Raw genomic sequence first — 46,934 nt, 5'->3', positions numbered from 1 at the left:
TTGTAGCGTAATTCAAAGAAAAAGACGAATATGTGAAAGGCACGAGGGGTAAATAGTTTACAAAATACGAATTGACAAAAGAAAATGCGTGAGTATAATCGAATCAGAAGCAGGGCGTTTTTGGGGGTGTGTAAAGATGCCGCCCGGGAGAGCGTTCGGTTCGCATCCGAGAGGTCGTGGGTTCGAATCCCTTCAGGTCCACCACCGCCGCAAGGCGAAAAACCCGTCTGTTCGTTGAACAGACGGGTTTTTCCTATGCCTTGTTATGCGTTTTTCGGATACACGGACTTTTTCGATCATGTTGACTTTATAAAAAGCAGATAGAGTATAACCGGGTGCGTTTGATCGGGCGACGGCGCTCACTTTTAACGGCTTGGAAATCGCTTCCGACAGGTATTTTTATTTTTCAACGGGTCTGTCGGTATCAAAAAATAACTGATTCTTAGTATCGGAATGGAAATACTTAATTTGAAATTTCGATTTTAGTATTGAAATATTCAAATTCTCGCTATATAATAAAGAATAATTAGATTTAAATGTATATCGGAGGAATCGGAATGGCTACAAGCTATAAGAAACTGTGGCATATTCTTTTGGATCGAAACTTGAAAAAGAAAGATCTCAAAGAGAAGGCGCAGTTGACTCAGTATCAAATCTACAAGCTGGGAAAAGGGGAAGCCGTGACAACGGACGTGATCGGAAAAATATGCAACGCGCTGGGCGTTAAGGCGGATGATATAATGGAATTCATCCCTGACGAAAAGCGTGTGTGATTATGAAATACGGAGGTTTGCGATTATGCTTACAATAGAGAAGTTGAAGGATTTCGGCGCCGAGGTTGAAAAAGCTCTCCCGCGCTGCGGAAACAACGAAGCGCTTTATCTGCGGCTCGTCGGAATGTGCGTTGACGAGCTCCGGACGGACATGCTCGGCGAAGCGCTGAAGGATGGGGATCTCGACCGCGCTTTTAATGTCGCCCACAAGCTGAAGGGCGCCGTCGGCAATCTGGCGCTGGTACCGATATTCGATCCGATATGCGAACTCACCGAACTGCTTCGCAATAAAACGCCGGGAGATTACGATAAACTGCATAATCAGATCGTTTTGAAAACAAACGAGCTTACAGAACTTGTGAAATGAGAGCCGAGATGGAGAAACGGTTTATAGCGTTTCTTTATATCGCGGTGATTATCAAAGGCGGTTAAAAGTTATGAAAAGAACGGGAATAATCGTAATCAACGTCCTGATTATGGTCGCGATCCTTGCCTTTGTCGCGGTTTATACCATATTTGACAGCAAGAGCAATCTGCAAAGGCAAACCGAACAATTTGAAAACTCCACCGTCGCTATGGAGCGTGTCACCGAAAACTATCTGGAAGGCGAACAGCGTATTTGCGACGTATGGGCGCGGTATATCAACAGCAGGGAAATGTCCATGGAAGAAGCCGCTGCTTTTATCCGTATTTCTCACGTGCTGCCGAATGCGTCCGCTCATCTGATCTATCTTGACAGCAAAACGGGCGTATCAACGCGATCTCGTCCGGGCAACGATGACGACTACGAAGTGTCTTATAAGAATATAGATTTTCTGGACGCTACGTCGTGGATATCGGACATCGGCGAATCCATAAATATTTCTCGCGCCTATACGAATCCGATGAACGGCGAACAGTCTCTCGCTTTCTGCAACAAGATAATGCTCCGCGATTCCGACGACGGTATCGGTAAAGAGGCCGTTCTGCTTCGTGTGCTGCCCATATCCGAGCTGGAGCAGAAGTGGATATTCCCGCAGGAAGAATTCGAGAATGCGGAAATAGCCATGATCGATTTCGACGGCGATTATACCATAAAAAGCAAAACGTTCAAGAACTCAAACTTTTTTGAGTTCTATAAGTCGTATAACCCCTCGGATCCGGCTCTTCTTGAAAGTCTTCACGCCGAAATAACGTCCGCCACGGGCTCCATTGCGATTCTTAACTCCCGGGGAGAAAAAATGCTGCTTGCCTATACTCCGATCGCGAAATCGGTCGAGTGGGCCTTGCTGAGTCTTATTCCGGAGTCGGATCTGAACGTAAATACGCAGAACTGGCTTCTGATCGGAGTTGTTTCAGCCGGTCTGCTGGTATTGTTCGTTATAGATCTGCTGTTCGTTCAATATTTCAATAAAAAACTGCGAAAGGCGGCAATGGAAGCGGATTCCGCCAATAAAGCGAAAACCGATTTTCTTTCCGCAATGTCTCACGATATCCGGACTCCGATGAATGCCATCATCGGTCTGACGACGATCGCGCAAAAGAATCTCGGAGATACCGAAGCGACGGGAGAAAGTCTTCGCAAGATCGGTCTTGCCGGCAACCACTTGCTGACGCTGATCAACGATATTCTGGATATCTCGAAGGTGGAAAGCGGGAAATTGAATCTGTCGCCTGTGACGTTTTCCGTAGTTGAAACGGTCGAGAATCTCGTCAACCTGTCTCAGCCGATGGTGAAAGAGAAAAACATAGATTTCAACTTCCGCGTCAACCGCATGGAAAAAGAGTATCTGTACGCCGATCAGCTCAGACTGAATCAGATCTATATCAATATCCTTTCCAACGCCGTCAAATACACCGAGCCCGGCGGCAGCGTCAGCGTGGATATGAAGGAAGAGGAAAGCTCCGTCTCCGGCTGCGTGAAGTTGACATATCGGGTTTCCGATACCGGAATCGGCATGACTCCGGAATTTATGGAAAGGATGTTCCAGCCGTTTTCGCGTCAGACGGACAGCCGCGTGAACAGTATCCAGGGGACGGGACTCGGTCTTGCGATTACCAAAAAGATGGTCGACCTGATGGGCGGAACGATCGAATGCCGGAGCGAAGAAGGCAAAGGGACGACGTTTACCGTCGTCATAGATATTCCCGTATCCGACAGACAAAGAGACGATATGATGCTCGATTCGATCGACGTTCTTGTCGTCGACGACGACGAAGTGCTTCTCAAAACGGCCGCGGACACGCTCGAATCCATGGGCGCCGCGGCGGAATGCGCGAAGAGCGGCGCGGAGGCGCTCAGTATGGTTTCGAAACGCCGTAATGAAGGGCGGAACTACGACGTTATCATACTCGACTGGAAGATGCCGGATATAAACGGCATCGAAACGGTACGCAAAATCCGCTCGGAAATAGACGAAAATATCCCAATCCTGCTGATATCCGCATACGACAGGTCAGAAGTCGAAGAAGAGGCGAAGAAGGCGGGAGCCAACGGCTTCGTCAGCAAGCCGCTTTTCCGCTCCACGCTTTATGACAAGATCAGCCAGCTGCTCGGAAAGGAAATCAAATCCGTCGAGCCGGAAGACGACTATTCGGACCTTGAAGGAGTACATATCCTTGTGGCAGAGGATAACGACATCAACTGGGAGATCATAAAGGCGATGCTCGGTATGTTCGGCATTACCGCGGATCGTGCGGAAAACGGCCGCGTTTGCGTCGACATGATGAGAGAGGCGGAGGAAGGGCTCTATACGCTGATCTTTATGGACGTGCAGATGCCGGAAATGAACGGACTTGACGCCACGAGGGCGATCCGCAAGCTGGAGGATCCGTGGGCCGCGTCGATCCCCATTATCGCGATGACGGCGGACGCGTTTTCAGAAAACGTCACCGAATGTCTGAACGCGGGAATGGACGGACATATCGCCAAGCCCGTGGACGTCAAACTTGTAATCAAAGAAATCCGAAAGATTAAAGAAGGGAAAAACAAAAATGAAAAGAATCTTTAACATAATTCTGGCGGCGTTAATGATTCTCGGCTCGGCCGCCTGCAGTTCCGCGAATCAGCAGGCGGAACAAAAGGGTTTTGAACCCAAACTGGACAAAGCCGCCGAGTGCAAGATCAATGTAGCCGGCTCTTACGGCAACTTCGAGGCGCTTGAAGCGGAATTCGACCGTTTCAACGAGTATTACCCAAACGTTGAAATGAGCTACACGAAACTCGACGACTACGAAAACTCGCTCGCAACCGTTCTGGAAGGAAACGACGCGCCGAACATTTTCTTTTCGTTCAGCTGGATGACCGGCAACCCCGCTTATGACGAGGTTTTCGCCCATATGGAAAATCTTGCCGACGATACTCTCGGACTGGATCTGGACTGCATCCGTCCCGGCCTGCTCAACCGTGACTCACAGGGGCGCGTGCTTACTGTTCCGATCTTTTCCACTTCCTACGGGATGCTGATCAACAACGATCTTTTTGAAAAAGAAGGGCTTAAAGTGCCCGTGACTTTGCGGGAACTTATCGACGTTTGCGCGTCGTTCCGTGAAAAAGGATACGAAAGCCCAATGATGGGGTACAGCGAAAAGCCATCCAGCTGTTTTATGAATACGGTCGTTTACCTGGGTTTTGCGGGAACGCTGGCCGAGCATCCGGAGATGGTAGCTCCTGCAAATGAATGCGATCCCGCGGCGGGTGAATATATGCGTCCGGCTCTCGAAGTGCTCTCTCAGCTGATCGATAAAGGATGCGTCAATCTGGAAAAATGCGACGAGATAAGCGATAACTATGCCGAGGTTATCATGCGCTTCTTTGAGGGGGATGTTCCGATGATGATCTGCACGGCCGATACGGTATCGGGGACGGGCAAACGCGAAAGTCAATTGGAAGCTTTTATCGCGCATCCGTTTTCCTATACCTTCGCTCCGATCCCGACGACTGACAAGGGCGGGTATTTCCTTGACACTCCTTCCGTTCAGTTTTCCGTCAACAGTTCCTGCGACAATCTGGATATGACGAATGAATTCATGCGTTTTATCATCTCAAAAACGGAATTGAATCAGATGGCGTCCGTAAAACGTCTGATCGCTCCGTTAAACGATCTGTCCTTCGACAAGGTGTACGCCCCCCTCGATGATGTCGCGTCGGACCTTATCGTTTCACCGACCGCGCTCGGAATCGAGGATACGCTCGCCGTTCAGGTACGTCTCGCTTCTTATCGGGTCGGAAGGGGGACCTTGACAATCGATGAAGCCGTGGCAAAATACGGGAGTCTGGAATGAGTGAAAGAGTAACCGTTACTATTCAACAGACGCATAAAAAGTCCCGATACCATAACGGCGCCCGCATATCAAAGGGCGTGCAGATAAGGGATAAGTCGGGTTTTGAACGGCTGTTTCCCACTCAAACTTCACAAAAAACAGCGGCCATACGTCAAGTATGACCGCTGTTTTGTTGTTTTGCCTGAACGATGAACGTCTCGTTCGAAGCAAAAGATCCGTTTTAAGACCGGTGTATCCCTTATCTGTACGCCCAAAAGTGTGGGGGAGTTTGTTATGGAGTTTTATTCCTGACGTGGCCGTCTGTTATTCCGCTTTGGCGAATCTGTTCTTCCTGTTCTTTATCACGATCAGGACGATGAGCGCGATCGAAGCACCGATGGACATGAGCGCGCCGGTGATCAGCGCTACCTTCAAAAACGGCGCGTTGGAATTCAGCTTTATTGACGTAGAGGTATCTATCGCGGCGGAATTGATGAGGAAGAAACTGCCGGAGGCGGAGGAGTAGACCGTGATCTCGCTCTTGCCTTCATCGAGCGAGTACTCGACGGAGTCGAGCGAACGCGTTTCGGTGTTATACACCATCAGCGCAAGCTTGCCGTCGCGCTTGAATTGATTGACGCAGGCGGCGTTTACGCCGTAAACGAACTTCATCTTGCCGTCGAAGGTGTTCAGATCTTTCGGCTGTCCCTTGACGTTGTAGGCGGTCATCGCGAGGGTGAAGGTCTGCAGTATGTGGGTGGACTGCACCGAGGAGCTGACCTTGTCCATCACGGTCCCGTTGACCGGACCGTAAGAAACGATGAGCTTTGAGTTGATGTGGTCGTCCTCGACGCAGGAGGCGGGTATCTCGATCGGCACCCAAACGTCGCATCCGTCGAAAGCGATGCGGAAGTTGTCGTTGCCCTTCATGCCCTTGGCCTCGGTGTTGCGGATGGTGACTTCGTAATACCCGTCGTTTTCCTCGGGCTCGAGTTTGAAATCCTTTCCGTCGTCGGGATCGCCGTCGCCGAGTTTGAGGTCGGCGAACTTCGGCGTCTTGCCCTGCACCGGATCGCCGCTGAAACGGGAACCGGAAGAGCTTGATTCCGGCTTGTCGCTGCTTTTGCTTCGCGTCGAGGAGTCCGACTCGTCGGATTCGGAGCTGTCGGAATCACCGTCGCCGTCAGGAGCTGAACTCTCGGATTCCTGCTCGTCGCTGCTCGAGGCCTCGATCTCCGTGCTCACGGAAGAATCGGGCGCGTCGGGGGAACTCTCCGAATCGCCCTCCGCCAGAGAAACGAGGCAGGGAATGCAGGCGAGCAGCAGGATCAATATGAAAATCAAAACGGTTTTTGCTTTCACGATATCATCCGCCTATGAATTGATAAATTGATTATACACCGTTACCGCTCTTTTTTCAAGACTATTTCCGCAACTTCCGGACGGCAGAGGAAACGGAGCGGTATCAGCGCGCGTCCGAGCCCCGCGGTCACGAACATCTTCGTCTTTCCGCGTTCATACAGACCGTAGCAGTATTCGGGGAAAAGCCGCCGTGTCGGAGAAAATACGCCGCCGAGCCCGGGAATGCGCACGATGCCGCCGTGTATATGCCCGCTTAAAACGAGGTCGTATCCGGCGTCGGCGTACTGCGGGAAAAACTGCGGGACGTGCGCCATAAGTATATTAACTTCGCCGTCGACCGGCTTCAGCGGCCCTTCGAACGCGCCGTCGGGAATGCGGAACGGGTGCACGCCTTTATGCCTCGCGCCTTCGAGCGAGAGGCCGAAAAGATTGACGTGCGCGCCGTTCCTTTCGATGCGTCGGGCGGAGTTGTCGAGCAGTACGCAGCCGGTCTTGCGCAGATCGGCGCGCTGCTTTTCGAGCAGGTCGTTATGGCGATAAACGAGCCGCAGCTCGTGGTTGCCGAGCGAAACGTAGACGGGCAGGGGTTTCAGTCCGAGCCATAGCTTGTGCGCGGCGCCTTTTTCCGGATGCTCGAACGAAACGCCGCCGGCGAAATCTCCGGTCATAAGCACGCAGTCGGGTTTGCAATTCTTTATACGCGAAATAAGCCGCCCGTTGCTTTTTCCAAAGGAGGCGTTGTGCAGGTCGGATATGTGGACGAGCTTGAAGCCGTCGAATTCGTCCGGCAGGTTCCGGATCGGGATCTCCATCCGCGTCGTTCGGAGCGTAAAGGTGGAGATCAGCGCCGCGGCGAGAAAAACGGCCGCGACCGCAATCAAAACGTAAATGACCATACGTCAATTATACGATAAAAACGCGCTTAATACAACCCCCGATTTTCTCATACCTGCGCCGCAAAGTGTTTCAGGAAGATAATAACTTTGACAACCGCGCGATTTTGTGTTATATTATGTCGAAAGAGAGAGGGAGGCGACGGTTTGGAAGCGAAGACGAAGCGTATGCTTAAAATAATCACCGGCGTAATGGCGGCGCTGTTTTTCGGCGTGGCAGTATTGACCTTCTTCACTTTCTCGGAAAACGATTACGTCGCCGACTACGGGAAGATACGGCAGATCGTTGCGGCGAACGCCCGCGTTAGCAGCAGCGCGAGGAGCAGCGGGTACTTTTCCTTCAACCTGAAGGAAGCCAACGCGGCGGCGGAATTTTCCGAAGACAGCGGATCGGGAAGCGAAAGCGGCTCCGGTTCGACCGCCGCTTCCGAAAGCGCGCCGTCGTCTGCGGGAAGCTCATCTTCCACGAAGTCGAGTTCGACCTCCTCTTCAAAGTCAAGTTCAAGCTCCGTATCAAGCTCGGCGGACGCATATTCGGGTTCGTCCGCACCGTCTTCATCCGAAGACCAAACCGGCGAAATCGCGATACTCGGCAGGTCGGTGCTGACGAAATCGCAGCTTCTCGCATACTCCGACGCGCATAATAGCGAAATGCGGCTGACCTGTTCGCTCGACGAGCTCATCGGATACTACCTCTCAATCGGCGCGAAATACGGCGTGCGCGGCGATATAGCGTATCTGCAGGCGATAATCGAGACCGGCTGGTTCAGATTCAACCGCCCGAACGGATACCACGTATACGAGGGCGGCGAATGGGTTTATAAAAACGGCCCGCGCCCGGAGGGGTATTACGTCGTTCCGTCGGATAACAACTTCTGCGGCCTCGGCGTAACCGGATACATAAGCGAAAACAACACGCTGTGCCGCTTCGATACCGCCGCGCTCGGCGTGGAAGCGCAGATACAGCACCTCTACGCCTACGCCTGCAAATCGCCGCTCCCGTCCGGAACGGCGAAGATCGATCCGCGCTTTAATCTCGTGACGCGCGGCTGCGCGCCGAACTGGAACGACCTCGGCGGAGGCAACTGGGCGGCGGATAAGGAATACGCCGCAAAAATACTCGCTTCTTACAAAAAAGCGTCGGGAGAATAACCGCCGTCAGCTGAATAGGTTTTTCAAAAACCGGAACCACTCGACGATTTTCAGCTTGATCTTGTAACCAGTTTCGTTCCCGCTCTGCATAAGTTTGTAATCGCGCGCGGGCAGCTCGTTTCCTTTCGCCGCCGAAACGCAAAGCGGCGGGAACATAACGCACCACCAGTTTTTGCCTTCTCCCTCGCCGAGCACGACCTTCAGCGCGTCGTAATCGCCGGACGGCAGCGTGTTGCCGTCATATTCGCGCGTGTCGAAGTAGGAGCGCGAGAGTGAAATCTCCGCGCCGTAGTCGAAGCCCTTTTCCGCAAGGAACGTGTTGACCTTTTCGGTCAATTCAGCCGCGTTTTCTCTGAAATATATCTCCGCATCGCCCTTATCAGCCGCGTCTCCGACGCGGCTTTTCGTTTCTTCGAGCAGCAGGTCGCGCACCTCCAGCTTGACCGCCTGGTCGGCTTCGGAGTCGGAGTTCGCGATAACGTGCAGGCGCAGCACGTCGCCGCGCAGCTGTTCGCAGTCCCGCGCGAAGACGGAGACGTCGGCGGCGAAGGCGGATATAAGCAGCAGTATAACGGTAAGTATCACGGCCCATCTGGTTTTTGTCATTTTCATCATTCCTTTTCTTAGGCGTTCAAAGGGAGTATTTGCCAAATGCGCGCGATTTATGCGGAAACGCTTGCAAGTTTTCCCAAAGTATGCTAATATTCAATTATTCAAAAATATGAAACGAAGGGTGATGCGTTATGCTGAAACAAGCGAAAACATTCGTTCAGGCGATCGCGGCGGGGCTTATGATAAGCATCGGCGGCACCGTGTATATGATTTGCCCGAATAAGCTTCTCGGCGCGTTCATGTTCGCGCTCGGACTGTTTATGGTCTGCGTCTGGAAATTCAACCTTTTCACCGGCAAGATCGGCTACGTCGTGGAGGATAAGTCCACGTGGAAAACACTGGCGCAGATATGGATAGGCAACCTCTGCGGCGCGCTTCTCGCGGGTTACGCCATCCGAGCGACGCGTATGTTCGAAAAGATGAGCGAAGCGGTGACCGCCTCCGTCGAAGCGAAGCTCGGCGACGCGTGGTACAGCACCTTCCTGCTGGCGATATTCTGCGGAATGCTGATGTTCCTCGCGGTCGACACCTTCAAAACGGTCGAGAGCGGATTTATGAAGACCGTCGCGGTCATTCTGCCTATCGCCGTCTTCATCGTCGCGGGCTTCAACCACTGCATCGCGGATATGTATTACATTTCCGCGGCGAACGCGTGGTCACTCGACGCCGCCGTATACGTGCTCATCGTGACCGCCGGCAACGCCGTCGGCTCGGTCATAATCGCGTTTTTCAAGAAGTTCCGGTAAAATAAATCACGTCCGTTCGGGCAGAATACCCGTAGAGGTGATTTGATTGATAAAGAAAACGCTCGTAATACTTCTCGTCGCGCTCTTTATTTTAGGAGGGCTTGCGGGAGCATGGTTTTATGCGCGCAGCAGGGTCGCAGACGAGTATTACGTCAAGGACAGACAGGAGTTCACCCTCGCGGGCGCGTCCGTTACGGTGCGGGCGAACGGCGGCGCGGCGCAGACCTCCGCGGGCGACGGCAGCTTCAAGGGTACCGCGCGGCTCTTCGGCTTCATTCCGCTTAAAACGGTAAAGCTGAGAACGGTCGCGGAGAACTCCGTCGTTATCGGCGGCGAGGCCTTCGGGCTGAAGATGTATACCAACGGGCTCATCGTCGTCGGCTTCAGCGACATAAACACGGAGCGGGGGACCGAAAACCCCGCCCGCGACGCCGGAATTGAAAAGGGCGACCTGCTCAAAAGCGTCAACGGCGTGCGCCTGACGAAAAACAGCGATGTCACGTCGCTGATAAACGCCTCCGGCGGCGCGGAAGCGACGCTCGTCCTTGAGCGCGGCGACGTGAAGAAGACCGTAACGCTGACTCCCGCGCTTTCCGCCGACGACGGCAAATACAAGCTCGGTATCTGGGTGCGCGACAGCGCGGCAGGAATAGGCACGATAAGCTTTTACGAGCCCGAAACCGGCCTTTTCGTCGGTCTCGGACACGGCATCTACGATTCCGATACCGAGGCGCTTATGCCCGCCGCGCAGGGCGAGATCGTCAAAACGACGATAAGCGGTGTCAAGAAGGGCGAGAAGGGCTCGCCCGGCGAGCTTTACGGCTTCTTCGACCAGGAGACCGTCATCGGCGAGCTTCACGGCAACAGCGAGCTCGGAGTTTACGGCAAGCTGACCGCGGCGGTCGAAGGGGATAGAATGCCTATCGCGCTGAAGCAAGAGATCGAGATCGGCGACGCGAAGCTGATTACCCCCGCGATAGACGGCGGCAAGGCGGAATACGACGTGCGCATAACGAGCATCGTCAACGACGACAAGGGCAGTGGTAGGAATATGATAATAAAGATAACCGACGAAAAGCTGCTTGAACTTACCGGCGGCATCGTGCAGGGGATGAGCGGCAGCCCGATAATCCAGAACGGCAAGATCATCGGTGCGGTAACTCACGTTTTAGTCAACGATCCCACCAGCGGCTACGCCGTTTTTGCGGAGAGGATGTACGACCTGATAGGTTGACAATAAGGATAATAATTAAAAACGCAAAGTAAACAAACAGCCCCTTTGACAGATCGTTCAAGGGGCTTTTTTGCGAGGTGTTTTTTGTCCGGGAATTATCGAAAGTCCCGTTTATCGGACTTAATGGGCGGTATAATCCTATAGAAGCAACAAAAGAAGATGTTGGATTCATCCTGATTGCGTCCGGCTCTTACGAAGAAATGGGGGAATTGAAAGATGCATATATTAACACGATGCCAGCAACACCTGATTCGTTGGATGAAGAGTATCGGGTTGAACGAGGAAACAACAGTTGGGATAATGACGATGCTGGATACCTCGGAGAAGAGGGCGGCAATGGAAGAGTATCTTCACGCGGAGTACTACAAGGGCAACAAACACCCGACGGAGCAGCAGATACTTCGGCAGCTGAAGGAGATACTGCGGCAGTACGGAGGGCTGAACGAGGGAGTGGAGTAAGCTTATGCGTGGATAAAACAAATAAACGGCATAATTGATGAAAGTGAGAGGACACAATATGACGCAGGCAGAAATAACCTTGACGCGCAAACTGGCGCGTACGAAAATGTCGGAAGCCCGAATAATGTGGATAGTAGGCAGTCTTCCGACGGACAAAGAAGTGAACGAGATGCTGCGCTTTATAGAGGCGAATTCCGAATCAAGCCCAGCAGAGCTCTACTCAGCTGCCTTGAGAATATTGCGCGAAACGAAGCCGAATCTGCTGGAGGAGACAAAGGAGTAAGTTTTTCCCGCGAAGACTCAACCGGGCGCGAGCTTTCCGAGGGACAGCGGGAACGGTATATCATCATTCGGGTAAAAAAACTCCCGGCCTTGCGGTCGGGAGTCGTTTGTTATTATGCGCCTTTTACACGCTGTAAAGCAGGTCGCCGTATGTCGGGAACGGCCAGTAGTCGCCGGCGACGAGCATTTCGAGCTCGTCCGCGGCTTTGCGGACGGCGTTCATCGCGGGGATGAGTTCGTCGCGGCAGGCGTTCGCCTTCGCGCCGGAATCGGCGATCCCGCGCACGCGTTCGGCGGCGGAGTCGAGCGCTTCTGTGCGGTCGTAAAGCTCTCCCGCGAGCGCGTTGATCTTTCCGACGAGCTTCGCGTCCGCGTCGGCGGAAACGTCGGCGTTCAGCGCGGCTTTGCGCGCCGCGAGCCCCTCGGAGAGCTTCGCCTCGAACTCGAGGGCGGCGGGGAGGATATCCTTTTTCGCCATATCGAGCATCGTGAACGCTTCGATGAGGTTGACGCTGCAATAGTTATCCGTCAGTATCTCACAGCGCGAGCGTATCTCCTTTTCGGTGAAAATGCCGTGCTTCGTGAAAAGCTCGACGTTCTTCCGTGAAGCGAGATAAGGGAGCGCGTCGGCGGTAGTCGGCAGGTCGAGCAGCCCGCGCTTTTTCGCTTCCTCTTTCCACTCCTCGGAGTAGTTGTTGCCGTTGAAAAGTATGCGCTTGTGCGCCGAATAGGTCTCGCGGAGTACGGCGTCGACTTCGGCGTCGAAATCGGAAGCGCCTTCGAGCCGGTCGGCGAAGCCGGCGAGCACGTCGGCGACTATCGTGTTGATGACGATGTTCGGGCCGGAGATGGAGAAGGAAGCGCCGGGCATACGGAACTCGAACTTGTTGCCGGTGAAGGCGACGGGGGAGGTGCGGTTGCGGTCGATCGTATCCTTGCGGAAATCGGGGATCACGTTGACGCCGGTCTTCATGCGCTCGGCTTTGCCGGGCTCGTAGGGTACGCCGCTTTCTATCGCGTCGAAGATCGCGGTCAGCTCGCCGCCGATATAGATGGAAACGATTGCGGGCGGCGCTTCGGTAGCGCCGAGACGCAGGTCGTTGCCCGCCGAGGCGGAGGTGACGCGCAGCAGATCCTGATGCATATCCACCGCCTTGATGACCGCGGCGACGAAGAGCAGGAACTGCTTGTTTTCATAAGGCGCGCTGCCGGGCTTGAAAAGGTTGACGCCCGTGTCGGTCGAGAGCGACCAGTTGTTGTGCTTGCCGCTGCCGTTGACGCCCGCGAAGGGCTTTTCGTGGAGCAGGCAGGTCATGCCGTGCTTCTCGGCGATCTTTTTCATGATCTCCATCGTCAGCTGATTGTGGTCGGTGGAGGTGTTCGCGGAGGCGTAGACGGGCGCGAGCTCGTGCTGCGCGGGAGCCGCCTCGTTGTGCTCGGTCTTGGCGTAAACGCCGAGCTTCCAGAGCTCGAGGTTCAGCTCGCGCATAAACTCCATAACTCTCGGGCGTATCGCGCCGAAGTAGTGGTCTTCAAGCTCCTGCCTCTTCGGAGGCATCGCGCCGAAAAGCGTTCTGCCGGTGAATTTCAGATCCTTGCGTTCGTCGGCGAGCGCCTTGTCGATGAGGAAGTATTCCTGCTCGGCGCCGACGTTGGGCGTGACGCGCTTCGCGTCCGAGCCGAAAAGCCGGAGCACGCGCAGCGCCTGCGTGTTGATAAGCTCCATCGTGCGAAGCAGGGGAGTTTTCTTATCCAGCATCTCGCCGCCGTAAGAGCAGAACGCGGTCGGGATGCAGAGCGAATCGTCCTTCAAAAACGCGTATGAAGTCGGGTCCCACGCGGTGTAGCCCCTCGCCTCGAAGGTGGCGCGGAGTCCGCCGGATGGGAAGCAGGAGGCGTCCGGCTCGCCGCGGCGCAGCTCCTTGCCGGAGAAGTCCATGATGACTCCGCCGTCGTTGCGCGGCGAGATGAAGCTGTCGTGCTTTTCGGCGGTGACGCCGGTCATCGGCTGGAACCAGTGCGTGAAATGCGTCGCGCCGTTCTCGATCGCCCAGTCCTTCATCGCGGAGGCGACAGCGGAGGCAACGGTCTTGTCGAGCTCGCGCCCTTCGGCGACGGCCTCGTGCAGCGCGTCGTAAACGTCCTTCGGCAGACGTTCGCGCATAGTCGTATCGTTGAATACCTTGCAGCCGAAAAGCTCGGGTATATCGGTGAAATTATCCATCGTTCTTTCCTTTCTCGTCAGAGCAGCTTTACGCCGTGCCTGCGGCAGGCGGCGACGGTGTCCTCGTCCCATACTGAGACCTGTACCTCGCCGATGTGCGCCTTTTCAAGCAGCAGCATGCAGAGCCGCGACTGTCCGATACCGCCGCCTATCGTCAGCGGCAGAGTGCCGTTCAGCACCATTTTGTGGAAGGGGAAGCGGCGGCGCTCGTCGGCGTTCGCCTTTTTCAGTTGCTCGTCCATCGAGGCGGCGTCTACGCGGATGCCCATCGAGGATATCTCGAGGGCGCAGTCGAGCAGCTCGTCGTAAAACATGATGTCGCCGTTCAGCTTCCAGTCGTCATAGTCGGGAGCGCGCCCGTCGTGCTTCTTTCCGGAAGCGAGCGCGTCGCCTATCTGCATGATGAACGCCGTGTGATGCTGTCGCAGGAAGGCGTTTTCGCGCTGCTTTGAGGTCATGTCGGGATACGCGTCCTCAAGCTCCTGCGTGGTGACGAACGCGACCTCGCGGTCGAGCGAAACGGTGATGCTCGGATATTTCGACTTGATGAAATCAAGGGTGTCGCAGATCGCGCCTACCTCGGCGGTGACCGTCTTTTTCAGGTATTCGGTATTCCTGTCTTCGCGCGTGATGACCTTTTCCCAGTCCCACTGGTCGGTGTAGACGGAGTGGAGGTTATCCAGCGTTTCGTCGCGGCGGATGGCGTTCATGTCGGTGCAGAGCCCTTCGCCCGCGGGGAAGCCGTATTCGTAAAGCGCCAGGCGCTTCCATTTGGCGAGCGAATGGACGACGGCGGCGTTTCCGCCGGTCTCGGGAATATCAAAAAGCACGGGGCGCTCGACGCCGTTGAGGTCGTCGTTCAGTCCTGTCGCGGGATCGACGAAAAGCGGCGCGGAAACGCGCTTCAGATTCAGCGCGGAGCAGAGATTATCCTGAAACACCCTCTTGATGAGACCGATCGCGGTCTGCGTTTCGTAGAGGGAGAGGGCGGAGGAATATCCCGCCGGTATGTGTATCTTGCTCATATCCGTTGCTCCTTTTCGTTTTCTGTTTGCGGACCGATTCAAAAACAATCCGCCATTATATTTGTATATTTTGGATTATATGTTCGCGCGCGTAATTTGTCAATAGTTTTTTCCTCCGCGGCCGCGGAATCGTGGTATTGCGCCTTTTTCTCAACTCCGGAGGCGTATTTTTATGCAATTTTCCGGTCGGATAAATAATATCTTGCAATTATGACGCGGAGGGGGTAAAATAGTAACAAAGGGAGGGTTTTCCATGAATAACGAAAGAATGCCCAATATCTCCATGCTCACGGATTTTTACGAAATGACGATGGGGAACGGATACCTCAAATACTTCGGCGAAAAGGTCGCGTACTTTGACGCGTTTTTCCGCCGCATTCCCGACGGAGGCGGCTTCGCCGTCTGCGCCGGACTCGAATCCGTCGTCGATTACATTTCAAACCTGCGCTTTACCGGCGAGGATATAGACTACCTGCGCCGTCAGAAAATGTTCTCCGAGGAGTTCCTTGAATACCTCCGCGACTTCAAATTCGTTTGCGACGTGTGGGCGATACCGGAAGGCACGCCTGTTTTTCCGGGCGAGCCGCTCGTAACGGTGCGCGGCCCGGTCGCGCAGGCGCAGCTGCTTGAAACCGCGCTGCTTCTGCTTGTTAACCACCAGTCGCTCATCGCGACGAAGGCGAACCGCATCGTCCGCGCCGCCGACGGCAGAGCCGTAAGCGAATTCGGCGCGCGCCGCGCCCACGGCACGAGCAGCGCGCTCTTCGCCGCGCGCTCCGCCTACATCGCCGGCTGCGCGAACACCTCGAACGTAATGGCCGCCCAGCAGTTCAACATCCCGTGCTCCGGCACGATGGCGCATTCATGGGTGCAGATGTTCGACACCGAATACGACGCCTTCGCCGCCTACGCGGAGACCTATCCGGACGCCTGCGTCCTGCTTATAGACACCTACAACGTGTTGAAGAGCGGCCTTCCGAATGCGATAAAAGTGTTCGACGAGGTCCTCGCGCCGATGGGCAAGCGCCCGATGGGCATACGCATCGACTCCGGCGACATCGCGTACCTGACGAAAAAGATCCGCCAGCGTCTCGACGCGGCGGGATACCCCGACTGCAAGATCGTCGTCAGCAACTCCCTCGACGAACGCATCATCCGCGACACTCTCGTGCAGGGAGCGCAGATAGACTTCTTCGGCGTCGGCGAACGCCTCGTGACGAGCGAGACGGAGCCGGTTTTCGGCGGCGTCTACAAGCTCTGCGCGGTCGAGAACGACGGCGAGATAATCCCGAAGATAAAGATCAGCGAAAACCCCGCGAAGATCACCACGCCTTACTTCAAAAAGGTCTACCGCCTCTACGAGCGCGATACCGGCAAGGCGATAGCCGACGTCGTTACCGCTTACGACGAAAAGATCGACGACACGCAGCCCTACGAGATCTTCGACCCGGATTACACATGGAAGCGCATGATCGTAACGAACTTCAAAGCGCGTCTTATCACCGAGCGCATTTTCGACGGCGGCAAGCTCGTATACAAGCTGCCCGATATCGACAGCATCAAGAAGTACTGCGCCGAGCAGATCGATACCCTCTGGGGCGAGGTCACCCGCTTCGAGAATCCGCATAACTACTACGTCGACCTGTCGCAGCGCATCTGGGATATCAAGAACGCGATTCTGAAGAAGGAGCAGTATAACATTTGATCGGCGTCAAGCTCGTCTGCGTGGGCAAGCTGAAGGAAAGCTGGCTTTCCGCCGCCTGCGCCGAATACCTCAAGCGGCTCTCGCGATACTGTCAGCCGGCGGTCGCGGAGCTTGCGGAGCATACGCTTCCGGAGAAGCCGAACGGCGCGCAGATCGCCGCCGCGCTTGAAAAAGAAGGCGAAGCGATACTCAAAGCGTGCGAGGGGCATTATACCGTCGCGATGTGCGTCGAGGGAGAGCAGATGAGCTCGGAGGAGCTTTCGCGCGCGCTCGACCGTATTTCTTCCGAAGGGAAGGGAAGGATCGCCTTCGTTGTCGGCAGTTCGCACGGCCTTTCGGAAAAGGTCAAGCGCGCCGCTGATATGCGCCTTTCGGTGTCGAAAATGACCTTTCCGCATCAGCTTTTCCGCGTAATGCTGCTTGAGCAGATCTACCGCGCCTTCTCGATTTCCGCGGGAGCGAAATACCACAAATAAACTGCATAAAACCGCTGTCCAGACGCCTTTCCGGGAAGCCGGAGAGGCGTTTTTGCATATTTTTATTAGAAAAGACTTGATAAATCTCACGGTTGTGGTATAATTTAATTACTCATAATATGGATTACTGTGCCGGATTATTATTCCGGCGATTCTGAAAGAAGGAAGACGGTAAAAATGGTATTGAGCATGACCGGCTTCGGCAGAGCCGAAGCGTCGGTAAACGGACGCGAGATCGTTTTTGAGATCCGCTCCGTCAACCACAGATACTTTGAATTCAACAGCAGGGTCCCGAAGCTTTACGGCTTCCTTGAAGATCCGCTGAAAAAGCTCGTGCGCGAGCGCATATCCCGCGGCAAGATAGAAGCGTATCTGACGGTGCGCCAGAGCGAAGGAACGCTCGCCCGCGTCCGCCTCAACGACGGACTGCTCGAGAGCTACCTTTCCGCGCTGAAGGAAATGATCGCGAAGCACGGCCTGCGCGACGACATTTCCGCCACGGCGGTCTCGCGCTTCCCGGACGTCTTCATCGTCGACGACGCCGAGGAGGACGCCGACGCGCTTTCCGCGGACGTGTTCGCGGTCGTGGCGCAGGCGCTGGACGTCTATAACGAAATGCGCCGCACCGAAGGCGCCAAGCTGGCGGAGGATATAATCGAACGCCTCGCGCTTATCTCCGGCTTTGTTGACAGAATAGAAGCGCGCGCACCGGAGCTCAACCGCGAATACTTCGAGCGCCTGTCCCGCCGCATAAAAGAACTGCTCGAGAGCGTCCAGCCGGACGAGGGCAGACTGCTGACCGAAGCGGCGGTCTTCTCCGACAAGACCAACGTCACGGAAGAGATCGTCCGCCTGCGCAGTCATATTTCGCAGTTCGGCGCCGCGATGAAAGCGTCCGGCGGCGAGCCGGTCGGCAAGCGGCTCGACTTCATCGTTCAGGAAATGAACAGAGAGATAAACACCATCGGCTCCAAGTGCAACGATATGGAGATAACGGGAATCGTTATCGACGTGAAGGCGGAGATCGAAAAGATCAGGGAGCAGATACAGAACATCGAGTGATTCGGAGGAAGACGTATGAAGCTCATCAGCGTCGGATACGGCAATATGCTTGCCGCCGACCGCGTGGTCGCGGTGCTCGGCGGCGTCTCGGCGCCGACGCGGCGGCTCGTCGCGGAAGCGCGTGAAAAGGGACTGCTTATCGACGCCACCTGCGGCAGACGCACAAAGTCCGTCATCGTTACCGATTCCGAGCACTGCGTGCTTTCGGCGGTCGCGCCGGAAACTATCGCGGCAAGAATAAAGACGGAGGAAGAAGAGAATGAGGAATAAAAGAAAAGGATTACTGATAGTCTTTTCCGGCCCCTCGGGCTGCGGAAAGACGACTATACTCGGCGAGTATATGAAGGGCCGCGACGACTGCGTGTTCTCGGTTTCCGCGACGACCCGCGCTCCGCGTCCCGGCGAGCAGGAGGGCGTGGACTACTTTTACGTCACGCGCAAAAAGTTCGAGCGTATGATCAAAAAGGGTCAGCTGCTCGAGCATACGATCTATAACGAGAACTATTACGGAACGCCGCTGAAGCCCGTGCTTTCCGCAATGAAGAAGGGCAAGGACGTCGTTTTCGATATCGAAGTCGACGGCGCTTCGCAGGTCAAAAAGCAGTATCCGGACTCTGTCACGATATTCCTCAAGCCGCCGAGCATCGAGGAGCTCCGCCGCCGCCTTGAAGGCAGAGGCACCGAGACGCCGGAAGCTATCGAGAAACGCCTCGCCCGCGCCGAGATCGAGATGGGTTACGCCGACAGATACGATCATATCATCGTCAATGACACCATCGAGCAGGCGGCGTCCGAACTGCGCGGGATCATCGAGTCCGCGCACGAAAAACAGCAGTAATCAGTCAAATACAACACTCAAAGAAAGAAGGAAAAAGACTATGATGCTTCATCCGGCAATCGGCGAACTGACGAAGGACGGCGACAACGCGTACTCCATCGTTATCGCGGCGGCTAAGCGCGCCCGCGAGATCGCCAGCGAGGCGAAGGACAAGGAAGAAGTCCTCGAAGAAAGCCCCATGATGATCGCCGTCAGAGATTTTGCGGACGGCAAGACCAAGATCAAGCACTGATTAGGAGAAAACCTTGGACAGCTTGAAGTTTGCGAGAGTGGCGGTCGACGGCGCGACGTACGGCATGGATAAGCTGTACGACTACCGCGTGCCGCCCAAAATAGCGGATAACGCCGCCGTCGGGTGCCGCGTGATCGTGCCTTTCGGCAGATCGAGCGGCAAGCGTCAGGGTATCATAATGGAGATATCCGACGTTTCCGACGTTACGAAGATAAAGCCGCTTACCGCGCTTCTCGACGCATCACCGATACTGTCCGACGCGCAGCTCGAGCTTGTGCGCTATTTGAAGGAAACGACCTTCTGCACGTTTTTCGACGCCGTCCGCGCCATACTGCCGGCGGGCTTGAACTACCGGCTTTACGACGCGTACTCGGTAAACGAGGCGTACGACGGTGACCACGTCATGACCGACGAGGAAAAGTCGATCTACGACATCATCGCCGCGGCGAAAAAGCCCGTTTCCGTCGCCGCTTTCGTATCGAAGGCGGGTGTTTTCCACGACGTCGCGGCGCTGAATTTGCTCTGCGAAGAGGGGATAATCCGCCGTGAAACGGCATCGAAACGCCTCGGCGCGGACGCCGTAAGAAGCAGCTGCCGCCTGCGCGTTTCGCCCGACGAGGCGGAGGAGCTTCTGCTGACGAAGCTGCTCACCGAGCAGGGCAAAAGCGTAGTCCGCTTCCTGCTTGAAAACGGCGAGGCGACGCTGAAAGACGTCTGCTACTACACCGGCGTGACGCAGGGCGTGCTGAAAACACTCGATAAGCGCGAGATCATCGGGATCTACCGCGAACGCGTCGACCGTACGCCCGAAAAAGGCGAGAAATCGGGCGAAAAGTTCGTGCTCACCGAAAAACAGCGCGAGGTTTACGACGGCCTCGTCGCGCTTTACGAAGCGGACGAGCCGAAATGCGCGCTGCTGCGCGGAGTTACCGGCAGCGGAAAGACGGGCATCTATATCGAGCTTGCGAAAAAGGCGGTCGCCGACGGCAGGGACGTGATAATGCTCGTCCCCGAGATAACTCTGACGCCGCAGGCCGTGCGGCGCTTCCGCACCGCGTTCGGCGATATAGTGGCGGTCATCCATTCGGCTCTCGGCGTAGGCGAACGTATGGACGAATACCGCCGCCTCGAATCCGGCGCCGCGAAGATCGCCGTCGGAACGCGCTCCGCCGTATTCGCGCCGCTGAAAAACGTCGGGCTTATCATCATCGACGAGGAGCAGGTCTCCTCGTACTATTCCGAGCAGTCGCCGAGATACCACGCGCAATCTGTCGCGAAGTTCCTGGCGGCGAAAAACAACGCGCTGCTTCTGCTCGCGTCCGCTACTCCGTCGGTCTCGTCTTACTACCACGCGAAGACCGGCAGATACTCGCTTTTCGAGCTGGATGAACGCTACGGCGACAACCGGCTCCCCGGCGTGTATATGGCGGATATGCGCGGCGAAGCGGCGGACGGCAATAAAACCTGCATAAGCCGGCTTCTGCTCGGCGAGCTGCAGGCGAACGCCGAAAAGGGCGAGCAGTCCATAATACTGCTCAACAGGCGGGGATACAACACCGCCGGCGTCTGCTCCGAATGCGGAGAGGCGCTCAAATGCGACAACTGCGACATTCCGCTTACCTACCACAGCGCGAACAAGCGTCTGATGTGCCACTACTGCGGAGCGTCGAAGGAATATACCGAGATCTGTCCGGCGTGCGGAACGCCTACGGTGCATTACCGCGGCGCGGGCACGCAGAAGGCCGTAGAAGAGCTTGAAGCGGCTCTGCCGGGCGTCCGCGTGCTTCGTATGGATCTGGACACGACCTCGTCGAAGGAATCGCACTCGCATATGCTTTCCGCTTTCGGAAAAGGCGAGTACGACGTGCTCCTCGGCACACAGATGGTCGCCAAGGGGCTTGACTTTGAAAACGTAACGCTTGTCGGCGTGCTTTCGGCGGACGCGTCGCTGTTCGACACCGACTTCCGCGCCGACGAACGCACCTTCTCGATGATGACGCAAGTCATCGGCAGATCGGGCAGGCACAAAGCGGGAAGAGCGGTCGTGCAGACCTACGCGCCGAACCACCCGATACTTAAACTCGGCGCCGAGCAGGACTACAAGGCGTTTTACGATGACGAAATACTCATCCGCAAGCAGATGCTCTATCCGCCGTTCTGCGACGTTTGCGTGCTGAATGTCAGCGCTGCGGGGGAGGAGTTCTGCGAACGCGTTTCGCAGCGGCTCTACGACCTCGTCTGCGAAATGGTGAAGACGAAATACCCGAAGCTCCCGATGCGCGTTATGATGCCGAATAAAGAGCTCATAACGAAGTATTCTTCGCGCTACAAGTTCCGGCTGATGCTCAAATGCCGCGACGGCAGACGCTTCCGCGAGTTTTTGAGCGACCTGCTGGTAACGGTGAACAGATACAGAGAGTTTTCCGGCGCATCCGTAACCGCGGAGATAAATCCGGAATAAAAGCAAGCGTTAAAGAGGTTTATCTGATGAAAAAACTGACGGCAATTATAATATCGCTGCTTATCGTCGCGGGGCTTCTTCCGTCCGGCGTGATTTCCGCGGAGTCGGGATACGCCGGCTATGAAGAAACGCTCCTTACGGAGCCGGGCTTCACGGCGGACTGCTATTACAAAATCTACGACACTAACGGTAAGGCGTTGACCTACGCGGAGAACGACCCGGACGGAACGCTCGTCCTCGAAGATCCGGTCGAAGTCGAAAAGCGTCAGGAATGGCAGATCGTCAGCGATCCGGCCCTTCGCAACCGTTACAGGATAATAAACAAATACTGCGCCTCCGCGCTTACGATAAAGGACGTCTACGCGTCCGGCGAGCTTTCGCCTGAAAACGTCGACCTTAATAACGCAAAGCAGGAATGGGCGATCCAGTATAAAAACGGATACTTCACCTTCGTGATCAGAAACGCCGGAGCGATAACCTATTCCGGCCGGCGCGTGCGCTCGACCGCCGTCACGTCGGGAGCGAAGCAGTTCTCGATAGCGCGCATAAGCGAGCCCGGCTGGGTCGAGGATTGGACCGATGAATTTGATTACTTCGACGAGTCGAAGTGGAACCGCGCAGACGGACATTTGCAGACGGACAAAGCCGTCGTGATAAATGTCGGCGACGACGAACACGTCTATATCGAAGACGGCAGTCTCGTGCTCCGCGCGGATATCGGAGACTACGGCGGATACGCCGCGGCAGCCGGTATGGTCGATACGGCCGGCAAATACTCGATCTCATACGGCAGAATCGAAATGCGCGCCCGTCTGCCTCACGGCTACGGCACCTTTCCGGCGCTCTGGATGCTCGCGAACGAAACGCTCTGGGCGGGCAACGGCGAAATCGATATTATGGAGATAAGCAACGAGGGCATGGCCGACGCTGACGCTTATCTTTTCGGCACGCGCCACTGGACGACTCCGGGCGGCAGCCACACCTCCGAGGGCAGAACGCTTTATACCGAAAACCGCGTCCCGTTCAGCGAAGAGTTCCACACCTTCGCGCTGGAATGGGAGAACGACCAGATGCGCTGGTTCCTCGACGGGATGCTCTACGCGTCGCACAATCCGAAGGCGAACGACGACAAATACGCCTTCGGCGACGATCCGCATTTTCTGATCCTCGATAACTGGATCCAGGGCGAGGACGACGGAACGCTCACACCCGGCAAGGATTATCCGGAAGAGTATTTTTACTACATCGACAGAATAACCGTCAGCAAGCGCGAAACGAGCTGCGATTACCTGCCGGACGAAACGACGCCGGAAACGACTTACACATCCACCGCCGCCGACGTCGTCGCGCGTTCGCACGACTGGGATAACGAGATGCCGCTTGCGGTCTCGCCGGACGGCGGCGAGATCGCCGTTGCCGACGGAAAAGGATATATCTATATCGAAGACGCCGCCACGGGTCTTCAGAAGCGTATGCTGACCGCGCTCCCGATGGTACTCCTTTCGGCGATCGAGTATTCGCCGGACGGATCGAAGCTCGCCGTCGCGGATTTCGTCGGCACGATACTGATCTACGATACGTCGGATTACGACGCGCCCCCGCTTCGCATCTGCAACGGCACCGTCTGCCATAGTAAGCTGCTGTTTACGAAGGACGGCACGGGGCTGATAACCGCGGATATGCCTGCGAGAGCGGCTCATAACGGCGCCGGCAACCAGTTTGACGGAAGCATCGTGAAACTCGGCTGTATGCGCGTGTTCGACATCGCCACCGGCGCGTTGAGATACGAGACCGAAATAGGCGGAGAGGGCAGGGGAATGACGCTTTCGCCGGACGGCGGTCTGCTCGCCGTAGCGCTGCTCGACGGCAGATGCGTCCTGCTCGAAACAGAAACCTTCACCGTGCTCGCTCACCTCGAATGCGGCGCGGCGCAGGCGCGCGGAGTCGCCTTCTCGTCGGATTCCTCTATGCTGGCCGTGACGGACGAGCGCGGAGGGATATACCTTTTCAGCGTCGCGGATCAAACCCTTATCCGCAAACTGAACACGCTGAAAAACACAAGCATGACCTCCGTGCGCTTCTCCGCGGACGACAGAAAACTGCTCGTCAACTCCTCCGATAACTGCGCCCGACTTTACGACGTTGAAAGCGGAGAACTGCTGAAAATACTCGGCGGCTTTTCGCAGGCGGCGCATATAGCGGAGTTCTCTCCGGACGGAAGCCGCATCGCCGTCGCGAGTCTCGACGGCAGGGTGAAGATCTACGACGCCGACGGCGGCTACCGCCGCACGCTCGTCACGTCGATGACGGAGCATAACGGACACGTCTTTTCGATGAAGTTCTCGCCGTCCGGCGAATACGTTTACGCCACGACATACACATTCCCGAAGGCGCTCCACCGATGGAGCGTTGACGGCGAATCCGGACCCGCTTCCGCCGCCTACGACTGCGACTTTTTCTATAAGATAACCGACGGCGAAGCGACCGTTACCGGCTACCGCGGCAACGACAGAAACATCGTCGTTCCGGAAACGCTCGGCGGCTGCCCCGTCACGGTGATAGGCGCCGCGGCGTTCGGCGGCATGGGCAACTACGCGAAAAACGTGAGCATAACGCTCCCGTCGACATTGAAGCGCATCGAAACGGAGGCGTTCCGCAACTGCTGGACGCTCCGCGAGCTTATCCTGCCCGAAGGACTTGAATATATCGCCAAAGAGTCGATTCACGGCTGCAAGCAGCTTACGGAGCTTGTCATTCCTGATTCCGTGACCTTTATCGGCGAAGACGCCTTCGACTGGTGCCACGGATTGCGTAAACTCGTTATCGGCAGCGGTATGAAGACCGTTCCGTCCGGCATCTGCGGAAACGTCCGCGCGCTGAAAGAGGTTATCCTGCGCGAAGGCGTCGAACGCGTCGAATCGGATGCGTTCGGGACCGCTCCGCTGGAAAAACTGCGCTTCCCGTCGACGATGTCGGACTGCGCGGACGACGCGTTCGCGAGCCGTAACGTCAAGGTCTACGGCACGCGCGGGAGCTACGCGGAGACCTTCTGCGCGGGGAACACCGCGTGCGTTTTCGTGGAACTGATCCGCGGCGATATCGACGGCGACGGACGGATAAGCGTTACCGACGCGCTCCAAGTGCTCCGTATTTCGCTCGGCATGACGAAGACGGATATCGACACCGTCGAAAGAATGGATATGGACGCCGACGCCGCTCTGACGGTTTCGGACGTATTGTTGATAATGCGCGCTGCGGCGCGGATACAGTAATTGAGAGGAAATAAAAATGGCTGTAAGACAAATAATAGAATTCGGGGACGAAACGCTTCGCAAGCGCGCCCGCGAGGTCGATAAGATCGACGCGCGGATAGAAACGCTGGTGGAGGATATGAAGGAAACGATGGCGCTCGCCAACGGAGTCGGCCTTGCCGCTCCGCAGGTGGGAGTGCTTCGCCGCGTCGTCATCGTCGATCTTGAGGATATCGGCGTCGTAGAGCTGATAAACCCCGTTATTACCAAAAAATCGGGGCATCAGGAGGATATCGAGGGATGCCTTTCATATCCGGGCGAGTACGGCATAACCAACAGACCCATGAACGTGACCGTCGAGGCGCTGAATCTCGCCGGCGAAAAGGTCAGATATTCGGTCAGCGGTCTTTCCGCGCGCGCGGTATGCCACGAGGTCGACCACCTCGACGGCAAGCTTTTCATAGATTGCGTCGTGCGAATGCTTGATCCGGACGAACTGAAGGGCGATAAAAAGGAGTAATTCGTTTGAGAATCGTTTTTATGGGAACGCCGGACTTTGCCGCCGTTACGCTGAAAGAACTCGTCGGGCGCGGGTTCGACGTCTGCGCCGCGATAACCCAGCCGGACAGAGTCAACGCCCGCGGCAACAAGATAATTACCGGCGCGGTCAAATCATATGCGGAAAGCGTCGGGATCCCGGTATACCAGCCGCTCTCGCTGCGCAACGGAGAAGGGGAGGAAATATTCAAAAAGTTCTCTCCCGACGTCGCCGTTGTCGCCGCTTACGGCAAGATCCTGCCGGCGTCGCTTCTGAAACTGCCGCGCCTCGGCTGCGTGAACGTCCACGCCTCGCTGCTCCCGAAGTACAGAGGCGCGTCGCCGATACAGACTGCGATTGTCAACGGCGAAAAAGTCACAGGGGTGACGATCATGCAGCTCGACGAAGGCATGGATACCGGCGATATGCTCGCCGTCCGCGAGGTTGAAATACCTCCCGAAATGACCGCCGGAGAGCTTTTCGACGCGCTCGCGCCGGTCGGTGCGGAGCTTCTCGCGGAAACGCTGATAAAACTCGACGCGGGTGAAATAATACCCGTTAAGCAGGACCAAAGCAAAGCCACCTACGCGCCTATGATCTCGAAAGAAGCGGCGGTCATAGACTTCGCGAAATCCGCCGCCGACGTAGTGAATCTTGTCCGCGGACTTGATCCTAATCCGGTCGCGCGGACCGATATAAAAGGAAACAGACTCAAGGTATACAAAGCCGCCGTCGGAGAAAAGACCTCGCGTCCCGCCGGCGAAGCTTACGAAAAAGACGGTATGATCGCCGTCGCTTGCGGAGACGGCAGGGAAGCGCTGCTGACCGAAGTGCAGGGCGAGGGCGGAAAGCGTATGGACTCCGCCGCATACCTTCGCGGTCACCCGATTTTCAACAAGGAGTAATCAGATGTATTGGTACGTTGACAAGTGGTATTTCATACTCGTAATACCCGCGCTGATATTCATGCTCATAACACAGATAGTCGTCAAGTCCTCTATCAGCAAATACGGGCAGGTGCGCACCGCGAGAGGAATAACCGGCAGGGAAATGGCGGAGCTGATCCTTTCCGCCAACGGCATACTCGACGTTCGCATCGAGCGTCTGCAGAGCAGCGACGGCGACCACTACGATCCGAGGTCGAAGGCGATACGCCTTTCGTCGGACGTTTTTGACAAAAACTCGGTGACCGCCGTAGGCATCGCCGCGCATGAAGCGGGGCACGCCGTTCAGCACAATATCGGGTATTTCCCGCTGCGGATACGCAACTTCGTTATCCCGATAACGCAGTTCGTTTCATGGCTTCCCGTACCGCTGCTTATAATCTCGGTTATCGTTTCCAACGAAAACGCGAGCATGATACTTTTCAAGACCGCTTTCATAATACTTTTCGCGGGTTTGTTCGTGCAGCTTATAACGCTGCCGGTGGAGTTCGACGCTTCGCGCAGGGCGATGTCCGCGATCCGTTCGCATAACGTCCTTGCGGACGCCGAAGCCGTCGGCGCGAGGAAGGTGCTCACCGCCGCCGCAATGACCTACGTCGCGGCATTCTTCGTGACGCTGATGAACATTATCCGTTTGCTGATGATATTCGGCAGGAGAAGCGACTGATGACCGGTGCACGCGTCTGCGCCTATAAGGTGCTTAAAGCTGTTTCCGTGGGAGGCGCGTTTTCGCCCCGTGCGCTCGACGCCGGGATAAAGGCGGCTGAGCTTTCGGAACAGGACGCGGCGCTTGCCGCGAATATCGTATACGGAACGCTCGAGCGCGAGTCGCTGCTCGACGCGTACATACGGCGCGAACTGACGCGAAAGGGCAAGCTGCGTCCGGAGCTCGCCGTGATACTGCGGCTTTCCGCGTATCAGATACTCTTCTGCGACAAGATACCGGCGTATTCGGCGATAAACGAAGGCGTAGAGCTCGCCAAATCTGTCGATTTCCACGCCGGCGGATTTGCCAACGCCGTGCTGCGGAATATCGACCGCCACCGCGACGAAAGCGTTCTGCCGGACGCGAAAGCCGATCCGGTCGGATACCTTTCGCTTCGCTATTCCGTAGAGAACTGGATAGCGGAGGAATGGATAAAGGAATACGGCTTCGCCGCCGCTGAAGCGATACTCGCCGCGTCGGAGGGCAGACCTCCGCTGACGATCAGAGCAAACACGCTGAAAACCGACGCCGAACGCCTTGCGTCGTTGCTTGAGGCGGAGGGCGTGACGACGGAAAAACACCCGTTTATCTCCGATATGCTTACCGTTTCCGGAACCGGAGGCGTCGACGGACTCGCCGCCTACCGCGGCGGACTGTTTCACGTTCAGGACGCGGCGTCCGCGTTCTGCTGCGGAGTGCTCGGCGCGCAGCCGGGCGAACGCGTTTATGACGTCTGTGCCGCGCCGGGCGGCAAGAGCTTCACTGCCGCCGAAATGATGCGAAACGAGGGAGAACTTCGCTCCTTTGATATAAGCGAAAAGAAGGTCGGACTTATTCGCGAAGGCACGGAACGGCTCGGGATAAAAATTCTTACCGCCGCCGTCCGCGACGCGTCGAAGGGCGACCTGCCGGAAGCGGACAGAGTGCTTTGCGACGTGCCGTGCTCAGGGCTCGGCGTTATACGCAAGAAGCCGGAAATACGCCGCAAACGCGCCATGGACGTCGCGGAGTTGCCGAAGATACAGACTGCGATACTCGAAAACTCAGCCCGCTGCGTCCGTAAAGGCGGCACGCTCGTTTACTCCACCTGTACGCTGCTGCGTGCGGAGAATGAAGCGGTCGTCGAGGCGTTCCTGGCGAAAAACGGCGGTTTTGAGCCGCTTCCGTTTGCAACTCCCGACGGGAGAGAGGATTGGCGCGTCACGCTTCGCCCCGACTTGAACGGCACGGACGGATTTTTCGTTGCGAGAATGGTAAAAATATGACGGATATCAAAGCTTTGACATTTGAAGAGCTGACGGCGCTGCTTGCCGCCGAGGGCTGCGAAAGCTACCGGACGGCGCAGATTTTTCGCTGGCTTTATAATGACAGAGTCGCTTCTTTCGCGGAAATGACTAACCTTTCGGCAAAGCTTCGCGGTCGCCTCGGAGAACTGTTCTTCATATCGAAGCCCGAGATACTGCGCTCGCAGGTCTCTTCGGACGGCGAGACCGCGAAACTGCTTTACGGTCTCGCGGACGGAAACGCCGTCGAAACGGTACTTATGAAGTACAAACACGGCAACACCGTATGCATTTCCACTCAGGCCGGATGCCGTATGGGCTGCCGTTTCTGCGCTTCGACAAAGCGCGGACTGAAACGGAATCTTTCCGTTTCGGAAATGCTCGACCAAATAATCTTTACAGAGAGACAATTTTGTGTTAAAATATCTAATATAGTTTTAATGGGTACCGGCGAGCCGCTGGATAACTTCGATAACGTAGTGAAATTCATATCTATGGCGACGGACGAACGCTGCCTTGGTTTGAGCATAAGGGGGATATCAATTTCGACCTGCGGGCTTGTCGAGCGGATAAAGCAGCTTCGCGAAATGCGGCTCGGACTGACGCTTTCTTTGTCGCTCCACGCGCCGAACGACGAGATCCGCCGCCGCATAATGCCGGTCGCCGCGAAGTACGAAATGCGCGAGCTGCTCGCCGAAACTAAAGAGTACGCGGATTATACGAAGCGCCGCGTCGCGATCGAATACACGCTCATAAAAGGGCTGAACGATTCAGACGAAAACGCGAGAGAGCTCGCTTCCAGACTCCGCGGAATGATGGTCCACGTCAATCTCATACCGCTGAATCCTTCCGATGAGTGCGAGTGGGAGAGACCGTCGCCGGCGCGGATAAACGCGTTTCTGAACGTCCTTGAGCGCGAGCGTATCAGCGCGACTGTCAGACGCGAACTCGGAACCGATATAGACGCCGCCTGCGGACAGCTGCGGCTGCGTTTTGAAAATGAAGAAAAGCGTGCGGACGCTTGAAAGGAGTGATTTGCCGTGCGGGTATACGGAGCAAGCGACATCGGGCTTGTCCGAAAGGAAAACCAGGATGCCTTCATAATGGGCGAAGGTGAAAACTTCGCATACGCCGTGGTTTGCGACGGAATGGGCGGGGCCAACGGCGGCGCCGTTGCGTCCGATATCGCCGCTGATATAGTCGCGAAGCGTATTTCCGTTGCGGAAAAGAACTCTGATCTGAAGTACGTGCTTTTTTCCGCGATAGACGCCGCCAACCTCGCGGTCTATGAAAAGTCGAAGGAAATCGACACCCTCGAGGGAATGGGAACGACGATCGTTGCCGCTGTGGTAAGAAACGGAACGCTTTACCTTGTGCACGCCGGCGATTCCCGCGCCTATCTTTTCAACGGCACGGAGCTCGAGCAGTTGACGCGCGACCATTCCGTCGTGCAGGAGCTGCTTGAAAGCGGCGAGCTCACACCGGATCAGGCGCAGAACTATCCGAACAAAAATCTTATCACTCGGGCGCTCGGCGTCGCGCCGCTGCTCGAAGCGGATTACACCGAATACTATTTGCCGAAGAACTATTCCATACTTCTCTGCACGGACGGGGTGACGAACCTCATAGACGGAGCCGAACTTGCCGGCTTTATGGAAAAGCCGCCGGACGAAGCCGTTAATGAAATCATCGCTCTTGCCGTTGAGCGCGGCGGAACGGATAACGCTACCGCGGTCATTATCAGCGGAAATTCAATGGAGGGGTCAATCAATGGATAAATATCTCGGAGTAAGATTAGATAACAGATACGAGATACGCGAAGTCATCGGCGTCGGCGGAATGGCCGTTGTTTATAAGGCCTACGATCGTTTTGCCGAGAGAAACGTTGCGGTAAAGATACTCAAGGATGAATTCGCGGAGGACGAGGAGTTCAGACGCCGCTTCAAGAACGAATCCAGAGCGATAGCGATGTTCTCGCATCCGAATATCGTCAGCATATACGACGTCGGTTCCGGTGACGGGCCGCAGTATATCGTTATGGAGTATATCAACGGCATAACGCTCCAGCAGTACATCGATGTGAAGAAGGTCCTCCCGCTGCATGACGCGATAGCTATTATGGAGCAGACTCTCAAGGGCATACAGCACGCTCATGAGAGGGGAGTCGTTCACAGGGATCTGAAGCCCCAGAACATTATGCTGCTTGAAGACGGCACCGTCAAGGTCACCGACTTCGGCATCGCGCGCATGGCGTCTGTCGATACGAAGACGATGAGTGAAATGGCGCTCGGCTCCGTGCACTATATCAGTCCGGAGCAGGCCTCCGGCAACGAGACGGATTTCAAAGCGGATATCTATTCGCTCGGCGCAATCTTTTACGTTCTTACGACCGGTAAGTTCCCGTTTGACGGCGATACGCCCTTTTCCATCGCGCTGCAGCACGTCCAGAAGCAGCCGGACAACCCCAGGATGATCAATGACACGATTCCAATAGGGGTCGATCAGATCATTATGAAGGCGATGCAGAAGTCGCCCGAAAACAGATTCGCTTCCGCCGCCGATATGATAAAGGATATCCAGGCGGTCAAAAACGATCCGGACGTTGTTTTCGATTACGACCTGGTTGATGATTCCGCAAAGACCCGCTACTTCGGCAAAATCAAGCCGGAAGATAACGGAAAGTCAAAAAAGACTCCGTCTTTTGTGCCGATACTGATCGCGATAACCGCGGTGCTGGTCATTGCCGCGATAATACTCGTCGTGCTTATTGCCAAAAACAAGGGCGGCACCGATTTTGTCGTGCCGGACTTCAAGGGCAAGTACTACAGCGATATCGTCAACGATCCGCAGTACACAAACAAATTTATCTTTATCGAGCAGAACAAAGTCTGGGACGACGAATACGAAGAGGGGCAGATAATTTCGCAGCAGCCGAAAGACGGCACGCAGGTTTCCGAAGGCCACCGCATCTATCTGACGGTCAGCAAGGGCGTGCAGAAGGTGGATGTTCCTGACGTTGCGCAGCTTTCGTATCAGGCGGCAAAAGCGGAGATACAGAAGCTCAACCTCACCTGTGTCGAGGAGAAAAAATCCGTCGACGACGTACCGGAGGGGCTTGTCATAGGAACGAGCCCGAAGATCGGAACTCCGGTAAAAGTCGGCGAGGAGATAACGGTATACGTAAGCACAGGTCCGGTAGTCAGTCCCGTTGAAATAGTCAACGTCGTCGGACTTACCGAGGCAGAGGCGGAGAAGAAGCTGAAGGACGCCGGACTTGACAAGGGCGTTGTTACGACGGCCGCCTCCGAAAAGCCCGCCGGCACCGTCATCGCCCAGAATCCCGATAAGGGCACGCTCAATCAGGGAGACAAGGTCGATCTTACGATCTCCGACGGCACGCTCGCGATAAAAGAAGTCAAATACACCTTCGAAGTCCCGGAAATTTATAAGGATTACACGAGCTTCAACGTGGATATATATACAGTCAAGGAAAAGTCCGGCGAGAAGGAGTCCGTGCTGCGCCTCGTTGACGTAAATTATAACTCCGACCGCGTCAAAAACGGTATTCAGGTCACGTTTACCGGTCACAGCGGAACGAAGGAATGGGTCTTCAGGATAAATGAAGACGTCATTAAACAGGGCAAAGTCAATTTCGATAACGGCACTGTCAGTTTTAATTAAGGGCTGTTCCGGCGCGCGATCATGACAGACGCGCGCCGGTTTCACTAATTAAAGGATATGTTTTTACGGGAGGTCAGTTATGAAAAAGTTGCTATCCGCATTGATCCTATTGTGTATGATAGCGGGTGTTTTTGCCGGCTCGTTCACAATAACCGCATCCGCCTCGACGACAAAGGCGGAGCTCGAGCAGAAACTCAATGAAGCGCGCGAGCTCTACTTCTCGGGTGGGACCGAACAGACAAGAAAATACCTCTACGGCAAGCTTGCCGCCGCCGACGCAGTCATCATCGACGATTCCGCGGCGCAGCCGGAGATAGACAACGCTTACGAGCGTCTTGCCGCCGCGGTCGATGGATTTCTTCCGATGACCGTATCCGGCAGAGTCAATCTAAACGGCGTCGATAAATGGACTCAGGAGCAGGTCGAAAGAATGAACCGTTTCGGCCTCTCTTCGCTAATCGTCACCGACGTCAAGCCGGAGGGCGCGTCGCAGTCGCTGAAGTTGACGGCGTACGACAGTTACGTCATGTTCATCAACCGACCCGGTGAGGACGGCGCTTATTCGCCGTTCGGAGTCGATATGTATTTCTCGGACGGTCTTGCGCTGTGGCTCTCTTCGGATAACTACGACGCGGTCGGGAGCATCGAGCTTTACGTCGGCAAATCGACCGCGGAATCGGAAGAAATGCTCTCGGTCTATGATATCCCCGTGACGAAAGAGGGTTACGTCTACGTTCCGTGGGAGATATTCTATCCGGAGGTCAACTATCCCGATTCGAAGATAGATCTTTCCGGCGCGATGAACCTCCTCGGCTTTGCCGTTAGCGGCGAAGCCGGCGCGAGCGTTTATATTTCCGACGTTCACGCCTTCGTCGAAACGATAGAGAAGGACGACCGCGTCTACGAGGAAGTGAAGGTCACCGCTTTCGATCAGATAGACAACGAACACATCTATAAGATTTCCGATCCGGCGACCGGCAAGGTCGTCACCTGGGGACCGGCGCTCACAGAGACAGTCTACAAGCAGCAGGCGTCGAGCAGCCGCCTCGACTGGACTTCTTCCAATCAGTCATTCAGTCTTTCCGAGGGCAATGGCGACGACGTGACGCAGCAGTGGCAGATTTACAAGCAGCTCCGCAGCGGCGACTATCACATAATAAATCAGGGTACCTCCGCGACAATGGCGCGCGGCACGACGTTATCGATAGGAACTATAGTAATCGAAAGCGGAAAGCTCGCTCTTGAACACCACGAGGATCTCGATAATCCACGCCAAAAATGGTCAGTTACCGAATCCAACGGCAGATTCGTATTCAAAAGCGGCAGCAAGTACCTCGGTATAAGCGGCGGCGTGCCTGATCTCGTTTCCTCCGCTTATGAATGGGACGTATACGAATGCGTTACGGACGAATGGGTCGAGGTCTGGGGCGATGAGTTCGACGGGAACTCCATCGACCGTACGAAGTGGAACGTCGCGAACGGCAAAGTCAGAGGCGACAGCGAGCCCGCAACCTTCCGCGACGACCCGAATAATATCTACGTCAAGAACGGCGAACTCGTTATCAGGACCGTAAAAGAGGATTACGGCAACTATCACGCCACCTCCGGTTATATGGATACCCAGGGCATCTACGGCGTGACTTACGGCAAAATCGAAATGCGCGCCAAACTTACGGACGGCAAGCGTTCCTGGCCTGCGTTCTGGTCTATGGGACAGTACGGCAACTGGCCTTACAACGGCGAGCTCGATATGATGGAGTTCGATATCAGCGATAACGCAAGCGATCCGTACGCGATATACGGCACTAACCACTGGTTCACGTATCAGGGCAACCTTTACGGCAGCGATACGAGCAACGACTATATGATCCACGCCGCAAAAGGCACCACGATATATAACGAGAACAAGGAACCCTACGCTGACGACTACCACACTTTCACGGTAGAATGGGATGAAAAGCAGGCGCGCACTTACGTCGACGGAATGATGTATATGTCGATGCTGCTGACGACAGACGAGATCCGCTGGGGCTTCGGCGATAATCCGCACTATCTGATTCTCAACGTTTCTACCAAGGGGCCAGGCAACAACCAGATTTACAGCGATATGGCGGACGAAACGTTCATGTACGTCGATTACGTTCGCGTGTATAAGCGCGCCGGCGAAGTTTCGGACGCTCCGGCCTACAACGACGAGGTTCTGAACGCCTCCAACGTCGTTACAGGAAGCGGTTGGATGTGCGCTCTCGACGCTTCTCCCGACGGCAAATACGTCGCGTCTTCCGACAGAGGCACGGTTTACCTTACCGATACTTCGGATAACTCGCTTCTGAAGAGTAATTCCTGCGGATACAATGAAATTTCCAAGATACTGTTTTCCGACGACGGAACCAAGATAGCGGTAGCTTCGCGCGGCGATAAGGTCGTTATACTTGACAGCCCCGCGCTGACGAGGAAAGCTACGGGCTCTTTCCCGCACGTATACGTCGAAGCGGTTGATTTCAACGCTGACGGCAGCAAGCTTTTCGCCGGCGGCAGAATCAGCGGGGAAGCGGATAGCTCGATCCCGAGCAAAGACGTTTCGCAATACGTTTATATAATGGATACGGCGACCGGAGCCGTGACCGAAGGCCCGTTTACCGGCAGTAACGTAAGGACTCTGAAGGTTTCGCCGGACGGCACGAAACTCGCCGCCGCCTGCGCGAACGGAAAGATAATCGTTTACAACATCACCGGAGGCGCGCTTACCGAATACGCCGTGTTTACGGATCATATCCACTGCGCCAGAGGTCTTGACTGGTCTCCGGACGGCGCGCTGCTTGCCACGACCGACGAGGGCGGCAAGATATTCGTATACGACGTCGCCGCAAAAACGATGAAGTATGAAGCGGCGAACGTCAGCAGAGCTTCGATCCGCACCTGCGAGTTCTCGCCGGACGGCACGAAACTGCTCGTCAGCGGCAGCACCGACGGCGGCAGACTCTTCGACGCCGCTTCAGGCAAGCTGCTCTCCGTGATGGGCGGCTTCGGTCAGGCGGTCCCGACCGCGCGCTGGTCGCCTGACGGCAAGATGATACTCCTCATGAGTTTGGAGGGATACGGCAGACTCTATACCGCAAACGGCGAATACCTCCGCACGCTCAACGGCAGACAGGAAGGCACGTATGCGATCCATAACGCCGTTTTCGGCGCCGGTGGGACAAAGGTATACGGTATAACTTATCATAACAAGGCGAACACGCTTTGCTGGAATCTCGGCACCGGAAGTCTCGATACTTCCGAGCTTGAAGCTGCGCTCCGCGACGCGGCGGTCGCCAATCCGGATGACTACTCCGCACGCGCATGGGGAGTGCTGGAGGGCATTCGCAACAAGTATAAGAAGCTCGCGCGCATCTACACCGCCGACCAGGGCGACGTCACCGCCGCGGCGAGAACGGTTCGCTGCGCGGTCGCGCTGAAGGATAACGAGCCCTTCGGCTTCAAGCCGTGGCAGACCTCTGATACTTCGCTTATGACTGTCACGACCTGCCGCGCCACGATGCGAGACGTGACTGACGGAGACGTTACGCATAACGCGCTCTGCGTTTATTCCACGCGTACCAAGTGGGAGTTCAACAACAAGACCGCAGAAGGCATCGTCAAAAATCCGTTTGTAGCGGATATGCGCGATTACAGCGGATTGAAGTTTAAGACCTATTCCACCAAAGACGTTACCGACAGCGATATTCTCATAGGATACCCCGGCGAAGAGGAAGATACGATATACAAGTTCAACGTCGGAGCTATCGGTGCCGATAAGAAGGAGATCACCGCGCCGTTCGATCAATTCGTGCGCGTCAGCGGCGACGGGCAGCTTGATCTTTCAAGACTCGAAATAATCGGGTTCACCGGCGCGGGCAAGTCCACCACCGGCGTTTATTATTACGATCTCACCGCGTATCAGGAAGAAGGCGAAATGCCCGTCATCACCGGAGTTGAGGACGGCGGCGAATATGATGCGCCGGTCAATGTAACATGGAATACAGGCAGGGGAGAGCTTAACGGCTTCGATGTCGGAAACGGCGTGACGATCAATGAGCCCGGCGACTACGTCCTGAAGGTCATCAACCTTGACAAGATTGTTACCGTCAGATTCCGCGTGAACGAGGGCGCGCCCGGCATGCCCGGCGACGTTGACAGAGACGGCGAGATAACGGTTTCCGACGTGCTTATCTGCCTCAGAGTTTCGGCCGGACTTATGACCGTCGATGCGAATTGCGACGTTGACGGAGACGGCGAAGTTACGGTAGTCGACGCGCTCGTCCTTCTCCGCATTGCGCTCGGTATCGTTCCGCAGGGAAGCGGTATCCGCGGCATAGCGTTGATATGCGACGCTCCCGTCGACGAATGGGACGCGTTCACCGGCGCGGCGTATAAAGCTATTGATGATTTCGGCGAAAAGAATCATATTTATCGTTCCGCGTATTATCCGCTCGGCGACGATTTCGATAACGGCCGCCTGATCGACGACGCCTCGGCGGAGGGGTGCGACGTTTTCGTTGTGATCGGCTTTATGATGACGGATCTCATTGCGGAAAAAGTGCCGCAGTATCCGGACGCGAAGTTCGTCTTGATCGACGTTTCGCGCGACGAGCTGCTCGAGGCGGCGGGTGAGAACGTCTTTGACTACGGTAACGTCCTCTGCCTGACCTATCGCGAAGAGGCCGCCGGATTCCTCGCCGGTTATGCGGCGGTGAAGCTCGGATACGATAATCTCGGTTTCCTCGGCGGAATGCCTATCCCCGCCGTCACGCGCTACGGTTACGGGTTCCTGCAGGGAGCCGACGCCGCCGCGAGCGAGCTCGGCATAACCGCAAAGGTGAAATTCGCGTACGCGAATTCCTTTGCCCCGTCGGAAGAGATTACGGAGAATATGTGCGCATGGTACGACGGCGGAGTACAGGCGGTATTCGCCTGCGGAGGCGGCATCTCCCTTTCCGTTGCCGAAGCCGCGCAGGAAAAGGGCGGCAAGCTGATCGGCGTCGACTCGGATCAGTCCGTGATGTTTGATGAAGGGCTTGTCCTGACATCCGCGATAAAGGGTATCTACCCGTCTGTTTTCGGCGCTCTCGAAACGATACGGGAAGGCAATTGGGCGGACTGCGCCGGCCGGCACTTCCTGCTCGGTTTCAATGATGCGCTGGATCCGGAGAACAACTTCGTTCAGCTGCCGTATGATACAACGCTGTGGAATCAGGCCTTCGGGCAGGAAGACTACGCGCAATTGATCTCGCGCCTGTGCGCAGGCGAACTGACCGTTTCCGACGAAATCGACACCGCGCCGTCCGTTACTGCCGCGAGCGTCGAATACGTCGAGTTTTGAAATGAAGAAGCCGCGGCCTACGCGCATGCTGAATAAGGGATACAAGATAAAAAGCGGACAGACGTGAGCGTCTGTCCGCTTTCGTTTTATCAAAGAATAAATAAAAGGGGCTGCCTTTCAGCAGCCCCGTGCGTTGTTAGGTACAATCACAATTAAGAACCTTTCTCAAATCCGCAACCTGCGGGATAGGCGGTAAATGTGAGTAACTCAGGTCTCCTTGGTGATTTCTCCTTTTCGCTTATTTTGGTCTTGTACGTCGGTAACGCGTCTTTTTCGTTTTGCCCGACAGGGCACCGCGGTATCCGCAAAGGAGTGACCGCCGTCAATTCGCGTCAGACGGTTTCAACGAGAGCGCCGTCCGCACAACGCGCCGCCGACGTGGCGGTATTTGAGGTGTACATTGGAATCGCCCCCTTTATCTTTCCGACGAAGTATCCCTTCCGGGAGTCCGTCTGTTTCTTACGCTTATATATTAGCATCACTTATCGTAAATGTCAATAGTTTTTTTAAAAATATTTCAACTTTTTTGTAAAAAATGTAATATACATTGCAAAGAGAGGTAAAAGAGCTGGACGCTCAATCTGTGTTTCCGAAATTTTAAAGGCATATATAGTTTCAGGATATCACATATCAAGAATATTATCACAATATGACAAGATTATCATGTGCTGTTCTGATATAATATATACGAAAACGTGGGATTATGCGCTGTTTTGGCGCTATTTGTAAATCTTTCGGAGGAAAACTGATGAAGAATGTAAAACGTATAATTTCAACTGTTTTGTGCCTCGCCCTGATTCTGCCGACGGCGATAACTCACGTTGCGGCCGGAACCGGCGAGCTTGAGGCGTTGTCTATTACTGCAGCGGAGCTGCTTTACAGTGACGGCACCTGTGTTTCGCGCAGGCAGCTGAAGGCGGCTTACGATGCTGCCGAAGCGCTGTTGTATTCTGATAGTCCTTCCAATGCCGATGTCGCTTCGGTAACTGCGCTTCTTACCGACGCGATCGGCGGGTTCACTGCCGTTGCATCGCCCGAAAGGCGAGAGATCGACGGATTCGCCGCATGGGACTCGACGACAGTTTCATCGTTTACCGATACATCCGGGTGTGCGGTCTTTTACGATGAGGCAGTTCAGAACGGGCCCGCCGTCAAAGTCGTAACAGCCGGCAAAGATATTGCATTCTTTTCGAACGCTGCCTCTGATACGGAGATAGATGGAGCCGATGTTTTTACCGGTGATATTTCGGATACTGCGGGGCTGCGCTTCCGCACCGACTTCGATAATATTTCGCTCGTAAAGACCGTCACCGTTTCCGTCGGCGTCAGAAACGAAAGAGGAAGAAAGACCTATACTGCCGCCGGCATTCCTGCCAGGAACGGCTATGTTGCAATCGACTGGGAATTTTTCACTGCCGATTATGACGCCGTCGGCAGCGGAATCGATCTCGCCGAATTGAACTATATAGCTTTCTCGTTCGAGGGGGTAAGACCGGGTTTCATCGCTCGCGTTTCCGACCTGCACTGCTTTACCGAGAGCATTCTTTCTACTGTGAAGCCGGAGTATCAAGAGGTCAAAACTACGACAATAACATCCGGAAGTTACTACAAAATCGTCGACAGCAGCACCGGCCTTGCGCTGACGCTTTCTCCGGCTGTGACAGATACCGAAACCATGACTTCGACCGGCTATGAAAATCGTATCGTCAACAAGCAGTCGGGCCTTAATGTCACTATGGAAGAAAGGCGCGAGGATCCTTGCCAGGAGTGGCAGCTTTATCGTCACGGCGACGGTACATTCAGGATAATAAACAAAAACAGCTCGCTCGCGCTGAGTGCAAGCAGCTATGTTCTGAGCTATAAGATAGATACATCTATACTGAATCTTTCCGACGAAATGCAGGAATGGAAAATAAACAGGTCGTCCAATGGATTCAAAATCGTGGTCGCATCTGCGAACTCTTATCTCAACTATGTCGCCGGAAACCTCAAAGCATCGACCGTGCAGCAGGTGTGGGATGTCTATGAATGCGTCCGCGGCGGATGGAATCAAGTCTGGAACGACGAGTTCGACGGTGACGCCGTCGATCGCAGCAAGTGGATGGTCTACGACGCGAAGAATCGACCCGATACAGAACCCGTCTACTTCCGCGACAACGAAAGATTTGTTTCCGTAAGCGACGGCGAACTTGTTATTCGCACAAAACGTGAGGCGTATAACGGTTATCCGGTTGTCGGCGGATATCTGACGACCGAGGGGCATTTTTACATGTCTTACGGGAAGGTCGAGATGCGTGCGAAGCTCCCGACCGGTTACTGGATCTGGCCGGCGCTTTGGATGATGGGAGTTAACGGGAATTGGCCTCAAAACGGCGAAATCGATATCATGGAGCTCGTCGGCGGCGGAAAAGAGGACTCCAAGCTTTACGGGACTCTCCATTGGCTTTCCGACTATGTCGACAGCAGCAGAGAATTCGTCAAAGGCGTAGAATTCTATAACAAGAATGATGTCAGCTTAGGTGACGATTATCATACCTACGGACTTGAATGGGAACACGACCAACTGCGTATTTACTTTGACGGAATGCAGTATATTTCGATGAATATGACGACTGACGCTTCGCGCTGGGGATACGGTGACAATCCGCATTATATCATTCTGAACACCTCCGTTCGCGGACCCGGAGGCAATGTAGCTTATGAAGAAACCGCCGCCGAATCCGAATTCAATATCGATTACATTCGCGTTTCAAAGCGTGCCGAAGATATGACGGCTGCTGCCGAAGTGGCCTCCCGTGAATCGACGGAGGGTGCTAAAATCGGCAGCACCATAGGAGATAAAGGCGCCTCAAGAGTCGCCGCTTCACCGAACGGTAATTACATCACGGTTATCGACCGTGAGGGCAGAGTGATACAGCATAACGCGAAGACCGGTGAAATGGCAAATTATGAGAATTCGCAGGCGGGTCCGCTTTACGCGCTGAAGTATTCGCCCAGCGGCAAGTATCTCGCTGTCGGCTCGCGCGTGAGCGGCATAGTGATATATAAGTCCGATAACCTTGCGGCAAGGACATTCGTGAGCGCTCCGGGCGTTTATTTTGAAGCGCTGGAGTTTTCCGCGGACGAGTCGACGATTTTCGCTGGCGGTAGAAATGACAACATGACCGATGCCCCCGGTGACAACAAATACATATACGCTTTCAGCTCATCGGCGGGATCGCTGCGCAGAAAGACGTATCTCGGTTCCGACGCCAGAGCGATATCCGCGTCCGATAACGGAGTGTTTGTTGCTGTAGGCACGTCGTCAGGCAAGGTTTTCATCCTCGATGCCGATACTTTCGAGATATTGAGAGACGTTGATATGTCTTCGACTGTGCGAGGGGTAGAATTCATTCCAAACAGTACAAGATTCGTCGCCTCCAATGAAAAGGGCGATATCCTGCTCTATGACGCGGAAACCGGCGAAGCCGTCATGACGATCGAGAATCCTGACTGTGCATCGATTGCGTCTATTGCTGTTTCTTCGGACGGGAGCCGCCTTGTTGCGACTTCGAGTGATAATAACGCCAGACTCTTTGATCTCGGAAGCGGAAGACTCGTCGCATTGCTTGACGGGTTCGCTCAGATGACGACTTCCGCGAAGTTCTCTTCCGACGGGAACCGCATTGCCGTTTGCTCGCTTGACGGGACTGCCCGTATCTATGACAGAAACGGCGGATTGCTATACATTTTCCATGCGACGGCGAGCAGCAAGAGAGGAAACTGCCTCTCGGATATCGCGTTCTCGGCGGATGGTACCTCGGTGCTCGCTGCTCCGATGCAGCAGAATGAAGCTGTTTATTTCTGGACTCTGCCGAAGACGGTTGATAAGTCGCCGCTTTATAACGCGATAAGCGCCGCCTTGGATATAGATTATTCGCATTATACCGAGGACAGTGTGGCGAAGCTGCGTGAAGCGATGGAGGGAGCGAACCCGCTGCTTCGTTCGCAGAAGGTGACCGCCGCGGAAATCGCGGAACGTGTAATCATTATAAACAACGCCGCGAACCATCTCGTCAAGCTTCCGGGCGGCGAAGTTGTCCTCAACGGCTTCGACGGCTGGACGCCGGAGGATGTCGCTCAGATGACCTCGACAAAAGCGACTCTCAGTCTGACGTCTTCATCAATTTCAATCACCCCGAATGTCAAACAGTCGCTCTGTATAAGTGCGAGCTCGACTACTGCGTGGACAATGTATAATACAACGAGCGACGGAGAGGTTGTCGGCCGCAATCCGTTCGGCGCCGACCTTTCAAACAGCGACGGTATCTCGATCTGGGCGAAGGGGTTGACGAAGGAGCAGTCCAACGGTAAAATCTACATCGGACACACCGGCGTCGAGGGCGGCTTTATGTTCAGCGCTCCGCTGCCGACCATAACGACGACCGGACAGTATATCCATATACCTTTCTCTGATTTTACTCACGTTTCCGGAGAAGAAACGCTTGACCTGGCGAAGTTAAACACCATCGGTTTCTCAGGAAAAGGTGCAAAGGGAATGTTTGTGTTCACCGAGCTGGCAGCGTATACGGAACCGGGTGAAGCGCCTGTAATAAGCGGAATAACCGACGGTGCGACGTACGATATAACGAACGGCGAAGCACCGTCCGCCTCGTGGGACAGCGGCATGGCGTTCCTCGACGGCGAATACTATGTGGCGGGAACTCCCGTGACCGAAGCGGGCGAGCATACGCTTGTCGTGAATAACCACGGCACCGAAGCGACCGTTACATTCACCGTGACGGATAACACTCAGGTTCCGGTCATCACCGGCGTATCCGAACGCCAGGTCTTTGACCTTGCGAACGATGAAACAGCCGCTCCCGCGTGGGATGTCGGCACCGCCGCGCTGAACGGAGAAGAGTATGACGGCACGCCGGTAAACAAAGTGGGCGAGTACGTTCTTACCGTCACGAATGGCTACAAACCAGCGTCCGTTTTCTTCATCGTCGTCGATACTTCGGAAGTCAGCCCGCTGATGAAGGGTGACTTCAACGGCAATGGTAAGATCGAGGTCGACGACGCCCTTGCGGCGCTGCGCATAGCCGCGAAGCTGGCTGCGGAAACGCCCGAAGCTATCGCGATAGGCGACATCGACGGCAACGGCAAGGTCGAGGTCGACGACGCGCTGGCTATACTCCGCGTCGCCGCGAAGCTGGCGGACGTATCAAGTCTCGGAAATTAGAATGTGACTCTTATGACGTAGCAACAGCCCTCCCGAACGGGAGGGCTGTTGCAATGTGTTTCGCGTATTATTACTTCGCGTCTTCGGTCCTGATGTCGACTCTGCGGATCTTGCCGCTTATCGTCTTCGGCAGCTCGTCAACGAACTCGACTATGCGCGGATACTTATAAGGCGCTGTGTGTGTCTTGACGTAGTTCTGAACTTCCTTCTTCAGCTCGTCGCTGCCGACGGTGCCCTTCGTCAGCACTATCGTCGCCTTGACGACCTGGCCGCGGATCTCGTCCGGAACGGCGGTGACGGCGCATTCGAGCACGTAGGGGAGCTCCATGATGACGCTCTCGATCTCGAAAGGTCCGATGCGGTAGCCGGAGGACTTGATCAGATCGTCGATGCGTCCGACGTACCAGTAATAGCCGTCCTCGTCGCGCCACGCGGTGTCGCCGGTGTGGTAGACGCCGTCGTGCCACGCTTCCGCGGTCTTCTCGGCGTCGCGGTAGTATTCGCGGAAGAGTCCGACGGGAACGCGCCTGTCGGTGCGGATGACTATCTCGCCGATCTCGCCGACCTTCGTGGATTTGCCGTCGGGGAGAACGATGTCGACGTCGTACTGCGGTGTGGGCTTGCCCATGGAGCCGGGCTTCGGCACCATGCCGATTAGGTTGGCTACGGTCAGCGTCGTCTCGGTCTGCCCGAAGCCCTCCATTATCTTCAGCCCCGTCGCGTCGTAGAAGCGGTCGAAGACCTCGGGGTTGAGGGCTTCGCCGGCAACGGTCGCGTACTGCAGTGAGGAGAGGTCGTATTTCTTCAGATCCTCCTTGATGAAGAAACGGTACATCGTCGGAGGCGCGCAGAAGGTGGTGATGTTATACCTCTTGAAAAGCGGCAGTATATCGTCCGCCTTGAACTTCTCGAAGTCGTAGGTGAAAACGCCGGCTTCGCAGAGCCACTGCCCGTAGAACTTGCCCCAGAGCGCCTTTCCCCAGCCGGTGTCCGCGATCGTGAAGTGCAGACCGTCGGGATTGACGTTGTGCCAGTAGTGCGCGGTCACAAAGTGGGCGAGGGGATAGGTGAACTTGTGGGCGGCGATCTTCGGATAGCCCGTCGTGCCTGAGGAGAAGAACATCAGCATGATATCCTCCGCCTTCGAGTCGTTGTTCTCGCGCGGGAAGACCGTCGGGAACGCCTTCATCTCGCCGTCGAGGAAGTGCCAGCCGGGATATTCGCCGTCGGCGACGACCTTGATCTTCAGCTCGGGGCAGGTCTCCGCCGCGAGGTCCGCCTGATGCGGCCCGTCGCAGTCCGCGGAGCAGATTATCGCGGAAACGCCCGCGGTTTTGAATCGGTATTCGTAATCCTTCTTGACGAGCAGGTGTGTGGCGGGTATGGCGATCGCGCCGATCTTGTGCAGCGCGAGCATGCAGAACCAGAAGTGATAGTTGCGCTTGAGCACCAGCATAACGCGGTCGCCCTTTTTGACGCCGAGCGAGCTGAGGTAGTTCGCCGCCTGCGACGAAAGCTCGGACATTTCCTTAAAGGTGAAGCTGCGCTCGTGCTTTTCTCCGTCGAGGTGGAGCATCGCACGCTTGTCAGGATGGCGCTTTGCGAGCTCGTCAACGACGTCGAACGCGAAGTTGAAGTTATCCTTGTGCTTGAAGTTTATTTCCTTCAGCGCGCCGTTCTCGTCCTCCGTGACGTCGATGAAATCGCGCCAGATCTGATCGTCCTGCGCTTCCACGCTGCGGCGGCTGACTTCGCCCGTGAGGCCTTCGTGCGCGTTGTATTCCTGAGCGTGTCCGGCGGGATCCATGACGATTGCGACGAATTCGCAGTCGCCGTCGCCCGCGGCGATCATTCCGTGGGGAGTGATGCTGTCGTAGAATACGCTGTCGCCTTCATAGAGGTAATCGACGTGGTCGCCGATCTGTACCTTCAAGCTGCCCTTGAGTATGTAGTCGAACTCCTCGCCGGCGTGCGAAGCCAGCGGGATGGGCTTGTTCTGCGCTTCCGCGTCGTAGGGCGCGCGCACCCAGAACGGCTCGGAAAGGCGGCTCTTGAAGTTCGCGGCGAGGTGATTATACTTGAACCCCTTGCGGCGCGCGATGGGGAAGCCCTCGCCTTTGCGGACGATGGCGAACGCGGAAAGCTTCGCGTTTTCGCCGGTCAGCAGGTCGGCGATGTCGACTCCGAACGTTTTGGCGCACTTGTGGAGGAAAGTGAACGAAAAATCGCTTTCTCCGTTTTCGCAGCGGACGTAATCCTCAACGGATACGCCCGTAATTATGGCCATTTCCTCCGGCGTCTTACCGATAATTCGACGCAGCTCCTTGATACGTTGAGCGGTTAGGGCAAGCTGATTGTCCATTTTGTTTCCTCCTTTTTAGATTTTTAATATTCACGCGCTTGCGCGTAAACTATTTTCCGATTATACTCCGCAGTTTTTCCGCTGTCAAGCATTAAAGTGATAAAAAAGAAAAAATCCCCGCAGAAGCGGGGATTTTGAACGTTGTGTCAGATCTTCCGTAATATATCCAGAGTATGATGTGAAGCTCCGATCAGATCCTGCCGCTCGCAGACGGCGAAATGATAATCCATCCACTTCCCGAATGTCTCGTCGTCCATGGCGTCTATCAGCTCCCGTTTGTAATTCGTCGCCCCGTCCGCAGCGACAAGCTTGATTCGTTTCACAGGCACTTCGGCGTCAAGCGCGGCGATGTCTTCTGTGCGGACAAGTTCAAAAACGTCTTTCGGCTCGCCGATGCAGTGCCAGTCCGGAGTCAGCATATTGAGCTCCGTCACTTCGCGCAGATTGTTCAGGCCGAAAACGTACTGAATGACGGTCGGCTCGTTCATGCAATAAGCTACGAGGATGTGACCGTCGCTTTTTGTCACTCGCACGGCTTCGGAAAGCGCACGCAGTTTATCTTCTTTCGTATACAGGTGATACATCGGGCCGAGCAGCATGGTCAGGTCAAACGAATCGTCGTCAAACGCGGAGAGATCCAGCGCGTTTCCGCGGATCGCGGTGATGGGTTCCGTGCCGTCCAGTTTGGATTTTAACACGTCGAGGTTGTGCTCGATCAGTTCTACAGCCGTCACTTTGAAGCCCTGCTTTGCGAGAGTTACGCTGTATCTTCCGGTCCCGGCTCCGACTTCGAGTATCGCCGGATCGGTAATGCCGGCGAGGCACTCGCGCACGTACTTCATAGTAGTCAGATATTCAACCTGTCCGTGACGGGAAAGAAGACGCCCGTCTTCGTCGTAGTCGTTGTAGTATTGTTCAAGATAATCCATAGATTCCACCTTCGGAAATATGGTATTTTATTCTTTATTTCATGTGTGAGACTTACAAAACGAATGGAAATCAAGATAAGAATAGATATTTGTACGCGAGTTATATCCCGACAAAACTGGATTTGTTTTTATCTATGCTTTTCTAATCGTAAAAGACCTTCTTCATCCGGTACGCTGATTCCGTTTTTGTATGTGTATCCCATTTTTATATAAAATGGAGTTGCGGTGATAGAGGCGGGTATTTCAATTCTTTTCGCGCGCAGGAAGTATTCGTCTTTTTCCAAGGTTTCAATTATCTTTCTTCCGATTCCTTGACCCTGATAATCGGGTAAAACGAAGATGGTAAATAAACTGCTTTCATCCACTTTATCCCAGTAAGGGCCTATGGCTCCACAGCCCACGATCTTGTTCTCATCGCACGCAACGTAAAAATGAGTCCATTCTGCTCGCTTCAGGATTTTGTTCGGTTGCAATCTTTGAACTTCGTTTTCAATATATTCTTTAGGATAATCTTTGATATTTACTTCTCTAAGCGTCTTGATAATTAAATCAGACACCTCTTTTGAATCAGTTTGCAAAAACCTTCTAATGATCATATCTTCCTCCGTAAGTCCGGATTTGCCGAGATTCTATTACATTCTTTCGCTCTTTTCTTTCATGGTTTTTATAAAAGTATAGCATAAGACTTGTATTATTTCAAGTTATATTGCCGTCTTTGACGGCAGTTATATTGATCCTGCGGATCAGTTATATTGCCTCTGTGAGGCAGTTATATTATATTCGCCTTGCTATATTCAACCTGCGCGTAGCGCAATATCACTCGCGAAGCGAATATAACTGGGCGAAGCCCAATATAACTCGCCGCAGGCGAATATA

The 46,934-nt window shown here is 55.1% G+C and carries 33 protein-coding genes; 25 read left to right on the top strand and 8 right to left on the bottom strand.

Going from position 1 to position 46,934, the window contains the following annotated elements; genetic code table 11:
* Positions 1-557 precede the first annotated feature (557 nt).
* The 4 genes from IJL83_07655 (at position 558) to IJL83_07640 (ending at position 5,036) form a co-directional block, all read left to right on the top strand.
* Positions 558-773: a helix-turn-helix transcriptional regulator gene (locus tag IJL83_07655; GenBank protein ID MBQ6553471.1), complete on the top strand. Its 216-nt coding sequence runs from the start codon at positions 558-560 to the stop codon at positions 771-773.
* A gap of 25 nt (positions 774-798) precedes the next feature.
* Positions 799-1,140, top strand: coding sequence for an Hpt domain-containing protein (locus tag IJL83_07650; GenBank protein ID MBQ6553470.1), 342 nt, complete (start codon positions 799-801; stop codon positions 1,138-1,140).
* 70 nt (positions 1,141-1,210) lie between these two features.
* Entirely contained in the window at positions 1,211-3,763 is a 2,553-nt protein-coding gene (locus IJL83_07645) for a response regulator (GenBank protein MBQ6553469.1), read from the top strand.
* Entirely contained in the window at positions 3,747-5,036 is a 1,290-nt protein-coding gene (locus tag IJL83_07640) for a carbohydrate ABC transporter substrate-binding protein (protein ID MBQ6553468.1), read from the top strand. Before IJL83_07645 ends, IJL83_07640 begins: the two co-directional genes overlap by 17 nt.
* Before the next feature lie 303 nt (positions 5,037-5,339).
* Here IJL83_07640 and IJL83_07635 read toward each other — a convergent pair whose 3' ends face one another.
* A complete protein-coding gene (locus tag IJL83_07635) occupies positions 5,340-6,377 on the bottom strand; it encodes a hypothetical protein (GenBank protein ID MBQ6553467.1) in 1,038 nt (345 codons plus the stop codon).
* Positions 6,378-6,418: 41 nt separating this feature from the next.
* Positions 6,419-7,273 (bottom strand): metallophosphoesterase, encoded by an 855-nt coding sequence (locus tag IJL83_07630; GenBank protein ID MBQ6553466.1) that lies wholly within the window; start codon positions 7,271-7,273, stop codon positions 6,419-6,421.
* A 648-nt stretch (positions 7,274-7,921) separates the two neighbouring features.
* On the opposite strand from IJL83_07630, the gene IJL83_07625 reads away from it, so the two are divergent.
* Complete coding sequence (locus IJL83_07625; GenBank protein MBQ6553465.1) at positions 7,922-8,422, top strand: glucosaminidase domain-containing protein; 501 nt, start codon at positions 7,922-7,924, stop codon at positions 8,420-8,422.
* Positions 8,423-8,428: 6 nt separating this feature from the next.
* On the opposite strand, the gene IJL83_07620 is transcribed toward IJL83_07625, so the two are convergent.
* The gene (locus tag IJL83_07620) at positions 8,429-9,028 is read right to left on the bottom strand and encodes a stage II sporulation protein R (protein ID MBQ6553464.1); all 600 of its coding nucleotides are present in this window, start codon (positions 9,026-9,028) and stop codon (positions 8,429-8,431) included.
* Between the two features lie 137 nt (positions 9,029-9,165).
* Here IJL83_07620 and IJL83_07615 point away from each other — a divergent pair, with 137 nt between their 5' ends.
* The 3 genes from IJL83_07615 to IJL83_07605 all read left to right on the top strand — a co-directional run bounded on the left by IJL83_07615 (position 9,166) and on the right by IJL83_07605 (position 11,756).
* Complete coding sequence (locus IJL83_07615; protein MBQ6553463.1) at positions 9,166-9,780, top strand: formate/nitrite transporter family protein; 615 nt, start codon at positions 9,166-9,168, stop codon at positions 9,778-9,780.
* Positions 9,781-9,826: 46 nt separating this feature from the next.
* Positions 9,827-11,014, top strand: a complete 1,188-nt coding sequence (gene spoIVB / locus IJL83_07610) for a SpoIVB peptidase (protein MBQ6553462.1) — start codon at positions 9,827-9,829, stop codon at positions 11,012-11,014.
* Between the two features lie 517 nt (positions 11,015-11,531).
* Positions 11,532-11,756 carry a hypothetical protein gene (locus tag IJL83_07605; GenBank protein MBQ6553461.1) on the top strand — a complete coding sequence of 75 codons (225 nt, stop codon included), beginning with the start codon at positions 11,532-11,534 and terminating at the stop codon, positions 11,754-11,756.
* A 123-nt stretch (positions 11,757-11,879) separates the two neighbouring features.
* Here IJL83_07605 and IJL83_07600 read toward each other — a convergent pair whose 3' ends face one another.
* A complete protein-coding gene (locus IJL83_07600) occupies positions 11,880-13,979 on the bottom strand; it encodes a glutamine synthetase III (GenBank protein MBQ6553460.1) in 2,100 nt (699 codons plus the stop codon).
* A gap of 17 nt (positions 13,980-13,996) precedes the next feature.
* The gene (locus IJL83_07595; protein ID MBQ6553459.1) at positions 13,997-15,004 is read right to left on the bottom strand and encodes an aspartate--ammonia ligase; all 1,008 of its coding nucleotides are present in this window, start codon (positions 15,002-15,004) and stop codon (positions 13,997-13,999) included.
* Positions 15,005-15,257: 253 nt separating this feature from the next.
* Between IJL83_07595 and IJL83_07590 the strand changes: the two genes are divergently transcribed.
* From IJL83_07590 to IJL83_07510, 17 genes are all read left to right on the top strand, one after another.
* Complete coding sequence (locus tag IJL83_07590; GenBank protein ID MBQ6553458.1) at positions 15,258-16,709, top strand: nicotinate phosphoribosyltransferase; 1,452 nt, start codon at positions 15,258-15,260, stop codon at positions 16,707-16,709.
* A complete protein-coding gene (gene rlmH, locus IJL83_07585; protein MBQ6553457.1) occupies positions 16,706-17,185 on the top strand; it encodes a 23S rRNA (pseudouridine(1915)-N(3))-methyltransferase RlmH in 480 nt (159 codons plus the stop codon). The genes IJL83_07590 and rlmH overlap by 4 nt, the downstream gene beginning before the upstream one ends.
* Positions 17,186-17,362: 177 nt before the next feature.
* Positions 17,363-18,247: a YicC family protein gene (locus IJL83_07580; protein MBQ6553456.1), complete on the top strand. Its 885-nt coding sequence runs from the start codon at positions 17,363-17,365 to the stop codon at positions 18,245-18,247.
* A gap of 15 nt (positions 18,248-18,262) precedes the next feature.
* On the top strand, positions 18,263-18,517 hold the full coding sequence (locus IJL83_07575) for a DUF370 domain-containing protein (protein MBQ6553455.1): 255 nt from the start codon (positions 18,263-18,265) through the stop codon (positions 18,515-18,517).
* A complete protein-coding gene (gmk, locus tag IJL83_07570; protein ID MBQ6553454.1) occupies positions 18,507-19,085 on the top strand; it encodes a guanylate kinase in 579 nt (192 codons plus the stop codon). The genes IJL83_07575 and gmk overlap by 11 nt, the downstream gene beginning before the upstream one ends.
* Before the next feature lie 43 nt (positions 19,086-19,128).
* Positions 19,129-19,317 carry a DNA-directed RNA polymerase subunit omega gene (gene rpoZ / locus IJL83_07565; protein MBQ6553453.1) on the top strand — a complete coding sequence of 63 codons (189 nt, stop codon included), beginning with the start codon at positions 19,129-19,131 and terminating at the stop codon, positions 19,315-19,317.
* A gap of 13 nt (positions 19,318-19,330) precedes the next feature.
* A complete protein-coding gene (gene priA, locus IJL83_07560) occupies positions 19,331-21,778 on the top strand; it encodes a primosomal protein N' (protein ID MBQ6553452.1) in 2,448 nt (815 codons plus the stop codon).
* A 26-nt stretch (positions 21,779-21,804) separates the two neighbouring features.
* Positions 21,805-25,050 (top strand): leucine-rich repeat protein, encoded by a 3,246-nt coding sequence (locus IJL83_07555; GenBank protein ID MBQ6553451.1) that lies wholly within the window; start codon positions 21,805-21,807, stop codon positions 25,048-25,050.
* A 16-nt stretch (positions 25,051-25,066) separates the two neighbouring features.
* Positions 25,067-25,549 (top strand): peptide deformylase, encoded by a 483-nt coding sequence (gene def, locus IJL83_07550; GenBank protein MBQ6553450.1) that lies wholly within the window; start codon positions 25,067-25,069, stop codon positions 25,547-25,549.
* 5 nt (positions 25,550-25,554) lie between these two features.
* Positions 25,555-26,472, top strand: a complete 918-nt coding sequence (gene fmt, locus IJL83_07545; GenBank protein MBQ6553449.1) for a methionyl-tRNA formyltransferase — start codon at positions 25,555-25,557, stop codon at positions 26,470-26,472.
* A gap of 4 nt (positions 26,473-26,476) precedes the next feature.
* Positions 26,477-27,178 carry a zinc metallopeptidase gene (locus IJL83_07540; protein ID MBQ6553448.1) on the top strand — a complete coding sequence of 234 codons (702 nt, stop codon included), beginning with the start codon at positions 26,477-26,479 and terminating at the stop codon, positions 27,176-27,178.
* On the top strand, positions 27,178-28,482 hold the full coding sequence (rsmB, locus tag IJL83_07535; protein MBQ6553447.1) for a 16S rRNA (cytosine(967)-C(5))-methyltransferase RsmB: 1,305 nt from the start codon (positions 27,178-27,180) through the stop codon (positions 28,480-28,482). The genes IJL83_07540 and rsmB overlap by 1 nt, the downstream gene beginning before the upstream one ends.
* Complete coding sequence (gene rlmN, locus IJL83_07530) at positions 28,479-29,525, top strand: 23S rRNA (adenine(2503)-C(2))-methyltransferase RlmN (protein MBQ6553446.1); 1,047 nt, start codon at positions 28,479-28,481, stop codon at positions 29,523-29,525. Before rsmB ends, rlmN begins: the two co-directional genes overlap by 4 nt.
* A 15-nt stretch (positions 29,526-29,540) precedes the next feature.
* Positions 29,541-30,278, top strand: coding sequence for a Stp1/IreP family PP2C-type Ser/Thr phosphatase (locus IJL83_07525; GenBank protein MBQ6553445.1), 738 nt, complete (start codon positions 29,541-29,543; stop codon positions 30,276-30,278).
* On the top strand, positions 30,271-32,181 hold the full coding sequence (locus IJL83_07520; GenBank protein ID MBQ6553444.1) for a protein kinase: 1,911 nt from the start codon (positions 30,271-30,273) through the stop codon (positions 32,179-32,181). Before IJL83_07525 ends, IJL83_07520 begins: the two co-directional genes overlap by 8 nt.
* Positions 32,182-32,260: 79 nt before the next feature.
* Positions 32,261-37,543 (top strand): BMP family ABC transporter substrate-binding protein, encoded by a 5,283-nt coding sequence (locus IJL83_07515; protein MBQ6553443.1) that lies wholly within the window; start codon positions 32,261-32,263, stop codon positions 37,541-37,543.
* Between the two features lie 748 nt (positions 37,544-38,291).
* Entirely contained in the window at positions 38,292-42,767 is a 4,476-nt protein-coding gene (locus tag IJL83_07510; GenBank protein ID MBQ6553442.1) for a family 16 glycosylhydrolase, read from the top strand.
* Between the two features lie 70 nt (positions 42,768-42,837).
* On the opposite strand, the gene IJL83_07505 is transcribed toward IJL83_07510, so the two are convergent.
* The 3 genes from IJL83_07505 to IJL83_07495 all read right to left on the bottom strand — a co-directional run bounded on the left by IJL83_07505 (position 42,838) and on the right by IJL83_07495 (position 46,654).
* Positions 42,838-45,054 (bottom strand): AMP-binding protein, encoded by a 2,217-nt coding sequence (locus tag IJL83_07505; GenBank protein MBQ6553441.1) that lies wholly within the window; start codon positions 45,052-45,054, stop codon positions 42,838-42,840.
* A gap of 221 nt (positions 45,055-45,275) precedes the next feature.
* Positions 45,276-46,058 carry a methyltransferase domain-containing protein gene (locus IJL83_07500; GenBank protein MBQ6553440.1) on the bottom strand — a complete coding sequence of 261 codons (783 nt, stop codon included), beginning with the start codon at positions 46,056-46,058 and terminating at the stop codon, positions 45,276-45,278.
* 128 nt (positions 46,059-46,186) lie between these two features.
* Positions 46,187-46,654, bottom strand: coding sequence for a GNAT family N-acetyltransferase (locus IJL83_07495; GenBank protein MBQ6553439.1), 468 nt, complete (start codon positions 46,652-46,654; stop codon positions 46,187-46,189).
* Positions 46,655-46,934 lie beyond the last annotated feature (280 nt).

This window comes from Clostridia bacterium, from assembly GCA_017438525.1.
Lineage (GTDB): Bacteria > Bacillota > Clostridia > Oscillospirales > RGIG8002 > RGIG8002.
This window is presented reverse-complemented; position numbering and strand designations above follow the sequence as displayed.

Coding starts and splice junctions, on each gene's coding strand:
- IJL83_07575 (MBQ6553455.1), top strand. CDS start 18,263: ATGAAGCTCATCAGCGTCGGATACGGCAATATGCTTGCCGCCGACCGC.
- IJL83_07515 (MBQ6553443.1), top strand. CDS start 32,261: ATGAAAAAGTTGCTATCCGCATTGATCCTATTGTGTATGATAGCGGGT.
- IJL83_07595 (MBQ6553459.1), bottom strand. CDS start 15,004: ATGAGCAAGATACACATACCGGCGGGATATTCCTCCGCCCTCTCCCTC.
- IJL83_07620 (MBQ6553464.1), bottom strand. CDS start 9,028: ATGACAAAAACCAGATGGGCCGTGATACTTACCGTTATACTGCTGCTT.
- IJL83_07600 (MBQ6553460.1), bottom strand. CDS start 13,979: ATGGATAATTTCACCGATATACCCGAGCTTTTCGGCTGCAAGGTATTC.
- IJL83_07495 (MBQ6553439.1), bottom strand. CDS start 46,654: ATGATCATTAGAAGGTTTTTGCAAACTGATTCAAAAGAGGTGTCTGAT.
- IJL83_07645 (MBQ6553469.1), top strand. CDS start 1,211: ATGAAAAGAACGGGAATAATCGTAATCAACGTCCTGATTATGGTCGCG.
- IJL83_07510 (MBQ6553442.1), top strand. CDS start 38,292: ATGAAGAATGTAAAACGTATAATTTCAACTGTTTTGTGCCTCGCCCTG.
- IJL83_07605 (MBQ6553461.1), top strand. CDS start 11,532: ATGACGCAGGCAGAAATAACCTTGACGCGCAAACTGGCGCGTACGAAA.
- IJL83_07500 (MBQ6553440.1), bottom strand. CDS start 46,058: ATGGATTATCTTGAACAATACTACAACGACTACGACGAAGACGGGCGT.
- IJL83_07655 (MBQ6553471.1), top strand. CDS start 558: ATGGCTACAAGCTATAAGAAACTGTGGCATATTCTTTTGGATCGAAAC.
- def (MBQ6553450.1), top strand. CDS start 25,067: ATGGCTGTAAGACAAATAATAGAATTCGGGGACGAAACGCTTCGCAAG.
- IJL83_07625 (MBQ6553465.1), top strand. CDS start 7,922: ATGCGGCTGACCTGTTCGCTCGACGAGCTCATCGGATACTACCTCTCA.
- IJL83_07520 (MBQ6553444.1), top strand. CDS start 30,271: ATGGATAAATATCTCGGAGTAAGATTAGATAACAGATACGAGATACGC.
- IJL83_07630 (MBQ6553466.1), bottom strand. CDS start 7,273: ATGGTCATTTACGTTTTGATTGCGGTCGCGGCCGTTTTTCTCGCCGCG.
- rpoZ (MBQ6553453.1), top strand. CDS start 19,129: ATGCTTCATCCGGCAATCGGCGAACTGACGAAGGACGGCGACAACGCG.
- IJL83_07650 (MBQ6553470.1), top strand. CDS start 799: ATGCTTACAATAGAGAAGTTGAAGGATTTCGGCGCCGAGGTTGAAAAA.
- rsmB (MBQ6553447.1), top strand. CDS start 27,178: ATGACCGGTGCACGCGTCTGCGCCTATAAGGTGCTTAAAGCTGTTTCC.
- gmk (MBQ6553454.1), top strand. CDS start 18,507: ATGAGGAATAAAAGAAAAGGATTACTGATAGTCTTTTCCGGCCCCTCG.
- IJL83_07540 (MBQ6553448.1), top strand. CDS start 26,477: ATGTATTGGTACGTTGACAAGTGGTATTTCATACTCGTAATACCCGCG.
- IJL83_07505 (MBQ6553441.1), bottom strand. CDS start 45,054: ATGGCCATAATTACGGGCGTATCCGTTGAGGATTACGTCCGCTGCGAA.
- IJL83_07580 (MBQ6553456.1), top strand. CDS start 17,363: ATGGTATTGAGCATGACCGGCTTCGGCAGAGCCGAAGCGTCGGTAAAC.
- IJL83_07555 (MBQ6553451.1), top strand. CDS start 21,805: ATGAAAAAACTGACGGCAATTATAATATCGCTGCTTATCGTCGCGGGG.
- IJL83_07590 (MBQ6553458.1), top strand. CDS start 15,258: ATGAATAACGAAAGAATGCCCAATATCTCCATGCTCACGGATTTTTAC.
- IJL83_07640 (MBQ6553468.1), top strand. CDS start 3,747: ATGAAAAGAATCTTTAACATAATTCTGGCGGCGTTAATGATTCTCGGC.
- rlmN (MBQ6553446.1), top strand. CDS start 28,479: ATGACGGATATCAAAGCTTTGACATTTGAAGAGCTGACGGCGCTGCTT.
- IJL83_07615 (MBQ6553463.1), top strand. CDS start 9,166: ATGCTGAAACAAGCGAAAACATTCGTTCAGGCGATCGCGGCGGGGCTT.